General features: G+C 67.9%; 56 protein-coding genes (2 of these 56 running past the window's edge). 26 read left to right on the forward strand and 30 right to left on the reverse strand.

Annotated elements, in window-relative coordinates:
• On the forward strand, nt 1–426 hold the 3' portion of the coding sequence (locus AC1DXJ_RS03590; RefSeq protein ID WP_477613592.1) for a hemerythrin domain-containing protein. The gene continues 24 nt to the left of window position 1, outside the view; only the last 426 of its 450 coding nucleotides appear in the window; its start codon lies beyond the left edge, outside the window; the stop codon is at nt 424–426.
• A gap of 48 nt (nt 427–474) precedes the next feature.
• On the opposite strand, the gene AC1DXJ_RS03595 is transcribed toward AC1DXJ_RS03590, so the two are convergent.
• The 6 genes from AC1DXJ_RS03595 to AC1DXJ_RS03620 form a co-directional block, all read right to left on the reverse strand.
• Nucleotides 475–1293, reverse strand: coding sequence for a hypothetical protein (locus tag AC1DXJ_RS03595; protein WP_477613593.1), 819 nt, complete (start codon nt 1291–1293; stop codon nt 475–477).
• Complete coding sequence (locus tag AC1DXJ_RS03600) at nt 1293–2522, reverse strand: NRAMP family divalent metal transporter (protein WP_477613594.1); 1230 nt, start codon at nt 2520–2522, stop codon at nt 1293–1295. Before AC1DXJ_RS03600 ends, AC1DXJ_RS03595 begins: the two co-directional genes overlap by 1 nt.
• Before the next feature lie 16 nt (nt 2523–2538).
• Complete coding sequence (locus AC1DXJ_RS03605; RefSeq protein ID WP_477613595.1) at nt 2539–2982, reverse strand: hypothetical protein; 444 nt, start codon at nt 2980–2982, stop codon at nt 2539–2541.
• Between the two features lie 133 nt (nt 2983–3115).
• Nucleotides 3116–4069 (reverse strand): TIGR03557 family F420-dependent LLM class oxidoreductase, encoded by a 954-nt coding sequence (locus tag AC1DXJ_RS03610; protein WP_477636320.1) that lies wholly within the window; start codon nt 4067–4069, stop codon nt 3116–3118.
• 51 nt (nt 4070–4120) lie between these two features.
• Nucleotides 4121–4924 (reverse strand): sigma-70 family RNA polymerase sigma factor, encoded by an 804-nt coding sequence (locus tag AC1DXJ_RS03615; protein WP_477613597.1) that lies wholly within the window; start codon nt 4922–4924, stop codon nt 4121–4123.
• Between the two features lie 122 nt (nt 4925–5046).
• Nucleotides 5047–5244, reverse strand: coding sequence for a hypothetical protein (locus AC1DXJ_RS03620; RefSeq protein WP_477613598.1), 198 nt, complete (start codon nt 5242–5244; stop codon nt 5047–5049).
• A 563-nt stretch (nt 5245–5807) separates the two neighbouring features.
• Here AC1DXJ_RS03620 and AC1DXJ_RS03625 point away from each other — a divergent pair.
• The 10 genes from AC1DXJ_RS03625 to AC1DXJ_RS03670 all read left to right on the forward strand — a co-directional run bounded on the left by AC1DXJ_RS03625 (nt 5808) and on the right by AC1DXJ_RS03670 (nt 14892).
• The gene (locus tag AC1DXJ_RS03625; protein ID WP_477613599.1) at nt 5808–6695 is read left to right on the forward strand and encodes a DUF72 domain-containing protein; all 888 of its coding nucleotides are present in this window, start codon (nt 5808–5810) and stop codon (nt 6693–6695) included.
• A 100-nt stretch (nt 6696–6795) separates the two neighbouring features.
• Nucleotides 6796–7716 carry a hypothetical protein gene (locus tag AC1DXJ_RS03630; RefSeq protein ID WP_477636321.1) on the forward strand — a complete coding sequence of 307 codons (921 nt, stop codon included), beginning with the start codon at nt 6796–6798 and terminating at the stop codon, nt 7714–7716.
• Complete coding sequence (locus AC1DXJ_RS03635; RefSeq protein ID WP_477613601.1) at nt 7713–8132, forward strand: phage holin family protein; 420 nt, start codon at nt 7713–7715, stop codon at nt 8130–8132. Before AC1DXJ_RS03630 ends, AC1DXJ_RS03635 begins: the two co-directional genes overlap by 4 nt.
• On the forward strand, nt 8129–8707 hold the full coding sequence (locus AC1DXJ_RS03640) for a DUF3618 domain-containing protein (protein ID WP_477613602.1): 579 nt from the start codon (nt 8129–8131) through the stop codon (nt 8705–8707). The genes AC1DXJ_RS03635 and AC1DXJ_RS03640 overlap by 4 nt, the downstream gene beginning before the upstream one ends.
• 123 nt (nt 8708–8830) lie before the next feature.
• A complete protein-coding gene (locus tag AC1DXJ_RS03645; protein ID WP_477613603.1) occupies nt 8831–9130 on the forward strand; it encodes a hypothetical protein in 300 nt (99 codons plus the stop codon).
• 714 nt (nt 9131–9844) lie between these two features.
• Nucleotides 9845–10456: a polysaccharide deacetylase family protein gene (locus tag AC1DXJ_RS03650; RefSeq protein WP_477613604.1), complete on the forward strand. Its 612-nt coding sequence runs from the start codon at nt 9845–9847 to the stop codon at nt 10454–10456.
• Nucleotides 10457–10503: 47 nt separating this feature from the next.
• The gene (locus AC1DXJ_RS03655) at nt 10504–11790 is read left to right on the forward strand and encodes a YVTN family beta-propeller repeat protein (RefSeq protein WP_477613605.1); all 1287 of its coding nucleotides are present in this window, start codon (nt 10504–10506) and stop codon (nt 11788–11790) included.
• 225 nt (nt 11791–12015) lie between these two features.
• Entirely contained in the window at nt 12016–13005 is a 990-nt protein-coding gene (locus AC1DXJ_RS03660) for a universal stress protein (protein WP_477613606.1), read from the forward strand.
• 213 nt (nt 13006–13218) lie between these two features.
• Nucleotides 13219–13791, forward strand: a complete 573-nt coding sequence (locus tag AC1DXJ_RS03665) for a DoxX family protein (protein ID WP_477613607.1) — start codon at nt 13219–13221, stop codon at nt 13789–13791.
• A 369-nt stretch (nt 13792–14160) separates the two neighbouring features.
• Complete coding sequence (locus tag AC1DXJ_RS03670) at nt 14161–14892, forward strand: sulfite exporter TauE/SafE family protein (protein WP_477636322.1); 732 nt, start codon at nt 14161–14163, stop codon at nt 14890–14892.
• 421 nt (nt 14893–15313) lie between these two features.
• Here AC1DXJ_RS03670 and AC1DXJ_RS03675 read toward each other — a convergent pair whose 3' ends face one another.
• The 4 genes from AC1DXJ_RS03675 to AC1DXJ_RS03690 all read right to left on the reverse strand — a co-directional run bounded on the left by AC1DXJ_RS03675 (nt 15314) and on the right by AC1DXJ_RS03690 (nt 20582).
• A complete protein-coding gene (locus tag AC1DXJ_RS03675) occupies nt 15314–16096 on the reverse strand; it encodes an alpha/beta fold hydrolase (RefSeq protein ID WP_477613608.1) in 783 nt (260 codons plus the stop codon).
• Between the two features lie 796 nt (nt 16097–16892).
• Nucleotides 16893–18275 carry a glycoside hydrolase family 130 protein gene (locus AC1DXJ_RS03680; protein WP_477613609.1) on the reverse strand — a complete coding sequence of 461 codons (1383 nt, stop codon included), beginning with the start codon at nt 18273–18275 and terminating at the stop codon, nt 16893–16895.
• A gap of 32 nt (nt 18276–18307) precedes the next feature.
• The gene (locus AC1DXJ_RS03685; protein WP_477613610.1) at nt 18308–19438 is read right to left on the reverse strand and encodes a glycosyltransferase; all 1131 of its coding nucleotides are present in this window, start codon (nt 19436–19438) and stop codon (nt 18308–18310) included.
• Nucleotide 19439: 1 nt separating this feature from the next.
• Nucleotides 19440–20582, reverse strand: a complete 1143-nt coding sequence (locus AC1DXJ_RS03690; protein WP_477613611.1) for a glycosyltransferase — start codon at nt 20580–20582, stop codon at nt 19440–19442.
• A gap of 348 nt (nt 20583–20930) precedes the next feature.
• Here AC1DXJ_RS03690 and AC1DXJ_RS03695 point away from each other — a divergent pair, with 348 nt between their 5' ends.
• From AC1DXJ_RS03695 to AC1DXJ_RS03725, 7 genes are all read left to right on the forward strand, one after another.
• Nucleotides 20931–22067 (forward strand): glycosyltransferase family 4 protein, encoded by a 1137-nt coding sequence (locus tag AC1DXJ_RS03695; protein WP_477613612.1) that lies wholly within the window; start codon nt 20931–20933, stop codon nt 22065–22067.
• A gap of 253 nt (nt 22068–22320) precedes the next feature.
• A complete protein-coding gene (locus AC1DXJ_RS03700) occupies nt 22321–23571 on the forward strand; it encodes an MFS transporter (protein WP_477613613.1) in 1251 nt (416 codons plus the stop codon).
• A gap of 35 nt (nt 23572–23606) precedes the next feature.
• Entirely contained in the window at nt 23607–27323 is a 3717-nt protein-coding gene (locus AC1DXJ_RS03705; protein ID WP_477613904.1) for a nitrate reductase subunit alpha, read from the forward strand.
• A complete protein-coding gene (gene narH / locus AC1DXJ_RS03710; RefSeq protein ID WP_477613614.1) occupies nt 27323–28972 on the forward strand; it encodes a nitrate reductase subunit beta in 1650 nt (549 codons plus the stop codon). The genes AC1DXJ_RS03705 and narH overlap by 1 nt, the downstream gene beginning before the upstream one ends.
• On the forward strand, nt 28969–29676 hold the full coding sequence (gene narJ / locus AC1DXJ_RS03715) for a nitrate reductase molybdenum cofactor assembly chaperone (RefSeq protein WP_477613615.1): 708 nt from the start codon (nt 28969–28971) through the stop codon (nt 29674–29676). Before narH ends, narJ begins: the two co-directional genes overlap by 4 nt.
• Nucleotides 29673–30401: a respiratory nitrate reductase subunit gamma gene (gene narI, locus AC1DXJ_RS03720; RefSeq protein ID WP_477613616.1), complete on the forward strand. Its 729-nt coding sequence runs from the start codon at nt 29673–29675 to the stop codon at nt 30399–30401. The genes narJ and narI overlap by 4 nt, the downstream gene beginning before the upstream one ends.
• 50 nt (nt 30402–30451) lie before the next feature.
• A complete protein-coding gene (locus tag AC1DXJ_RS03725) occupies nt 30452–30787 on the forward strand; it encodes a cupin domain-containing protein (protein WP_477636323.1) in 336 nt (111 codons plus the stop codon).
• Between the two features lie 63 nt (nt 30788–30850).
• Here AC1DXJ_RS03725 and AC1DXJ_RS03730 read toward each other — a convergent pair whose 3' ends face one another.
• The 3 genes from AC1DXJ_RS03730 to AC1DXJ_RS03740 all read right to left on the reverse strand — a co-directional run bounded on the left by AC1DXJ_RS03730 (nt 30851) and on the right by AC1DXJ_RS03740 (nt 33073).
• Nucleotides 30851–31294, reverse strand: coding sequence for a hemerythrin domain-containing protein (locus AC1DXJ_RS03730; RefSeq protein WP_477613618.1), 444 nt, complete (start codon nt 31292–31294; stop codon nt 30851–30853).
• A gap of 401 nt (nt 31295–31695) precedes the next feature.
• Nucleotides 31696–32046, reverse strand: coding sequence for a J domain-containing protein (locus AC1DXJ_RS03735; RefSeq protein ID WP_477623942.1), 351 nt, complete (start codon nt 32044–32046; stop codon nt 31696–31698).
• A 604-nt stretch (nt 32047–32650) separates the two neighbouring features.
• The gene (locus AC1DXJ_RS03740) at nt 32651–33073 is read right to left on the reverse strand and encodes an Hsp20/alpha crystallin family protein (RefSeq protein WP_477613905.1); all 423 of its coding nucleotides are present in this window, start codon (nt 33071–33073) and stop codon (nt 32651–32653) included.
• Nucleotides 33074–33229: 156 nt separating this feature from the next.
• On the opposite strand from AC1DXJ_RS03740, the gene AC1DXJ_RS03745 reads away from it, so the two are divergent.
• Nucleotides 33230–33505, forward strand: coding sequence for a MerR family transcriptional regulator (locus tag AC1DXJ_RS03745; RefSeq protein WP_477613620.1), 276 nt, complete (start codon nt 33230–33232; stop codon nt 33503–33505).
• Here the strand turns inward: AC1DXJ_RS03745 and AC1DXJ_RS03750 are convergent.
• From AC1DXJ_RS03750 to AC1DXJ_RS03775, 6 genes are all read right to left on the reverse strand, one after another.
• On the reverse strand, nt 33502–34500 hold the full coding sequence (locus AC1DXJ_RS03750; RefSeq protein WP_477636324.1) for a glycosyl hydrolase family 32: 999 nt from the start codon (nt 34498–34500) through the stop codon (nt 33502–33504). The genes AC1DXJ_RS03745 and AC1DXJ_RS03750 overlap by 4 nt on opposite strands.
• 80 nt (nt 34501–34580) lie before the next feature.
• Nucleotides 34581–34868 (reverse strand): LacI family DNA-binding transcriptional regulator, encoded by a 288-nt coding sequence (locus AC1DXJ_RS03755; RefSeq protein WP_477613622.1) that lies wholly within the window; start codon nt 34866–34868, stop codon nt 34581–34583.
• On the reverse strand, nt 34865–36094 hold the full coding sequence (locus tag AC1DXJ_RS03760) for a glycoside hydrolase family 32 protein (RefSeq protein ID WP_477613623.1): 1230 nt from the start codon (nt 36092–36094) through the stop codon (nt 34865–34867). Before AC1DXJ_RS03760 ends, AC1DXJ_RS03755 begins: the two co-directional genes overlap by 4 nt.
• A 159-nt stretch (nt 36095–36253) precedes the next feature.
• Nucleotides 36254–37174, reverse strand: a complete 921-nt coding sequence (locus tag AC1DXJ_RS03765) for a carbohydrate ABC transporter permease (RefSeq protein ID WP_477636325.1) — start codon at nt 37172–37174, stop codon at nt 36254–36256.
• A 2-nt stretch (nt 37175–37176) separates the two neighbouring features.
• Entirely contained in the window at nt 37177–38133 is a 957-nt protein-coding gene (locus AC1DXJ_RS03770; RefSeq protein ID WP_477613625.1) for a carbohydrate ABC transporter permease, read from the reverse strand.
• Nucleotides 38134–38269: 136 nt separating this feature from the next.
• Nucleotides 38270–39559, reverse strand: a complete 1290-nt coding sequence (locus AC1DXJ_RS03775) for an ABC transporter substrate-binding protein (protein ID WP_477613626.1) — start codon at nt 39557–39559, stop codon at nt 38270–38272.
• A 391-nt stretch (nt 39560–39950) separates the two neighbouring features.
• Between AC1DXJ_RS03775 and AC1DXJ_RS03780 the strand changes: the two genes are divergently transcribed.
• On the forward strand, nt 39951–40976 hold the full coding sequence (locus AC1DXJ_RS03780; protein ID WP_477613627.1) for a LacI family DNA-binding transcriptional regulator: 1026 nt from the start codon (nt 39951–39953) through the stop codon (nt 40974–40976).
• A 357-nt stretch (nt 40977–41333) separates the two neighbouring features.
• On the opposite strand, the gene AC1DXJ_RS03785 is transcribed toward AC1DXJ_RS03780, so the two are convergent.
• The 5 genes from AC1DXJ_RS03785 to AC1DXJ_RS03805 form a co-directional block, all read right to left on the reverse strand.
• A complete protein-coding gene (locus AC1DXJ_RS03785) occupies nt 41334–42626 on the reverse strand; it encodes an ArsB/NhaD family transporter (protein WP_477636326.1) in 1293 nt (430 codons plus the stop codon).
• Nucleotides 42623–43063 (reverse strand): CBS domain-containing protein, encoded by a 441-nt coding sequence (locus tag AC1DXJ_RS03790; protein ID WP_477636327.1) that lies wholly within the window; start codon nt 43061–43063, stop codon nt 42623–42625. The genes AC1DXJ_RS03785 and AC1DXJ_RS03790 overlap by 4 nt, the downstream gene beginning before the upstream one ends.
• 672 nt (nt 43064–43735) lie before the next feature.
• A complete protein-coding gene (locus AC1DXJ_RS03795) occupies nt 43736–44527 on the reverse strand; it encodes an ABC transporter permease (protein WP_477636328.1) in 792 nt (263 codons plus the stop codon).
• The gene (locus AC1DXJ_RS03800; RefSeq protein WP_477636329.1) at nt 44524–45381 is read right to left on the reverse strand and encodes an ABC transporter ATP-binding protein; all 858 of its coding nucleotides are present in this window, start codon (nt 45379–45381) and stop codon (nt 44524–44526) included. Before AC1DXJ_RS03800 ends, AC1DXJ_RS03795 begins: the two co-directional genes overlap by 4 nt.
• 65 nt (nt 45382–45446) lie before the next feature.
• On the reverse strand, nt 45447–46037 hold the full coding sequence (locus tag AC1DXJ_RS03805) for a TetR/AcrR family transcriptional regulator (protein ID WP_477636330.1): 591 nt from the start codon (nt 46035–46037) through the stop codon (nt 45447–45449).
• 363 nt (nt 46038–46400) lie between these two features.
• On the opposite strand from AC1DXJ_RS03805, the gene AC1DXJ_RS03810 reads away from it, so the two are divergent.
• Together AC1DXJ_RS03810 and ctaD are read left to right on the forward strand one after the other, a co-directional pair.
• Nucleotides 46401–46703, forward strand: coding sequence for a DUF427 domain-containing protein (locus AC1DXJ_RS03810; protein WP_477636331.1), 303 nt, complete (start codon nt 46401–46403; stop codon nt 46701–46703).
• A gap of 135 nt (nt 46704–46838) precedes the next feature.
• Nucleotides 46839–48587 carry an aa3-type cytochrome oxidase subunit I gene (ctaD, locus tag AC1DXJ_RS03815; RefSeq protein ID WP_477636332.1) on the forward strand — a complete coding sequence of 583 codons (1749 nt, stop codon included), beginning with the start codon at nt 46839–46841 and terminating at the stop codon, nt 48585–48587.
• A gap of 145 nt (nt 48588–48732) precedes the next feature.
• Here the strand turns inward: ctaD and AC1DXJ_RS03820 are convergent, their stop codons facing one another.
• Complete coding sequence (locus AC1DXJ_RS03820) at nt 48733–49185, reverse strand: thioredoxin family protein (protein WP_477636333.1); 453 nt, start codon at nt 49183–49185, stop codon at nt 48733–48735.
• 118 nt (nt 49186–49303) lie between these two features.
• Nucleotides 49304–50164 (reverse strand): alpha/beta fold hydrolase, encoded by an 861-nt coding sequence (locus AC1DXJ_RS03825; RefSeq protein WP_477636334.1) that lies wholly within the window; start codon nt 50162–50164, stop codon nt 49304–49306.
• A gap of 268 nt (nt 50165–50432) precedes the next feature.
• Between AC1DXJ_RS03825 and AC1DXJ_RS03830 the strand changes: the two genes are divergently transcribed.
• Nucleotides 50433–50771, forward strand: coding sequence for a hypothetical protein (locus AC1DXJ_RS03830; RefSeq protein WP_477636335.1), 339 nt, complete (start codon nt 50433–50435; stop codon nt 50769–50771).
• A gap of 155 nt (nt 50772–50926) precedes the next feature.
• Here the strand turns inward: AC1DXJ_RS03830 and AC1DXJ_RS03835 are convergent, their stop codons facing one another.
• From AC1DXJ_RS03835 to AC1DXJ_RS03845, 3 genes are all read right to left on the reverse strand, one after another.
• A complete protein-coding gene (locus tag AC1DXJ_RS03835; RefSeq protein WP_477636336.1) occupies nt 50927–51844 on the reverse strand; it encodes an NADP-dependent oxidoreductase in 918 nt (305 codons plus the stop codon).
• Between the two features lie 157 nt (nt 51845–52001).
• Nucleotides 52002–53183: an MFS transporter gene (locus tag AC1DXJ_RS03840; protein WP_477636337.1), complete on the reverse strand. Its 1182-nt coding sequence runs from the start codon at nt 53181–53183 to the stop codon at nt 52002–52004.
• A gap of 62 nt (nt 53184–53245) precedes the next feature.
• On the reverse strand, nt 53246–53731 hold the full coding sequence (locus AC1DXJ_RS03845; protein ID WP_477636338.1) for a redoxin domain-containing protein: 486 nt from the start codon (nt 53729–53731) through the stop codon (nt 53246–53248).
• 349 nt (nt 53732–54080) lie between these two features.
• On the opposite strand from AC1DXJ_RS03845, the gene AC1DXJ_RS03850 reads away from it, so the two are divergent.
• The 3 genes from AC1DXJ_RS03850 (at nt 54081) to AC1DXJ_RS03860 (ending at nt 56306) form a co-directional block, all read left to right on the forward strand.
• The gene (locus AC1DXJ_RS03850; protein WP_477636339.1) at nt 54081–54389 is read left to right on the forward strand and encodes a GNAT family N-acetyltransferase; all 309 of its coding nucleotides are present in this window, start codon (nt 54081–54083) and stop codon (nt 54387–54389) included.
• Nucleotides 54390–54404: 15 nt separating this feature from the next.
• Nucleotides 54405–55328 carry a ketopantoate reductase family protein gene (locus AC1DXJ_RS03855; protein WP_477636340.1) on the forward strand — a complete coding sequence of 308 codons (924 nt, stop codon included), beginning with the start codon at nt 54405–54407 and terminating at the stop codon, nt 55326–55328.
• Between the two features lie 168 nt (nt 55329–55496).
• Nucleotides 55497–56306 carry an RNA polymerase sigma factor gene (locus AC1DXJ_RS03860; protein ID WP_477636341.1) on the forward strand — a complete coding sequence of 270 codons (810 nt, stop codon included), beginning with the start codon at nt 55497–55499 and terminating at the stop codon, nt 56304–56306.
• A gap of 40 nt (nt 56307–56346) precedes the next feature.
• On the opposite strand, the gene AC1DXJ_RS03865 is transcribed toward AC1DXJ_RS03860, so the two are convergent.
• Nucleotides 56347–56707, reverse strand: the 3' portion of a protein-coding gene (locus tag AC1DXJ_RS03865) for a GNAT family N-acetyltransferase (RefSeq protein WP_477636342.1). Its footprint extends 245 nt past the window's final position; the window shows 361 of its 606 coding nt (coding positions 246–606); its start codon lies off the right edge, out of view; it ends in the stop codon at nt 56347–56349.

The raw sequence follows: 56707 nt of genomic DNA on the forward strand, positions 1-56707 counted from the left end.
AAGGACGACCACAAGACGCTCGAGTCGGTGTTCAAGCAGCTCGAGAAGGCCGAACCCGCGGACATACCCGGCTTGCTCCAGCAGGTCGCCGAGCTGCTGATCCCGCACTCCAAGGCCGAGGAGCAGGTGGTGTACCCGGCCATCAAGGCGACCGTCCCGGACGAAGGCACGGACGTGGACGACGGTCTCGCCGAACACCACCACGTGGAGCAGACCCTCCAGCAGCTCCTGGCGGCGGACCCCGAGGCGCCGGGCGTGGACGGGCTGATCGCAGCCATGATCGGAGAGGTGCGCCACCACGTGGAGGAGGAGGAGCAGGAGATCCTGCCTGCCTTCGCCGCGAGCGCCTCCAACCAGGAGCTGTCAGACCTCGGCGACCGCTTCACCGCAGCCAAGGAGCAGGCCCTGGCGGCGCTGCAGTCCTGAACGGAGCGCAGCCGTTGACCCGAACCTGAACGCGACGTCCACACACTGCTAGCCGCCTGGCTCCGCAGCGTGTGGATGTCGCCAGTTCTGGCCTGCCCGGAGCGTGACCCGTTGCTCGGCCCAGTCGATGTGGGCGACGTCATCCCAGGTGGCCTCGCGGTCGTCACGGTGCCACCAGCCGAAGGAGCGTGCGAGCAGCCATGGGCCCTGGTCGGTCAGGGTGGTGTAGCCCAGCTCGCCACCGAGAGCCCGCGGCCCGAACACGATGCTGGTCACGCGCAGCCGGCCGACCTCGAGGCCGGTCTGCTCGAAGGGCAGCCCGCGAAGCTCCAGAACCGCACCCAGGGACCCACCGGTGTCATCGACGACCTCTGCTCCGAGCAGGTCACTCACCAGGTGGGAGCCCTTGGGTGGCGTGAGCTCGTCGTGGTCGACTGGTTGGCCCACGGTCGTCCCGGACAGCCGGTCGTCGCCGGCTGTCGCCCCGGGGATGGCCGAGATGACGTGGCGACGTAGCCATTGCTCGAGCCCTGCGGCGCCCTGAAGGACGCCCTCTGCATAGTCACTCACGGTGATCGCCGAGCCGATGCTGCGCAGGTGGGACATGGGCACCATGAGCGGGCTGGGGTCCTCGCGCGGGTTGAGGCGTTTCCACACGGCGACGATCCACCGCCCGAGCAGCCCCGGCTGGCGTGGCCCGAACCCACCCGGCCCACTGAGCACCCCCACGATGAACAGCTCGTCCTTCTCCTGACGCACGACGAGGTTGTCGACGTTTCCCAGGAGCGCACCGCTGGGGCCGACGAGCTGGTGGTCCATCACCCTGAGGGTCACGTCGATGCTGTCGGCCCGAGATGTCCTTGGCATCATTGCCCCGCCTTTGTCAGGACCATCAGGGGAATGGCGGCCACCGAGGCCACGATGACCAGGACCAGGTAGACCATGCCCAAGGAGTTCGCCAGCCGCCCGTTGGCATGGCTGCCCATGTAGGTGCGGTCGTTGGCGACAACCAGGATCGGAAAGTACGTCAGGGGCAGGGCGATGGCACTGAAGACCACTGAGTACTCCGTGAGCATGATGGGGTCGACCGTGGTCAGGAGCAGGGCCACACCGCCGATGCACGACAGCAGCAGGACCGTGTGGAAGCGGGCGGCACGAAGGGGTGCCACGTACTTGCCCCACTGCCAACCCAGGTACTGGGCGACGCTGTAGCCGACGGACAGGCCGGTCTCGCACGCAGCGCCGAAGGTGGCGGCGAAGAATCCCAGCAGCAGGAACGCGAGTCCGAGCTTTCCGACGGCGAGGACCACTGGCAGTCCTGTCTGTCCCAGGGTGTCGACGCTGATGCCGTGCGGCAGGAACACCAGGGAGGTGCAGGCGGCGATCGCCACCGACAGGATGCCGCCCAGTGGGAACCCGATGAACACGTTGGCCCTCATGGTGCCCAGGTCCTTCGCCGTCCACTTCTCCTCGACCCCGCCGGAGCTGAAGAAGAACACTTCGTAGGGGGTCATGGCGGCGCCGAACAAGGCGATTGCGTAGTAGAAGTACACCGTGTGCGACTCGTTCGGCGGCACCGTCGGGTTGAACGCGTGCTGGGCCAGCGAGCTCCAGTCAGGGCCGAGCTTCCACACCGCGACAGCGAACACGACGAGGGACAGGCCTGCCAGCCCGAAGGCGTTCTCGAGAACGGCGAACTTCACCCGCCACAGCACCAACCACACCGCGGCGCCGGCCACGGGCATCCACAGGAACCGGTTCACGCTGGTTGCCAGCTCCATGGCCAGCGCGACCCCGCCTATCTCGGCGGCCAGGGTCAGGAACGTGACCAGCATGGACGCGACCAGGTTGGTCAGCCCGACCCGCGGACCGAGTCGCTCGCGGATCAGGTCGAACGTCCCGCGTCCGCTGACCGCGGCGACCCGACCGCTCATCTCCGCGAAGACGCAGATGCCGACCACCCCGACGAGGACCACCCAGACCAGGGACAGCCCGAACCGGGACCCGACGAGGGCGTTGGTGATCAGGTCGCCGATGTCGACGAACCCGCCGATGGCGGTCAGGATGCCCAGCGCGACCGCGAAGACCTTCTTCACGAAGACTCGTCCCCGTTCACTTGAGGTCTGCCCTGGCTGACTCCAGGTGGGAGCTGACGTCGTCAAGCTCCTTGCGGGCGTCCGTCAGCGAGGAGACGTCGCCGCGACGGATCGCAATCCGGGCATGGGCCAAGGCGTCGTCGGCGTCGCCGAGCAGGGTGAGCACTTGGTCGCGCAGCTCGTCCTGGGTCGGGGTGGGCGGGTCGACGACACCGAAGCTCGTCTCGATGCCCCCCATGGCGTTCTCGCTGTCGGTCACCACGGTGTCGGCGTAGGCGTTCGTGGCCTTGCCGGACAGCAGGACGTCCACTGCGATCTGCGCGGTCGAGGTCTCACTCGCCGCCGACTCCAGGGCGCTCTTGGCGTTCTGCTCGAAGGCGCCCCGGTCCAGGGCGGGAGCGATGCAACCGCCCACGATGAGTGCCGAGCCGAGGGCCAGCAGGGTCCGTGCCGCCCGCATCACGGGCGTCTGCGCAGGATCGTGAACACCAGGGCGGCCAGCATGGCCAGGAAGAGCCACCAGGCGATGCCCAGTGCCCAGCCGTCACTCATGTCTGCATCAGTCCTCCTCTTGCCCACACCGACTCAACCCGTCACGACAGCTTGGGGAGCACCTCCTCACCGTAGAACGCGATCATCTCCCTCCACAGGGGGCCCATGTTCGCCACGTACACCTCGTCGAAACCCGCCTTCTCGAACGGGTCGAACGCTGCGCGGTGCTCCCCCGCGTCACTCCCACACACGACCGACTCCCCTGTCGACTCCTTCGTCACCAGGGTCGCCGCTTGTTCGAAGTGCTGCGGGGAAGGAAGCACCTGAGCGAGCTCGCCCGGTAGCCCGGAGTTGGCCCACAACCGATGAGCATGGTCGCGCCCCTCCTCGGCCGTCGCGGCATACGCCACCTTGAATCCGGCCATGGCCGGCGCCTGGTCGTCGCCCTTGAGCCGTCGGAACTCAGCCACCGCATCACCGTCCGGCTTGGTGGTGATGAACCCGTCACCGATGCGCGCCGCCACTTCCAACGCCTTGGGCCCGAAGGCGGAGACGTAGACCGGCGGGGGTTGCTCAGGGAGGGTGTAGATCCGTGCGGTGTCGACCGTGTAGTGCCGTCCCTCGTGCGAGACCACCTCACCGGTCCACAGGGCACGCATCACCTCGACGGCCTCCTCCAACATCTCCAGCCGCCGTTCGGCGTGCGGCCACGGTTGCCCGAGCACGTGCTCGTTGAGCGCCTCGCCCGAGCCGACCCCGAGGACGAAACGCCCACCGAGCATCACGGCCGAGGTCGCCGCAGCCTGCGCAACCACGGCCGGGTGCACCCGAACGGTGGGGCACGTGACAGCTGTGGTGACCGGCAGGGAGCAGGCCTGCGAGATCGCACCGATCACCGACCAGACGAAGGGGCTCTGTCCCTGCTCGTCGTTCCAGGGGTGGTAGTGGTCGCTGATCCAGAGCCGCGTGAAACCCGACTTCTCCGCGAGCACAGCCTGCTCGACGAGCTCTTGGGGACCGTACTCCTCACACGACAGGAAGTAGCCGATCTTCATGCCTGTCCTCCTCCACGCTTGTCCCGGCGGCAGCCGTCCACCGGGTTGGGTTCATGCAGCAGGTGCCAGCAGGTCGCTGCGAAGCTTTCCGAGGATGACGGCAAGGAGCCGGGAGACCTGCATCTGGCTGACACCGAGCACGACCCCGATTTGCGACTGGGTCTGTTCCTCGACGAACCGCAGCCTCAGGATGAGCCGCTCGCGGTCACTCAGGCCCTCGAGCGCCCGCGCGAGCAGGTCCCGGTCGGCGATGAGGTCATCGACGCCGGGCTCGTCGTCGACCACGTCCGGCACCCCAGCCCCCGGCGGCAGGTCGAGGGACACGGCGCGATAGGCCCGTGAACAGGCGTGGGCATCACGCACGTCGGAGCTGGGCAGCCCGAGGCTCTGGGCGAGCTCTGCCTCGGTCGGCTCGCGGAGCAGCAGGTGCCGCAGGTGATCCTCTTCGCGGACGAGCTCGGCGCGCAGCTCTTGCAGCCGCCGTGGCGGCCGGACCGCCCAGGCGTTGTCGCGGAAGTGTCGTTTGATCTCGCCGGCGATCGTGGGGACGGCGTATGCCGCGAAGCTGCTCCCGTAGCCGCACCGGTAGGCGTGGGCAGCCTTCAGCAGGGCCACCCGACCCACCTGGACGAGGTCCTCGACGTCCATCCCCCGGCCCCTGAAGCGGCGTGCGACCCCGTCGGCGAGGTCCAGGGTGAGGACGACGGCTTGGCGTCGCAGCTCGTCCCGCCGCTCGGGGTCCGAACAGTCCTGGACCTCGGCGAGGAGCGCTTCGGCGCGCTCGTGGTCCTGAACGGTCGATGCCGGCTCGGCGAACGAAGCGGTATGGGAAGTAAGGACAAGCGGTGCTGACACGGTGCATCCCCTCGAGTTCGAGTTGGGGACAAGGCACCACTGCTGGACCGGTTGTCTTTGCCCCAGACAACCACCGCACCCGAGCAAGCGCAACAGCAGGCCTCGCCTCGCGCCGTGGGAGCTCAGCTGGCGGGAGTGCCGTCCTCGCTCTCGGCATCCTCGGGGATGCCCCCGCTCGCGGGGTCGTTGGCGGTGCCACCGGTCTGGTCCTCGGTGTGGGACCCGGGGCCTCCGTCCTGAGCGTCGGTGGATGCCGGGGCACCCGAGCCCTGATCGCCTTGGGGACTCGTAGCGGTGCCGGCGCTGTCGGGCTTGCCCATGGACTGCCTCCTCGGTGACGCGGCACAACTCGGTGTTGCGCTCGCGACGTGCCGTACCCACTTGCCGGCCGCGCCAAACCGCCCGACCCATTCGAGTCACCGCCGTGCGTTTGTCCGCCGTCCGTCCTGGGTACCCAGTCCTTGGGTAACCAGTCGTTGACGGAGGACAATTGGTCCGCGAAGCGTTGGGACAGTAGGTCCGCGAAAGGGTTGGAGACTGTATGTCCGCGAACGGTGACACGGTGAGAGTCGGGGTGCTCGTACGGCATACCTGCACGGCGGGCGGCCGGTAGATGGGCACGCACGTGTGCCCGCAGTGCGGAAGCGACAGGGCGACGACCGTGATGCTGCCAGGGCCGGCTGGTTCCAAGGACTCGCGCCTGCACCCTGCGTTCCGGTGCATGGTCTGTGACACGCAGTGGACTGTCGACCAGGCGCGCAGCCGCGCCGCGGACCCGACGAGTGCGAGCGACGGCCAGGCGCCGCCGTCTCGGTCAGGTGGTTAGGGGCAGGGCTTGCCTGCATCTCGCGAGTGCGCCCGAGAACCACATGCATCCAGCGGTATGACGCCACGCGTCACCTCTTCCCACCTGGGCGAGCCAGGTCCTCGACCGGGCGAGATCCGCGTGGGCACCTCCGGCTGGCGTTACCCGTCATGGCGCGGGGACTTCTACCCGGCCGGCCTGCGCCAGCGTGACGAGCTCAGCCACCTCTCCAGGGAGCTGACGGCGGTCGAGGTCAACGGCTCCTTCTACTCGCTGCAGCGACCCAGCAGCTATGCCGCCTGGGCAGCGCAGGCGCCGGACGGCTTCGTGTTCGCCGTCAAGGGCGGTCGCTTCATCACCCACATGCGCCGCCTGGTGGACGTGGAGACCCCGCTCGCGAACTTCTTCGCCTCCGGGGTGCTCGCCCTGGGCGACAAGCTCGGCCCCGTGCTGTGGCAGCTGCCTGCCCGCCTGGCGTTCGACGAAGAGCGCCTGCAAGCCTTCTTCGACCTGTTGCCGCGGACGACCGAGGCCGCGGCCGACCTGGCATCGAGACACGACGAGAAGGTGGGGGCGGACCGCGCCCTCACGACACCCCTCGTCCGCGCACCGCTTCGGCACGCCCTCGAGCCGCGCCACGAGAGCTTTCACTCATCACGCGCTCGAGAAGTGCTGCAGCGCAACGACATCGCCATGGTGATCTCCGACAGTGCCGGCACCTGGCCTCAGTTCGAGGTCGTCACCTCCGACCTGGTCTACGTCCGGCTGCACGGGGACACCGAGCTCTACCGCAGCGGGTACTCACGCGACGCTCTGGAGTCGTGGGGTCGTCGCATCCGGCGGTGGGCGCACGCCGGGCTGGATGTGCACGTGTACTTCGACAACGACGCCCGCGGACACGCACCCCACGACGCCCGCGCTCTGCTCGGGCTCCTCCAGGGCGGCCCGGCACCCCGTCGGAAATAGCCACATTGCGACGTTTGGGCAGGTCAGACGCGGGTAAGCCCCCCGTAGCGGCGGTGGACATACCGCCGGTCCAGCACTCGTTGACAGGACAGGAATGGACATGAGCGAGACCTACGGAACAGCCCGCACGCAGGGCGACGACGCCACACGCGAGCTCGGCGCGGTCGAGACCTCCCCCGCCGCCGGCACCGACACCTACGGCACCGACAGCCACGGCACCGACAGCCCCATCAGCACGAGTTCCACCACCCCGAGCGCTGGTGGTGCTGGCAGGGATGGCGGCACGGGCGGCGGCATGGACGGCGGCACGGGCGGCGGCACGGCGACCCCGGGCTCCACCGACACGAAAGAGGTCGCCAAGGACGAGGCACGCGCCACGGGCGAGCAGGCCAAGGAAGGCGCCCGCCACGTGGCCGAGGTCGGCAAGGAGGAAGCCAAGAACGTGGCGCAGGAGACCAGCCAGCAGGCCAAGGAGCTGTGGCAGCAGACCCGCAACCAGCTGATCGACCAGAGCGCCCAGCAGCAGACCAAGGTCGCCGAAGGCCTGCGGTCGCTCAGCCAGGAGCTGTCCAGCATGGCTCAGGGTTCGGACCGGCAGGGCGTCGCCAGCGACCTGGCCCATCAGGCCTCGCAGCGCATCGGCGATGTCGCCGGCTGGCTCGACCAGCGGGACCCGGGCTCGCTGGTCTCGGAGGTGAAGCAGTTCGCCCGGCAGCGTCCCGGCACATTCCTCGCCACGGCCGCCCTCGTCGGGTTGGTCGGGGGCCGTCTGAGCCGCGGCCTGGTCGCGGACCACCAGGACCGATCCGACACGGCTGGCCCAACGGGTGGTGCGGGCGCCGCCCCTGCGCCGGTGGATCACAGCACTGCTGGCTACTCCGCGTACGGCTCTGCCAGCGGGACCAGCACCGCCACCGGCAGCCATCCCGTCAGCGACACGCCCAGCGACGCAGGAGGCGTTCACGGCGGGACCGCGCCGATCAGTGGGAGCGGGGCCGACGCGAGCGGGCTCCCCCGATGAGCCAGGACCCCCGGCTCGACGAGACGCCGACACGGTCGCTCAGCAATGTCGGCGAGCTGTTCGCCGACATCAGCCGCGACCTGTCGACGCTCATCCGCCAGGAGACGGAGCTCGCCAAGGCCGAGCTGCGCCAGTCGGCCACTCAGGCCGGCAAGGGTGCCGGAATGCTCGGTGGCGCCGGTGTCGCCGGTCACTTCGTGCTGCTCTTCCTGTCGGTCGCCCTGTGGTGGGGGCTCGGCAACGCGACCGGGCGCGCCTGGTCGGCCCTGGTCGTGGCGGCCATCTGGGCACTCGTGGCTGCGGTACTGGCCGCCACCGGACGACGTGAGCTCAAGCAGGTCAAGGGAATTCCGCAGACGACAGAGACGGCGCGGGAGATCCCCGACGCGCTCAAAGGGAACGAGGACAAGCGATGACGAACACCCCAGATGAGATCCGCCGGGACATCGAGGACACCCGGGGCCGGTTGAGCAACGATGTCAACGCGCTCACAGAGACGGTCAGCCCCTCCAACGTCGCACGCCGTCAGGCCGACAAGGTGGCTGGTGTCGCGACCTCGGTCAAGGACCGGGTGATGGGCACGGCCGACGACCTGCGCGCCACAGGTTCCGACGCCGCGTCCACGGTCGCCGACGCGCCGGGGGCCGCTGCCGACAAGGCTCGCAGCAAGACGCAGGGCAACCCCCTCGCGGCAGGGCTGATCGCCCTCGGTGCCGGGTGGCTGGTCGGCTCGATGCTGCCGGCCTCCGAGAAGGAGAAGCAGGCCGCCAGCGCGCTCAAGGACAAGGCGCAGCCCGTCGTCGAAGAGGCCAAGAGCGTGGCGCAGGACACCGCGCAGGAGCTCAAGGAGCCCGCGAAGCAAGCGGCTCAGAGCGTGAAGGACACCGCGATGGAGGCCAAGGACAACGTCGCCCAGGAGGGAAGGTCCACCGCCGAGGACGTCAGGACCCAGGCCCAGTCCTCAGTGGAGAACGTGCGCGCCACCCAGTAGCTCGGCGGGGGCAACTGGGTCGAGGGGCGGGAGGCCTGCTTCCGCCCCTCGTCAGCGCCCGCAGGTCGACGCGTGGGCGTGCCAAGGACGAATGAAATCGGCGGGCGTGGGTACGGGGCGGCCATGAGCGATGCACAGCCGCCAGTCACCGTCACCGAGGTCGAGCGCGTCACCAACCAACGTCGCACGACCGCCGGAGTGGCGCACGACGTCCACGTCACCCTCACGGGCCCGCTCACGGTGGACCAGGCGGAGGAACGACTGCGTGCGGACTGGCCGCACCAGTCCAGCTGGCCGCTGACCTTCGAGTCGGCCGGGGCCGACGCGGCTCCGAAGGTGGTCCTGCGTTGGGTGCCTGACGACCGGCAGGACGAGGCCGTGGAGGCCCTCCGCGACGCTCTGGACCGGCTGCAGCGGTCCTGAGGTCGACCTACTGCACGACCGGACCACCTGGTCGCGCCCTGGGCTCGTCTCGGTCCGGGTCCGTGTCGGGTCCGTGTCGGGTCCGTGTCGGGTCCGTGTCGGGTCCCCGGATCGCCGGGCCCTCGGAGCTCTGCACGTCCACTCAGCTGAGGCGGGCATGGCTTGCATTGGCCCCCGCCGCCCCTACCATTGAATGTCACCTGCCCGGACCCGCAGGTCACGGTCGATGGCCACCGTCCGGGTCCAACAGCGTGGCTCAGGTCCTAGGCCATCCCGGCGACGTCCCGCTTTCAAGGGGAAGTCCGACGACGTCGACCGAAGCGGTGCCCCCTCTCGCGCGAGTGGGGGCACCGCTGCGACCTCCTCCGCTCGGTGAGGACACAGCTCTGCGACTCCTCAGGATCCTCTAAGGCCGCAGACGTAGCGTCGTGGTCTGTGGAGCCGCGCCCAGACCTCGAGGTGGCGCGTGACCGCGCGCCTGTCCTCACCCGACGTGCCATCCTGTCGGCGGGCCTGACGGGAATCTCGGGCGTCGCGCTGGCAGGCTGCAGCCTTGCGCCAGGTACCAGCCCGCCCTCCGCCAGGGTGCCGAGCCAGGACGCGCAGGGCCCGAGCCAGCAGCCGCCGTCGAGCGGATCGCCCTCCCGCGCTGCGGGAAACACCTCCCACACCGCCGGTTCGGCTCCTCACCGCGATGGACCGCCGCGCCTGGCCATGACATCCGGACCTGACATCACCCACGGACCTACCACCGGCCGCCAGGTGGCCCTCACCTTCCACGGCCAGGGGCCCGTCGGGATGGCCCGCGAGATCCTCAGCGCCTGCGCCCGTGCCGATGCCGCCGTGACGGTGTTCGCCGTTGGCACCTGGCTGGACCAGAACCCGCACCTCGGCGCCGAGATCGTGTCGGCCGGGCACGAGCTCGGCAACCACACGTGGAGCCACCAGCAGATGAAGCAACTGACCCGGGCGCAGGCTGTGGCTGAGGCCGTGCGCGGAGCCCAGGCCCTGGAGGCAGCGGTGGGCAGCGCCGGCTGGTGGTTCCGCCCGTCCGGAACCCAGCACAGCACCGCCACCATCCGCGCTGCCGCAGCCGCAGCGGGGTACCACCGCTGCGTCTCCTACGACGTGGACCCCGAGGACTTTCGAGACCCCGGCGCCACAGCCGTTCGGGACCGCACGCTCAGGTCCGTGCGCCCGGGCTCGATCGTGAGCCTGCACTTCGGCCACCGCGGCACGGTGGACGCGCTTCCCGCCATCCTGACCGGCTTGCGCACCAAGGGCCTTCACGCCGTCACCCTGTCGACCCTGCTGCGTGACGCATGATGCGAGCCGAGGCTGCGGTGGGACCCCCACCTCGGGCCCTCCGATCCATGGCCAACCGCGTCACCCTGATCAGCAGCGCCCTGACCCTGGCGTTGGTCATCGTCACAGGGGTGGCGGCCTGCGCCTCCCGCCCAGCCACGCGGCATACCTCGTCATCCCTCGTGGGGGCCACCGTCTCGTCGTCTCGCGCCACAGGCGCGGCCCCCAGGGCAACCGCCCCGGCCGATGCCAACGGCGGGACGCCCCCTGCCGCAGCTCTACCCAATGTGTATGCCGCGGCCGGCGCCGGGGCGCTCGGTCCGGCGGCCCTCGCTGCGCGGCCGATGGTCTACGTTCCGAACACGTTGAGCAACACGGTGCAGCTGATCGACCCCCGCACGTACCGGGTCGTCGGACGGTTCCGCACGCCGCGGGAGCCGCAACACGTGGTGCCGTCGTGGGACCTGAAGACGTTGTGGGTCAACGCGGACCAGGGCAACAGCCTGACCCCGGTCAGTCCGGTGACGGGGAGGGCGGGCCGACCGGTGCACGTCGCGGACCCCTACAACCTGTACTTCACCCCGGACGGGAAGCACGCGCTCGTCATGGCAGAACGGCTGCACCGCATCGACGTCCGCGACGCCCACACCATGAGGCTCCAACGCTCGCTCGCGGTGCCGTGCGCCGGCATCAATCACGCCGACTACTCGGCCGACTTGTCGTTCCTCGTGGCGAGCTGCGAGTTCAGCGGCAAGCTCGTCGTCATCGACAAGGCGGCGACCAGGGTCCGGCAGGTCATCGACCTCAACACCGTGAAGACGCCCGGAGCCACGTCACCTGGCGAGGCGATGGCGATGCCGGGCAGCCCCAAGAACGGGTTGCGCCCCGGTGCCAGCTCAATGCCCCAGGACGTCCGGCTCGCCCCTGACGGCCAGCACTTCCTCGTGGCTGACATGCTGCGCAACGGCGTGTGGGTGGTCGATGCCCGCACCCTCAAGGTCGCGCGGTTCATCCACACCGGGCTGGGCGCGCACGGCTTGTACCCTTCGCGCGACGGCAGGCAGGTCTACGTATCCAACCGCGACGCGGGCACGATCACGGTCCTCGACGCCGTCACGCTCGCGACCGCGGCCGTGTGGAGGATTCCCGGGGGCGGGTCGCCGGACATGGGCGGGGTGACGGCCGACGGGTCGCAGCTGTGGCTCGCAGGGCGCTACGACGCCGTGGTCTACGTCTTCGACACCAGCACGGGCAGGCTCCTGCACACGATCGCCGTCGACTCCGGACCACACGGCCTGTGCGTCTGGCCGCAGCCCGGCTTGTTCAGCCTGGGCCACACCGGCAACATGCGTTGACCGTGGACTCGCCTCGGAAGTAGAAGGTCCCGCAGGGAAGGCTTTGGCGGGGACGGTCACGATCGTCGCTGACGAGCATCGGCAGGCCCCTGGGGTGCCGAACGTGTGCAGTATCCACACAGCACCACCTGCGAACACGCCGCGGCACGGGGACGTATGGCCCTGTGCCCGCATCGGCCGCGAGGGCAGGTTGAAGGTCAACGCCCCCAGAATCAGGAGTGCACCATGAATCCCATCTCCCGCCCCATCCTCGTCGGAGTCGATCTGTCCGGCACGAGTGACCTTGCCCTGGATTGGGCCGCCGCTGAAGCCGCGCGACGCGCAGTTCCCCTCGTGGTCGTGCACGCCTACTCACCGCCGCCCTACCCCGCAATGCGCGCCGGAGCACCCGGCGGTACGGCGATCACCGGCCTGGACGAGACGTTCAAGAACGTCGCCGAGCGGGCGGTAGCCGCCTGCGCCGAGCGAGCCCGGACTGCTCATCCGGGTCTGGCAGTCCAAACGATCATCCGCCTCGGACTTCCCGGCATGATCCTGGTCGAGGCCTCCAGCGACGCCGAGATGGTCGTCGTAGGGGCCCGCGGACTTGGTGCAGTCAAAGGCATCCTGTTCGGCTCGGTCTCAACTCATGTCTGCGCCCATGCCCACGCTCCTGTCATCGTCGTGCAGGAAGCCGCCTCCCACACCATCACCGACGCGCGGGTGGTGGTTGGCGTAGACGGGTCCGAGACGTCACAGGCGGCCTTGGCCTTTGCCTTCGCTCAGGCCTCCTCTCGCGGTGTCGGGCTCACCGCCGTGCACACCTGGCTGGTCGACGGTTTTGAGGGAGCTTCGGCCTCCTTGACGTGGTCGATCGACGGGGCACAGCTCGAGGAGCAGGAGCGTTCCGTTGCCGCCGAAGCCCTGGCCGGGTTTGGCGAGCAGTACCCCGACGTCGATGTGAGACGCCACGTCGCCCAGGGTCACCCCGCCGCCGAACTCGGACGGCTGAGCGAGAACGCCGCACTGCTCGTGGTCGGCACCCGCGGACGCGGCACGGTGTCGGGGTGGCTCAAGGGGTCCGTGTCGCAGGCGGCCCTGCGCGCAGCGCGCTGCCCGGTCGCGGTGGTCCACGCGGAGACCCCTGAGGACAGCCACACCAACGAGCGCCACGGCGGGGGCCGCGAACGCCACGGCCTGCACCTGCCTGTGCCTCCCGTGCGAGAACGCGTCTGAGCCGGCGCTGACCAAACCAGACAGCTCCCGCCGAAGAAGCCCACCGGCAGCTGCGGCTTTGGTCTTCCACGCCCAAGGCGATCACCCGACGAAGGACCCGTGGCACCCGGATGTCGGGACCTACGACCCTGCTGCGCGGCTTCCGATGGTCGCAGAGTGGGGCTGTCAGCACACCGCAGTCAGCGGCGAGCGGCCCCAGTTGGGAGAGCCACCATGAGCACCATCAGCCGATCGCAGACCGATCAGGAGCGCGGCACCACGAGCCAACCGCTGGTGGCCAACGCCGACACGACGGTCAGCTCGCAAGTCCTGCCCTACGTCCTGGGCGCCATCCGCCTCAGCCTCGGCTGGGTCTTCCTCTGGGCCTTCCTGGACAAGGTCTTCGGACTCGGCCACGGGACGCCCACCAAGGGTGCTTGGATCAACGGCGGACACCCGACCATGGGCTTCCTGAAGAATGCGGCGACCGGACCGTTCGCCGACTTCTACCACGGCATCGCCGGCGCAGCGTGGGCAGACTGGCTGTTCATGCTCGGCCTGCTCGGCATCGGTGTGGCCCTCATGGCTGGCGTGGCCATGCGGTTCGCCGCCTTCGCCGGAGCCCTGCTCCTGGTCCTGATGTGGACCGCGGTCCTGCCCCCCGAGAACAACCTCTTCATGGATGACCACCTCATCTACGCCATGACCCTCGTGGCGCTCATGTTGCTCGGCGCCGGCAAGGCGCTCGGGTTCGGCCAGCAGTGGGAGCAGCTGCCGATCGTGCGCCGCTACGCCTTCCTGCGCTGAACGCACCCCTCCCCGCGCACCTCCTGAGCCCGCAGCTCCGGAGGTGCGCGGTCGTTCCTTGTACAGCTCGGAAGTACAGCAGCGATGCGGGCCCTGCTGATGCGGTCGGACACCCGTCTCCGCGCAGGTCATCGGCGTGGGGGTCCGACCGTCACGGCCTTCGGCACCTGCATTTGCCCACTGATCATCGACGCCGGCCGGCGTGAGTCATGGCGGGTCCGCGTCTCCTGGGCCGGACTCGCGCGCACCGGATCGCGCGCGTCTGTAAGTTCCAGAGATGTCATGTCGCCACCCTGTCCCGGCGCACCTCGGGGCGTCGCCGGAGGGGCAGCGCCGCACGCGTCGAAATCGACTCTGCGGGAGTGAGCGGTGGCATTGAGCTGGACGCTCATGGTCGTGGCAGCCCTGTTGGTCGGGTTCGCCAAGACGTCCATCGGTGGCGTGGCCACGATCGCCGTCGCGTTGTTCGCCTTCTCGCTCCCGACGCGGGAGTCGACTGCAGCCCTGCTCCTGCTGCTGCTCGTGGGTGACTGCGTGGCCGTGTGGCACTACCGCCATGCTGCCGACCTGCGGCTCCTGCGGACACTGATCCCCGCCGTCTTGCCGGGACTGGTGCTCGGGTCCCTGTTCCTCAGCGCTGTGGACGACGCCGTCCTTCGTCACGGCATCGGAGTGATGCTCTTTGTCCTCGGCTTGCTGCAGCTGGTGATCCATCGCGCGGAACGAGAGTTCGCGACACACGCGTCGTCCAGGTGGGCCAGCCTGTCGACCGGCCTGGCTGCGGGCTTCACCACCATGACGGCGAATGCGGCAGGGGCGGTCATGACCCTCTACCTGGTGGCGAGAGGGGTCGACAAGCGACGCTTCCTGGGGACCAACGCGGTGTTCTTCCTCTTGATCAACGTGTGCAAGGTGCCGTTCAGCGCCGGTCTTGGCCTGTTCTCGGGGGCAACCCTGGTGCGATCCCTCGTCCTTGCTCCGGCGGTGTTGCTGGGCACCTGGGTTGGACTTCGGACCGCCCGGCGCCTGAGCCAAGCCCACTTCGACAGGGCCGTCCTGATGGCAACCCTCGTCTCAGCCGCTGTGTTGGTGTTGGCGTAGGCCCGACGTGAACCCCGACCACGACAGCGGCAGGTCAGTCTCCGCGGGTCAGCGCACCCATCGCGGCGCTCGGGTGGGCACCGAGGTGGCGGCACGCTGAGCGGGCCGCGCGGACTGCTGTTGTCATCCGGTCGCTGTGCTCCCGGCTGCGTGCAGAGAGCCGTCCACGTGTCGGTCGCACACGGCGACCGCATTCCCGGTGGCGGCGTTCGTGCCCTCGTACACGTGGCCGATCACTGTTGAGCTGGAACCGGATTCGTGGGCGGAGGCGGTGCCCGCGGCGGCCGGCGAGCATCACTGCCGCCGTGGTGGCCGTGACTGTGGCAAGGATCGCTGTGTCGAGAACCGCATGCAGCGGTCGAGCATCTGCACCCTCCCGGGTGCGCCTCTGCGTGACCCCCGCCGGCCGACGATGATCGAGTCAGGTCGCCTGCGCCAGGGCGGCAGCGATCACTACAGCGGTCTGTTGAGGAGCCTCGTCCGGGAGGAGGAACACCGCACCAGGGATTGTCACCAGGGTCACGTGCGCAGCCGCCTGGAGGGTGGCGCGCTCGGCATCGGTGAGACCACCGTCCCCCTTCTCGGCGTGAACCACCCACGCCGGTATGCCGGACGCGGCCAGCCTGGTGGCGTAGTCGTTGTCCGCGGCGATGTAGTCGAGGTACTCGCGGCTGGTCCGGACCGAGTCTCCGGCCTTGTTCTGCTTGAGGTCCTCGATCAGCTCTCGCTTGTGTGGCTGGGGTGTCTTGGCAGATCTGGCCATGAGGGGCAGGAGCCGGAGCATGGTGGCCATTGGCCAGCTGCCCACCTTCTGCGATGTCCGGACGACGGCGCGGAAGAACCTGGCCTCGTCCTCAGTTGTCAGGCTGATGCCTAGGAGGACGACCGGGCCGCGGAAGTGACCGGACAGGTGCGCCTCCAGCGCGACCGTGGCGCCGTGGGAGAAGCCGACGATCACGTCACAGCGCTGTGCTTTGGCCAGTTCACCGACCAGGCGGGCCAGTCCGGGGATGGACACATCCCCGACCAGCGGGGCGCCGGCCATTCCCGGCAGCGTGGTGGCGACCAGGCGAACGCCGGACAGCGCCGGCTCGGCCATCACCAGATCGAACGAGCGGGCCGCGTTGGCTCCGCCCGGTATGAGCAGGACCGACTGGTCCGCATCCTCGGGTCCCGCGGTGACAAGCTCCCAGGCTTCCCTCATGGCATCTCCGCAACGACGGCTCCTGGTCTCGACGGTAGGCCAGGACGGCTCCTTGCGGAACGGTCTGGGGCGCAGTGGCTGCAGAGGAGCTCGTGGCTGGCCGAGCTGAACGGACGTCGTGCAGACCGCGCCCGAAGGCCTGGGCCGACTGGACCCACTCACCCCACCCACCTTCATCTGAGCCGAGGGCACCCCTCCGACAGCACCCTCACTGGCTCGGGCGTCGTCGCCCCATCTGACGGCGCGGGGCAGCATCCACCTCTTCACCCTTCGGCATCACGCGGCTCGACCGGGCCGCGTCCGAGAGGCGGTATCTCGCCCGAGAACAAGAGCGCACACCAAAGCAACTCCGCCACTGTCCGACGGGAGCTGCCCACAGCGAGATATCCACGCCCAGATCCCCTCCGGCGTGGATACCTCTTCCCACCGGACAGCATGCGCCCTCGCCGACCAACCCACAATGACCACTTCTGGGCATGTACGCCGCGGCGCATCGGTGGGAGCGTGAGCGTGCGCGTCCCCCCGCCCTCCCTGCGGGCGGGGGGACGCGTCTTCGCCCCGCATTGACCGCAGGGTTTCGACCCTTCAGTACCCACCGACTTCCGGGCGCACCATGGACGACAACCGCAGCGGATCCGCCCCCATCGAGGGCGACCGACTCATCGCAGTGGCAACCGGTGTCCTCATGGCATGGCTGGGGGTGAAGGCCGCCGGGCCGAGAAGGGCCTCCGTCGTGTCGTGCTCCTGACAATCCCTCGACATCAAGAACAGCGGCGGCGCCCCCAACGGTCCGAATCTACGGCCCCGCTTGCTGCAGAAGCTCGAGCAGGGGCTCGAGGTCCACGAATGCAAACCGCACCTCGGCATCGCTGCAGCCGTATGGCAGCACCAGCTGTCCGTCGTGGACGAGGCCGCCGCAGGAGTAGACGACGTTGGGAACGTATCCGTCACGCTCGTGCTCCGTGGCGGTCAGCATGGGCTTGGCGAGCGAACCCAGGACCCGCGAGGGGTCCTCGCGGTCAAGCAACATGGCGCCGAGCCCGTAGGTGCGCATTGGTCCGACGCCGTGGGTGATCACCAGCCAGCCGGCCTCTGTCTCGATCGGCGAACCGCACTGGCCGAGCTGCACGAGCTCCCATGGCCGCTCGGGACGGATGAGGGTCGTCGATGCTGCCCACGTGACGGCATCCTTCGACCGCGTAAGCCCCAGCGTCTCGCGGTCCCAGCGGGTCAGCGCGAGGTAGTCTCCGCCCACCCGCCGCGGGAAGAGGGCCATCCCCTTGTCGCGGGCGGACGGCCCCACCTGATGCCGGCTCTCGAAGGTCACGAAGTCCTCGGTCGTGAGCAGTCGTGGCGCGACGTTCGAGCCGTCGTAGGCGGTGTATGTGGCGTGGTAGGTCACCCGCCCGTCGTCGGTGAAGCGGACGAAGCGTGCGTCCTCGACGCCGTTCGCCTCGACCGGGACCGTGGGGAACACCACGCGTGAGGAAAGGGGTCGCTCGGCGTCGAAGCGCAGGCGATACGTCGCGTCGGGTGGCGCTTCGACCGTAGCCGCTGGAAGTGGGGCCGCTCTGCGGTTGCTCGACATCGTGCCGGGGGTCACGACGCCTGTGTCGGGGTGTGGGTCTGGCTCGTCGAGACGCACCTCGCGAGCGCCGCCAGCACCGTCAGCAGCGCCAAGGCCAGAAGAGCCGAGGACACCGGTACGGAACTCGATGCTCGAGATGTGACCCTCACCGACGGCGCGCAGGCTCATGACGAACCGCAGCTCCCCGTCCGCGAGCCCGCTCTGGTCTGGGTGTGCGACGAGCGAAGGGTTGAACAGGGCGGCTGCCTCGAGCGCGTACTCCTGGGTGAAGTAGGCGCCGAGGAGGTTCCGCCGGGTGGTGGAGAGGTCGCCGGCACCGTCGATCCGGTGGGCAACGAGGTCGAAGTGCTCGCGGAACATCGCGACCAGGTCGTGATGTCGGTGCGCGAACCCGGCAACCGTGTCGGCGAGCACCCGCGCGGCTTCGTCCTCGTCGAGCGACAGAACCCGGGCAATGACCGCGTCGGCCCGCGACTTGCCGGTGGTCAGCAGCTCCTGGCCGGGGAGGAACAGCCGCCCCAGCACCCGGCTCGGGTCCGGCCGAAGGGCGAGGGCGGCCCGGTGCACCCAGGCGTGGTCGTCAGGTGCCACGCGCACTTCGGTATGCCGGCCGCTCACCGCGGTCACGACGCCGCCGACGACGACGCGAAAGCGAGCGGGAAACCCGGGCCGTTGGTCACCCCGAGCCGCTGCGCCTGCTGGAACGTCGAGATCATCGCGATGGTCGACTCGGCGCCCTGGTTCTCGTTGCGACCGCCTGGTTCGAGGCCGTCGCAGCCACCCCCGCTGATGGGGTCGTGCAGGGAGGTGCGGGAGTCATTCGCCCCCTGGAACCAGGCGGAGCACCGGGAGACGGCAGCGCTCCAGCGCGGGTCCGCCGTGACGTCGAAGGCCCGCGCGCAAGCGTCCGCGAGCGCCGCGACCTCGATCGGCTGCTGGTCGAACTGGGGTCGGGTTTCGCCGAGGCCCCACCCGCCGGCCGGTGAAACCGACAGGTGGCCTCCGGCCGTTTCGGTGTCGAGCAGCCAGCTCAACATCCGTAGCCCCTCCGTCAGCCACTTCCACACCCCGAGCAGCGAGCCTGCGGCGACCAGGGTCTCGGCGAGGGCCGCGTTGGCGTAGCTGAGCCGTGACTCCGGCCAGTGCCAGCCGGCCACAATGGTTTCCGTCATCCCGAAGAGGGGGTCGGGGCGCGCGATGAGGGTTGCGGCATCTGCCAGCAACGCCTTGGCCACGTCGTCTCGTGGTCGCACGGTGAGGACCTCGGCCGCCCCCAGACCGGCGAACGCCATGGACCTCGGCCATGGTGAGCGGAGGGCGGCTCCTGCGCTGAAAGCTTGAGTAACCCGCCAGTCGACGACCTCGGGGGCCCGGGCAACGCCGGTGCCCAGCGCCCAGAGGGCACGCCCCCAGCAGTCCTCGACCGTCGGCTCATCGGACCACGATCCGTCGACGGCCCGGCGGTTGCGGAACTTCCCGCTCTCACCTTGGGCGTCGAGCACGAAGTTCAGGTAGGTCGATGCGAGCGCGGCGAGCTCGACCGTGTGGTCGGGCTGACGGACCGTGACGATGAAGGCGCGAGCGACGTCGTCGAGGCAGTAGCCGTGCTCGCGGCGGGGGACGGTCAGCTCGGCGTGTTCGAACAGTCCGACGTCGTCGGAGAGGTGGTGGAGGTGCCGGAAGGAGACCGGTGCCAGCGTCAAGGGCACGGCGGGGGCGTCGGTTGCCAGTGACGACGTGGTGAAGGTCGTCATGTCAGACCCTCACCGGGGCGGATGAGGCGATGACCTCGCGGGCGAGGGCGTCGTACTGCTGGGCGACTGCAGGCCAACGCATCTGAGGCGCGATCCGCTCGGCCTGGGCCGACATCGCGGCAGCGAGCCCCGGCTCGGTCAGCACCCTCCGCAGTCCCCGGGCGATGGCGCCCGGGTCTTGCCGTTCGACGAGCAACCCGGCACCGCGACCAAGCAGTTCTACGGCGTGGGGAAAGGCGGTGGACACCACCGGCCTGCCTGCTGCGACGGCCTCGGCGAGGACCCCCGAGGTCACCTGCTCCGTGGAGTCGTAGGGGAGCAGCACGACATCCGCGGCTGCCACGGCGAGGCCCAGCGCGTCCGCGGTGAGGTATCGCGCGTCGAACTCGACGAGGTCGCCGACCCCGAAGACGCGGGCCCGTTCGACGAGGGCGTCGCGGTAGCGCTCCCCCTCGTGCTCGATGATCTTGGGATGCGTCTGGCCGACGACGCGGTAGAGCGGCGCGAGGTCACGTAGCTGGGCGAGCGCCTCGATGCCCCACTCGATGCCCTTGCCTTCGCCGAGCAGGCCCCAGGTGAGGACGACGGGGCGGCGGTCGGCCGGCCGGGGAAGGTGCGCGTGGGCCGGCAGCACGCCCGGGGGCGCTCCATGGGGCACGACGCGGATCCGGTCAACGTCGAGGCCGTAGTGCGCGACCAGCCGGTCTCGGGCGGTACGGGTCATGGTCACGACGACCGCGCTGCGCTCGGCGAGCTCCCGCACGATCTCGCGCTGCCGGTTCGACGGCGCGACGAGGACGGTGTGGACGACCAGGACCATGGGCGCGACCAGCTGACGGGTGACGCCCAGGACGTCGATCCCGTCCTGGCCGCCGAAGATGCCGTACTCGTGCTGCACCACGACGACGTCGAAGCGGTCGAGGACGGCGGCGGCGGCCTCCGCGCCGCCCGCACTGCCACGCACCCACTGGTGGACCACCTCAGGCAGCGGGACCGGCTCCTGGACATCCACGACCTGCACGACTCCGACGGCGCCATCGCCACCGCCTTGACCGGCGAGGGACTCCGCGAGGGACCGGCTGAAGGTCGCCAGCCCACAGGGAGTCGGGGGGTAGGTGCTGAGGACTCCGTATGACACGGACATGGCGAGCCTTCCTTTGGTCGCCCCGCGTCGACAGCCGACGTGGAGCACAGCCACCCACAGGGGCGGCGACCTGCACGCACGGTGCGCTGGGGCCTACGCGGCGTGGTCACACGCAGGCCAGTCGAGACATCTTTGTCGCGATGCGTCTCGTTTCCTGACGAGACGGCGAGACTTCGACGGTAGCACCCTGCGGGCTCCCGCCCCCGGGACAATCATCCCTCGGGACCCTCGTGGGCGGGGTGGGGCGCTCCACGACGACTAGGGTGATGACGACGCCCCGTACCGCCCGCAGCCTCGCCGTAGCCGCGACCACGTCGGCACGTGCCGCGCACCGACGGACGGAGCTCCATGAGGATCGGCGTCATCGCCTCGATCGCCCACAGCCTGCCCCCTGTCGGCTACGGACCGTGGGAACAGATCGCCTCGACCCTCACCGAGGGGTTCGTCGAGCAGGGTCACGACGTCACCCTGTTTGCGACGGCAGACTCGACGACCTCCGCTCGACTGCACGCCACGGCACCGCACGGCTACGAGGAGTCCCCCGGCCTCGATGCCAAGGCCTGGGAAGGGCTGCACAACGCAGCCGTGTTCGAGCGGGCCGACGAGTTCGACGTCATCGCAAACCACTTCGACTTCATGCCGCTGACCTACAGCCGCCTGGTGCGTACCCCCGTCGTGACGACGATCCACGGGTTCTCCTCGCCCCGCATCCTCCCCGTCTACCGGGAGTACGACGACGTCGCCCACTACGTAGCCATCAGCGACGCCGACCGGCACCCCGACCTGCACTACGCCGCCACGATCCACCACGGCATCGACATGACGGCGTTCACCTTCGTCCCCGAACCGGGCAGCTACCTGCTGTTCCTCGGCCGCATCCACCCCGACAAGGGCACCCACCTGTCCATCGAGGTGGCTCGCCGCGCAGGGCTGCCACTGGTCATCGCGGGAATCGTCCAGGACGAGGACTACTTCGCCGAGGCCGTCGCGCCGCACGTGGACGGGATGGCGGTGACCTACATCGGCCCGGTAGGGCCCAGCCAGCGTGACGCCCTTCTGGGCGGCGCACTCGCCCTGCTGCACCTCATCGACTTCGCGGAGCCCTTTGGCCTCTCCGTGGTTGAGTCGCTGGCCACGGGCACACCAGTCATCGCCACACCCCTCGGCTCGATGCCCGAACTACTCCGAGACGGCCGGACCGGGTACCTCGTCACCGACGTCGAGGCCGCAGTCTCCGCGGTGGCGAACGTCTCGCAGCTCGACCGGCAGGAGTGCCACCAAGAGGCGATCACGCGCTTCTCATCCGACCGCATGGTCCGCGACCACCTCGCCGTGTTCGACCGGGTCGTTCGAGCCGGTGATGAAGGCCGCGCGACCGCATCGCCGCGGTCCGAAGGATTCGGCACCGCACGAGTCGGCGCCAGTCGGCTCGGCAAGGGCTATGGTCGGGACAGGTCCAACTCGTCGTCGCCCTGGACCCGGTGACTTCAGCTGCTGCACCGCTTGGCAGAGGAGACACCGTGTGGCACCACCCGGGAGCAGCGTCCCGACAGGCTCGAAGAGCCGACCGGGCATCTCCGACGAGCAGGACCTTTGGCCCTGATACACATGCACCGAAGCCACTGTGCTTGTTTCCGCGCCGCCCCACCACCGCCGGTGGGCCGAGAAGGAGACCAGCCATGGCCGAACAGGCCACCGCAACGCCCGTCGTCAACAGCTCCGTCGTCAGAGCACGACTGTGACCACCCCGATGACCACCACCCCGTTGACCTCGGACCATCAGCCCCGAGCGGCAACCAGATCGCCCTGGCTGATGCTGGCGATGGCCACCCTCGGCTTCGCGGTGAACTTTTGGGCCTGGGCCCTGATCAGCCCACTCGGACCACTGTTCCGGGCCACCGGGTCCCTCGGCACCCTGACCGAGTCCGACGTCGCCCTCCTCGTCGCTGTCCCCGTCGTGGTGGGCTCCCTCGGCCGCATCATCGTGGGCGGGCTGACCGACCGGTACGGCGGACGGGTCATGTTCCCGATCGTCTCAGGCGTGACCATCATCCCGACCCTCTTCATCGCCTTCTTCGCCCTCGACTCCTACGCCCTGCTCATCCTGGGCGGCTTCTTCCTCGGCATCGCCGGCACCGCCTTCGCCGTGGGCGTCCCGTTCGTGAACGCGTGGTTCCCGCCAGAGAAGCGCGGTCTCGCGGTCGGCATCTTCGGCGCCGGCATGGGCGGTACCGCGATCAGCGCACTGACCACCGTCAAGCTCACCGACCACCTGGGCGCAAAGGCACCCTTCCTCATCACCGCGGTGGTGCTGGCCGGCTACTCCCTCGCCGCCTGGCTGATCCTTCGGGACGCACCCGACCGAGTGGTGCCCACCACCTCACTGGCCTCGCGGATCTCTGCCAACGCCCGGCTCCCGATCACGTGGCAGGCGTGCCTTCTCTACGCGGTGGCCTTCGGTGGGTACGTCGCCTTCTCGGTCTACCTCCCGGCATACCTCAAGACCGCCCACCACCTCACCCCGGAAAGCGCGGCCAACCGGATGGCCGGCTTCGTGCTCATCGCGGTCATCCTGCGCCCCGTCGGCGGCTGGCTCGCCGACAAGGTGGGTTCGATCCCTGTGCTGGCCACGGGGTTCGGCGTCGTCGTCGTGGGCGCCGCCATCTCCGCCGGCACACCACCATTGCACGGCATCGGCACCGTCGCGTTCCTCGCGATGGCCGCCGCGCTCGGCTCCGGAAGCGGCGCCACGTTCGCCCTCATCGCCAAGGTCACTGAGCCCTCTCGGGTCGGGGGCGTGACCGGACTCGTCGGCGCAGCGGGAGGTCTGGGCGGTTTCGTGCCGCCACTGATCATGGGCTACGTCTACGGCCGCACCGACTCCTACGCCATCGGGCTGTGGATGCTCAGCGTCACCGCCGCGCTGGCACTGCTCCTCACCGTCACGGTCGTCCGCCGAACCGCCGCCCAAGGACAGGAAGCTCGTTGACCCCCTCGCACAAGAAGTCCACGTCCGACATCGGGATGGACGGCTCCCTCACGGAGGCCCTGGTCCGCACCCGGAGGTTCTTCACCAAGGGAACCGTCTCGGACGACCTCCGGACCATCTCGCAGGTCGGAGGGCGCGAAGCCGACGACTTCTACCGCGACCGCTGGAGCCACGACAAGGTCGTGCGGTCCACCCACGGGGTGAACTGCACCGGCTCCTGCTCGTGGAAGGTCTACGTCAAGGACGGGATCATCACCTGGGAGACCCAGCAGACCGACTATCCCTCGGTCGGCCCGGACTCCCCCGAGTACGAGCCCCGCGGCTGCCCCCGTGGCGCGGCGTTCTCCTGGTACACCTACTCCCCCACTCGAGTTCGCTACCCGTATGTGCGCGGCGTCCTGCTCCAGATGTTCCGCGAGGCCAAGTCCCAGCACGACGGGGACCCGGTGAAAGCCTGGGAGCACATCGTCGAGAACCCGTTGCGGGCCAAGGCCTACAAGTCGGCGCGCGGCAAGGGCGGCCTGGTCCGCGCCACCTGGGAGGAAGCCAGCGAGATCGTCGCCGCTGCGCACGTCCACACGATCAAGAAGTACGGGCCCGACCGCGTCGCCGGATTCTCGCCCATCCCGGCGATGTCGATGGTCTCGCACGCCTCCGGCGCCAGGTTCGTGAACCTCATCGGCGGCTCCATGCTGAGCTTCTACGACTGGTACGCCGACCTCCCCGTCGCCTCCCCGCAGGTCTTCGGCGACCAGACCGACGTCCCTGAGTCCGGTGACTGGTGGAACGCGGGCTACCTGATCATGTGGGGCTCCAACCTCCCCGTCACCCGCACCCCGGACGCCCACTGGATGACCGAGGCCCGCTACCGCGGCCAGAAGGTCATCGCTGTAGCCCCCGACTACGCCGACAACGTGAAGTTCGCCGACGAGTGGCTGGCTGCCAAGCCGGGTACCGACGCCGCCCTCGCGATGGCGATGGGCCACGTCGTGCTGAAGGAGTTCTTCGTCGACCGACAGACGCCCTACTTCACCGAGTACGTGAAGACCTACACCGACCTGCCCCACCTGGTCCGGCTCGAGGAGACCGCCGACGGTGAGTTCACGGCGGGCAAGTTCCTCACCGCCGCCGACCTGCCGGACCACGCCGACGTCGAGAACGCCGCCTTCAAGACCGTGCTCATCGACTCAGCCACCGGCAAGCCCGTCATCCCGAACGGGTCGCTGGGCCACCGGTACGGCGAGGCAGGGGTGGGCAGCTGGAACCTCGAGCTCGGCGACGTCGACCCGGTTCTTTCCCTCCTGGACACCGCGACTGAGTCCGTCGTCGTCCGTATGCCGCGTTTCGACACCCCTGACGGCGCGGCCGCCGACCTCCCTCGGGGCATACCCGTGCGCCGCGTCGAGGGTCACCTGGTCACCACCGTCTACGACCTGCTCCTCGCGCAGTACGGGGTTGGCCGGTCGCACGAGGGTCAGGCCCTTCCGGGAGTCTGGCCGACCGGTGACAACAGGGGTTACGACGACGCACAGTCGCCGTACACGCCCGCCTGGCAAGAGGCCATCACGGGAGTGCCGGCCGCCACCGCCGCTCGGATCGGGCGCGAGTTCGCCCAGAACGCCGAGGAGTCCAAGGGCCGGTCCATGATCGTCATGGGCGCCGGCACCAACCACTGGTTCCACTCCGACACGATCTACCGCGCCTTCCTCACCCTCACCAACCTCACCGGTTGCCAAGGCGTCAACGGCGGCGGCTGGGCCCACTACGTCGGTCAGGAGAAGGTCCGCCCGATCACCGGCTACACCCAGATCGCCAACGCACTCGACTGGAACCGGCCGCCGCGCAACATGATCCAAACGGCGTACTGGTACCTGCACACCAACCAGTTCCGCTACGACCAGTTCGGCGCCGACACCCTCTCGGCGACCACGGGCAAGGGCCAGCTCGCGGGCAAGTCCACTGCCGACGTCATCGCCCAGAGCGCCCGGATGGGCTGGATGCCGTCCTATCCCACCTTCGACCGCAACCCGCTCGACCTCAGCGACGACGCGGCTGCCGCGGGGAAGCCGATCGGCGAGTACGTCGTCGAACAGCTCAAGTCCGGCGAGCTGGACTTCGCCGGCGAGGACCCCGACGCGCCCAGCAACTACCCGAGGATCCTGTCGATCTGGCGGGCCAACCTCCTCGGCTCGTCCGGCAAGGGCAACGAGTACTTCCTCAAGCACCTGCTCGGCACCGACTCCTCGGTGCGAGCCACCGAGACACCTGAGGGGCAACGACCCGTCGATGTGAAGTGGAGGGACGAGGCACCGGAGGGAAAGCTCGACCTGCTCATGACGATCGACTTCCGCCAGACCAGCACCACGATCTTCTCCGACGTCGTCCTCCCCGCCGCCACCTGGTACGAGAAGCACGACCTCAACACCACCGACATGCACCCTTTCGTGCACTCCTTCAACCCCGCCATCGCCCCGCCGTGGCAGACCCGCACCGACTGGGATGCGTGGCAGACGATCGCCGAGAAGTTCAGCGAGCTCGCCGCCACGCACCTCGGTGTCCGCAAGGACGTGGTCGCCGTGCCGCTCACCCACGACACCCCCGACGCGATGGCCAACCCGCACGGGGTCGTGCGCGACTGGAAGAAGGGCGAGTGCGAGCCGATCCCCGGTGTCACGATGCCCAAGCTCGTCGAGGTCGAGCGTGACTACGGCGCAGTCGCACAGAAGATGAACGCACTCGGCCCCCTGGTGGACAAGCTCGGCGCGACCACCAAGGGCGTCACGTTCGCGCTCAGTCAGCAGGTCGACTACCTCCGGGCCAAGAACGGGGCGGTCCGAGGCGGCGTGGCCGACGGCCGGCCGTCACTGAAGAAGGACGTCAACGTGTGCGAGGCGATCCTCGCGATGTCCGGGACCACCAACGGGCACCTGGCGACCCAAGGCTTCAAGACCCTCGAGAAGCGCACCGGCGTGCGACTGGCCGATCTGGCCGAGGAGCACGAGGGCAAGCAGATCACCTTCGCCGACACCCAGGGTCCGCCCGTGCCGGTGATCACCTCGCCGGAGTGGTCTGGTTCGGAGACCGGCGGGCGGCGCTACTCACCCTTCACGATCAACGTGGAGCGCAAGAAGCCCTGGCACACCCTGACCGGGCGGATGCACTTCTACCTCGACCACGACTGGATGACCGAGCTCGGCGAGGGTCTTCCCGTCTACCGGCCCCCGCTCAACATGGCGGCGCTGTTCGCGGAGCCCGCGCTGGGCACCGTGTCGGACGGTTCGGCCGGCCAGGTCGAAGGGCTGACCGTGCGGTACCTGACCCCACACAACAAGTGGTCGATCCACTCGGAGTACCAGGACAACCTGTTCATGCTCTCGCTCTCGCGCGGCGGCCAGAACATCTGGATGAGCGACCGCGACGCGACCAAGGTCGGCATCAAGGACAACGACTGGATCGAGGCGGTCAACCGCAACGGCGTCGTCGTGGCCCGGGCGATCGTCTCGCACCGGATGCCGGAGGGAACGGTGTACATGTACCACGCCCAGGACCGGCTGATCGACGTACCGCTGGCGGAGACGTCCGGCAAGCGCGGAGGAATCCACAACTCACTGACCCGGCTGCTCGTGAAGCCGTCCCACCTGATCGGGGGGTACGCCCAGCTGACCTTTGCATTCAACTATCTCGGCCCCACCGGCAACCAACGTGACGAGGTCACCATCATCCGCAAGCGCAGCCAGGACGTGACGTACTGATGAAGGTCATGGCCCAGATGGCGATGGTGATGAACCTCGACAAGTGCATCGGGTGCCACACCTGCTCGGTGACCTGCAAGCAGGCATGGACCAATCGCTCGGGCACCGAGTACATCTGGTTCAACAACGTCGAGACTCGGCCAGGGCTCGGCTACCCGCGCACCTACGAGGACCAGGAGAAGTGGAAGGGCGGCTGGGAGCTCACCAAGAGCGGCCGCATGAAGCTCAAGGCAGGCGGACGCCTCAAGAACCTGATGACGATCTTCTCCAACCCGATCCTGCCCTCGATCGGCGAGTACTACGAACCGTGGACGTACGACTACTCCACCCTCACCGACGCGCCCGCCCAGGAGCACACTCCGGTCGCACGACCCAAGTCGCTGATCAGCGGCAAGAACATGAAGATCGAGTGGTCGGCCAACTGGGACGACGACCTCGGCGGCTCCACCGAGACCGCGCACCGCGACCCCATGCTGAAGAAGATCGCCGACAAGGTGAAGTTCGAGTTCGAGCAGACCTTCATGTTCTACCTGCCCCGGATCTGTGAGCACTGCCTCAACCCGTCGTGCGCCGCGTCCTGTCCCAGTGGCGCGATCTACAAGCGCGAGGAGGACGGCATCGTCCTGGTTGACCAGGACAAGTGCCGCGGCTGGCGCAAGTGCGTCTCGGGCTGCCCCTACAAGAAGATCTACTTCAACCACCGCACCGGCAAGGCCGAGAAGTGCACGTTCTGCTTCCCGCGTATCGAGGTCGGCCTGCCAACCGTGTGCGCCGAGACCTGCGTGGGTCGGCTGCGCTACATCGGCCTGATGCTCTACGACGCCGACAAGGTCCTCGCGGCGGCCTCGACCACTGACGACCAGGGGCTCTACGAGGCCCAGCGCGACGTGTTCCTCGACCCGTTCGACCCCGAGGTGATGCGTGAGGCGGAGAAGGCCGGCATCGCCCGCGACTGGATCGACGCGGCACAGCGCTCACCGATCTACGCCCTGATCAACACCTTCAAGGTCGCACTGCCGCTCCACCCGGAGTACCGCACCATGCCCATGGTCTGGTACATCCCACCCCTGTCCCCCGTCGTCGACGTCGTCGCAGAGACCGGGGAGGACGCCGAGGACAAGGGCAACCTCTTCGCCGCGATCGACGCCCTCCGGATCCCCATCGAGTACCTCGCCGAGCTCTTCACGGCCGGCGACGTCGAACCCGTTGACGCCGTCCTCAAGAAGCTCGCCGCGATGCGCTGCTACATGCGCGACATCAACATGGGCCGCGACCCCGACCCCTCGATCCCGGCTGCTGTGGGGATGAGCGAGGAGGAGATGTACGACATGTACCGCCTCCTCGCGATCGCGAAGTACGACGAGCGCTACGTCATCCCGCCGGCGCACGCCGAGCAGGCCCACTCCCTGGAGGAGCTGTCCACGGAGTGCTCCGTGTCGGACTACGGCGGCGGACAGCAGGACCTGTTCGGCGAGGGGTCCGGAATCCCGACGCCGATCGCGGTCGAGAACTTCCAGATGCTGCAGGACCGGCAGACCTCCGACTCGCTGGCCGGACCGAGCAACACCAAGGGCCGTGTCAACCTCCTCAACTGGGATGGCAAGGGCTCCCCGCCGGGGATGTTCCCACCAACGGGCTCCGACTCATGAGCAGCCGCCGTCAAAGACCGACCCTGCCCCCCGACCAGCTCACCATCGTGTGGCAGTCGGTCTCCCTGCTCCTCGACTACCCGGACGAGTTCCTCCTCGCCCGCGCCGACCTGCTGAGGTCCGCCTCGCAGCAGCTGACGCCGGCGGTAGGGGGCTCCATCCGGGCCTTCCTTGACCACCTCGAGTCCACTCCGCTGCCGGAGCTCCAGTCGGACTACGTCGAGACGTTCGACACCCGGCGCCGCTGCAACCTGTTCCTGACCTACTTCGCCCACGGGGACACCCGCAAGCGCGGGATGGCACTGCTCCGGTTCAAGCAGTCGTACCTCCGCGCCGGGTTCGAGCTCGACGACGGGGAGCTGCCCGACCACCTCTGTGTCGTGCTCGAGTTCGCCGCCACCGTCGACCAGGACATCGGCCGCGACCTGATGCTCGACCACCGGGCCGGCCTCGAGCTGCTGCGACTCTCGCTGCGGGACATGGGCTCGGCGTGGGCGCACCTGATCGATGCAGTCACCGCCACGTTGCCGCCCCTGCGTGGCGACGAGCGCGATGCCGTCCGGCGGCTCGCTGCCGAGGGGCCACCCGAGGAAGAGGTCGGGCTCGCCCCGTTCGCCAACCCGCAGTTCAGCCCCGGCGCGGACACCCGTGCCACGGCATCCATCGCCCTGCCCATGCCGTCGTTCCCGGGAGCCCGCACATGAACGAGTTCCTCTTCGTCATCCTCCCCTACCTGTGCCTGACGACCTTCGTGGTCGGTCACCTGTGGCGCTACCGCTACGACAAGTTCGGGTGGACCACGCGATCGTCCCAGCTCTACGAGAACAGCCTGCTGCGCATTGGCAGCCCGCTCTTCCACTTCGGGATGCTCGGCGTCGTCGGCGGCCACATCATCGGCCTGCTGGTGCCGCAGTCGTGGACGAACTGGGCCGGCGTCAGCCAGCACGCCTACCACGTGGTGGCCGTCACGGGAGGCCTGCTGGCCGGCGTGATGGCCGTGGTCGGCATGGCGATCCTGATCTACCGCAGACGCACCGTCGGCCCCGTCTTCTCCGCCACCACGCGCATGGACAAGGTCATGTACGCCTTCCTGGGCGTCGTGATCATGCTGGGCATGTGGAACACCATCGCCGGCTCGATCATGACGATCGGCGGCGAGTACAACTACCGCGAGGGCGTATCCGTCTGGTACCGCTCGTTCCTCGCGTTCCACCCCGACGCCTCCCTGATGGCGGACGCGCCGCTGGGATTCCAGCTGCACGCGCTCGTCGCCTTCGGGCTGTTCGCCCTGTGGCCCTTCACCAGGCTGGTGCACGTGTTCAGCGCGCCGGTCGGCTACCTGACCCGCCCCTACATCGTCTACCGCAGTCGCGACGACACCCAGCTCGGCAGCCACCGGCCTCGTCGCGGCTGGGACCGCGTCGGCTGAGGGCGCTCCGCCCCGGCCAGACCTGAACCACAACCCTGGAGATGAGCCCGATGCAGAACGAGTCCCTCAACGACCTGACGCGACACCACCTCGAGCTCGCCCGGACGGCGACCAGCGGACGGAGTGCGCAAACCGTGTTCGGAGGTCACGACCATGTCCTTCGCCAGACCCTCATCGCACTCCGCGCCGGCAGCGCCCTCGACGAGCACGAGAATCCGGGCAACGCGACGGTCCAGGTCCTGCACGGGCACGTCAGGCTCATCTCCGGGGACACTTCGTGGAGCGGGTCAACGGGGGACCTGCTGGTCGTGCCCGATGCCAGGCACGCCCTCGAGGCCGACGAAGACTCCGCGATCCTCCTGAGCGTCGGCAAGAAGAACGGCTGACACCTGGCCGCCTGCCTGCGCACTGCCCCAAGGTCGGGCGGCTGGCCCTTCACCAACCCGGCATCACTGCCCGATCATGCTCTGACCCGGGTGAGCCTCCTGCCACGCCAGCATCGAGGCGTCCCACTCGGCGCCTCCCAGCGCGATGAGTGATGCAGGGAAGAGGCCGTCCTCTTCCTTCGCGATGTGTTCGTGCAGCTCGGAGACCGCAGTCCGGATGCGTTCCTGGTCGGCCGGGTCAGCCAGGTCCACGGTGACAAGCAGGTCCGCCAGCTCGCGGTGCTCCCGCACCAATGGACCGATGTGCTCCGCCGCCAGGGGGTCGCGACCCATCACCGCGAACAGGCCGTTCTCCTCGCCCTGCCAGTGGGACCGCAGCTCGGCGCCCATCACGCGTAGAAGCTCACTCGCCACGGCCAGCTCACCGCGGTCGATGGCGCGCACCGCATCGCCACCGAGGTTGGTCGCCCGCTCGTGCTCGGCGATGTAGTCCCGGATCAGAGGCATCTCTCGACACCCGCAGTAGTGGCACATGGCTCCATCCCTCTACGGGGTCGGACCCGTTTCCCCGACCCTAGGCGACGTTGCCCTGGTTGACGCCGCGACAAGGCCGCAGGTCTCCTTCACGACATACCCCTAGCGGGTACAGACAGAGGCGCCAGGCTCGCGTTTCGGGGGTCAGGCGCCCTCTGGGCACGTGGTGGCAGGTGAAAGGATTCGAACCTTCGAAGCTTTCGCGATGGATATTCAGACCGACGTATGCCGCCCACCCACGTGCCGCTTCACCGCACCGGGCCCGACACGTCCCTGTCGGGCGCGGGAGGCTGTTCTGGTCCGCCGTCCTTCGCCCGCGACGACGACGGACTGGGCGGCGCGGGCTGGGCCGAGGGCCTTGCTCGAATGCCCACCTATCGGCGGCGATCATGCCAGCGCACGGGACCGGCCTGGATGGGTGGCTGGTCAGGTGCGCTGCGTGCGAAGGGCATTCCGCGGCGAACCCGGGTTGCGGTGCTGGTCTGGGGCGGGCTTGGGGGGTGGTCGAGGTCGGCTCGGCGGGCCGGGTCGCCCAGGATCGCGTATGCGGCGTTGGCCTGCTGCAGTGTCCTGTCTGAGGCTGCGTTGTCGGCGGGGTTGCCCCGCACGCGGGTGTCGGGGTGATGCCGGCGCAAGAGGGTGAGGTACGCGCGCCGGATCTGGCCTTGGGTGGCCTTCGGGGTCAGGCCCAAGACGGCGTAGGGGTCGGTGCGGTCAACGGTCATGGCTGCGCCGGAAGGTTCAGATCATTGATGGGCGGTCCCGTCGCTGTAGCACGGTTGGCGACACCATCGTGGGGTTGTGGGTGTCGCTGATGGGCCTCGCCTGGGCCGCGAACGGGTACGCCGTCAAGGCGTGGGCGTCGCGCAGCCTGCGTCGGGCGCGATGGCACGAACGCGGCCCAGGCGAGAGTCTGTTCGCATGCTTCATCCTGTGGGGTGCTGGGTGTCGGGCGATCACCTACCTTCGTCGATCCTTTTCGTTCGGTCTCAGATCGTGGTTGCGGCTGAGCCGCGGGGGCGAGCGTTGCCGGCTCCACCCGTCGGCACCGGGGTGGTGTGGTCGACGCGGGGACGCCACGCCACCGGCCGGCGGCCGATGCCGCCGCGGTCCAGGGCCGGGTCCAGGTGACGCGGCGGGTGGGTCAGCCGGAGGGGGACGGCTCAACCATTCTTGGTCGATGATCGCGTCGAACTCGGCCCGCAGCAGCTCTTCGTCCGCGCAGATCAGCTCGAGGAACTCCTCGTCCACACCGCGCACGGCGCTTTGCATGGCGGAGGCGTCGGCCTGGGCAGCAACAACGGCGAGCATGTGCCTCACCACCCAGGGTCAGGCGGTGATGGCCTGCTGGCCTTCGTTCCGGCTGCTGATCTCGATCTTGCGCGGCTTGGCCTGCTCAGCAACCGGAATCTTCAACGTGAGCACTCCGGCGTCATAGCTGGCCTCGATGCGCTCAGTCTCCAGGGTGTCCCCCAGGACCAGTTGCCGGCTGAACACCCCTCGGGGACGTTCCGCGGCGATCAGCTCTGCGTCACTGGCCCGCGCCGGCCGTTCGGCCCTGACGGTGACCACGTTTCGCTCAACGTCGATGTCGATCGAGTCGTGACTGACGCCTGGCAGGTCGAACTCGACATGGAAGACGTCTCCGTCCCGCCATGCGTCCAGCGGCATCGCCGAGGGCCGCGCCATCGTGCCCAGCGCCTGTTGGGTGAGCCGGTCGAGCTCACGGAAAGGGTCGGTGCGCATCAGCATCGTCTTCACCTCCGTCGTTCTTGCCTGATGCTGCGAGCGTCGCCACAGAAATCGCGGATCTATGGCATTCGCTATAGGTTTTATGTAGCACCAAGGCCATACTGATGCAAGGGGGAACTCCATGAATTCTCGAGGAAGGAGGCGCAACCCGTCACCTTGCCCGCTCCCGACAGTGGCCGCGGCGTGTTCGGCATCTCCGTAGCCGCCGAGCTGGTCGGCCTGGGTGTGCAGACCCTTCACCTCTACGAGGCGCGCGGGCTTCTCCGACCGGAACGCACCAAAGGCGGCACCCGCCGGTACAGCGCGAACGACGTGGACCGGCTGCGCCGGATCGCGGACCTGCTGGACGCCGGTCTCAACCTGGCCGGCATCGGCATGGTCCTCGACCGCCCCATCGGCGTGCGGCATTCCGCCACCAGGGCTGTTGGCTAGGAGCCCGTTGGCGGTGGGTGCTTCTCGTGATGGGCGCCGTAGCTGTCGACGAACCAAATGCGTCCGTCCTTCAGCACGCACTTCATCGGGTCAGTGACGGTGCCGATGAAGACATCGTCGACTCGGTTGATGAACGCGAGGAACATCATGTCGCCGGAGGTTCGGTCGCGAATGAACCGGCCGACGTACAGCTCATCGGTGGTCAGCAACTGTGCACCTTCGATGTCGTACGGACCCAACGGTGTTTCGGCCCTTGCTGCCCACACTCCCCCCGTGGTGCCCGTCGCGCGGCGCCACTGTGCGGCGTCCTGTGCCAAGCAGCTGAACGTGACGAAGTGAGCGCCATCGAAGTCCAGGAGGTTGAGGACTTCTAGTTGGCCGAAGCCCTGGCCCGGCTCTGTGAGCGGGCCACGCAGCTCCCACCCTGTGAGGTCCGCGGACCAACCGTGGCCGATGACGCCTCGATCGAAGTTGTCCGGCGGACCGGAGACCGCCCGAGCCGTGATCAGCATGTGCCATCCGCAACCCTCCGGGTCCGGAAACACCCAGGGGTCGCGGAATGCCTCGTCGTGCCAACGCCCGGCGGCAAGCTTCTCGTACCATCGGTCATCTGTTGCCAGGACGGGACCCGTGCCCTTGTCCCAGTGGATCAGATCGGTACTGGTGGCGAAGCCGATGGTTTGGATGTTGCTGCTGGCGGGGGCGCGGGTGGCGCCGGTGTAGAACATGAACCACCGACCGTCTGGATGCCTGACGACCGACCCGGTCCAGGTGGCGAGGTCATCGAATGCTGGTGCGTCGCTGCGCACGAGCGCATCCTCAACTCGTATCCAGCTGCGGAGGTCCTCCGACACTGCATGCCCGATGGAGGCTCGGTCATGCCTGGCGTCTGGATCCTGCAACGCCCTCGAGGCGAAGAGGAAGAACATGTGGTACTTCTGGCCGTCGTCGACGAGCCAGAAGTCCCACACCCATGAGTCCGGGAGTCGAAACACCAATGTCTCCTTCGTTGTTTCGCTGCCGCCGAACGAACATCCCCATGCACAGAGCCGAGTTCGCGGCGGACTGGGAGTCGCTAGGCACGGGTGCGCCGGATCGACGCTGCCGCCTCGTTGCGTTCGTACCCGAGCGCCGTGATCGCGTGAAGCACAGCAGTCCGGGCGGCTTCGCTGACGTGGGTGTTTTGATTCACGACCCGCGAGACCGTCGCAGTGCTGACTCCAGCGATTCGCGCCACATCCTTGACCGTCGGCGGACCAGGTGCGTGGTGGTCTTCGGGTCGCGCTCGCGCCACGGCGCAGCCCTCGTCCGAGGCTGGCTGTAGTGGCTCGGTACCAGCCTGAGGGTCTATCTGCGGTGTCACGATAGGCCGCCAGGGTTGGTCGGGGACACGGGCGCGGCTGCCGGCACGGGCAGTTGCGCTCCGGCGATTGAGGTCCCCGTGCAGACCTCCAGAACAGGACCGTCGACGATGACGGTCAGGTTCTCGGCAGGCCTGCCGCGCACTGATGGGATGCGCAGGTGTGTCGAGCCGATGCTGACCACGAGCTCGTCGCGACCGGACGTCACGTCGATGCCGTTGTGGTGGAAGCCGTCGATCTCGTCAACCTCGAGCAGCTGGACGTTCGGGTCGGCGCCGTTGGTTGGGAATGCGTTCATCGCGTTGGGGTGCGGTCGAAGGTGCAGCGCACCGTCGACGACCGAGAGCCGGTAGGGGATGCTGAGGGCGCCCGACCAGCCGGCGTCCAGGTCGGCTACTCCCCGGATCCAGAAGATGGCGCACGGGAGGTTGTCGGCGTCGAGGAACGCTGTCGCGGCGTAGTGGCCTCCCCCGTGCGTAATCTGCGTCCATTCGGTGCTCTCGAACCGGCCGTCCTGAAGCTCTCCGACGGCAGCGAGTACTTCGCCGGTGATGCCGTCCTTCCAGGAGCCGACGAAGAGGACGTCATGCCCGTCCACCCTGACCAGGTGGGGACATTCCCACGCAGTGCCGAGCCAGGGTCCGTCGTTTCTGAGGACTCCGACCGCGAGCTCGCCATCGAAGGCCCAGGTGGTCAGGTCCTTGGACACCCAGCTGAGGACTGCGGGGCGCCCGTCTTCATATCCAGCGCCCACCACCATTCGCCAACGATCATTCTCTCGCCGCACTGACGGGTCACGGAAGACGGTGATCCGCTTGCGCGTCTTCACATCGAGAGGAAGGGCGACGCGTTCCCCGTTCGTCCACGTTTGCCACGTGGAGTCTGCGGGAGATGCGGCTCGCACGTCCGCAAGATCAAGATGTGGTTCCCGGGCCGAGGTGTACAGGATCAGCGGCTGCCCGTCCGGGCGGAGGCAGAGGGTTCCCGTCCAACATCCGGTCTCATCGGGGGCAGGCTCGAGCGCGGTCGCCTCCGGGACCCAGTTCATCAGGTCGAGGCTTGTGGCGTGCCCCCAGCTGATCTCGGGACTCCATGACACCCGCTCGGGAAGGGCTTGGTGGAACAGGTGGTATCTCCCGTCGTGGAAGACGACTCCATGGGGGTCGTTGAGCCAACCCTGTCGGGGTGTGAAGTGAAAGGCTGGTCGCCCATTCTTTGCGTGGCTCATGGGCTGACTCCGCTGGATAGTGAGTTGGAACGGGCGCGAAAGAAGGTGTGGCTTGCGCAGCTGACGCGGGCGCTGAGGAAGGACGTGTGGTGCTTCTGGCCGTCGTCGTCGAGCCAGAAGCACCACCCGCTTGTCCCGGGAAGTTGGAGCACCAAGCTCTCAGCCCTTGACGCCGGAGGATGCGATCGAGTTGATGAACGATCGCTGGAAGGCGATGAACAGGATCAGCACCGGGACGGTGATCATGGTCGCGTACGCCATGATCTGGCCCCAGGCGACGTTGAGCTGTTTGAAGTAGCCGATGCCGACCATCACCGGGCGAAGTTCCTCGGACTGAACGGACATCAGCGGCCACAGGTACTGGTTCCACATCGGCAGGAACGTCAGGATCGCGACCGTGGCGATGGCGGGGCCTGACAGCGGCATGATGATGCTGCGGTAGATGCGGAACCAGCTCGCCCCGTCGACCATGGCAGCCTCGTCCAGCTCCTTGGGGATGCTGTCGAAGTACTGGTAGAAGAGGAACATCGAGAATGCGTTGGCGATGAACGGGACGATCTGCACCTGGTAGGTGTCCAACCATCCTTGGCTGAAGCCGCCCGGTCCGAAGAAGGGCAGCTTGTTGGACCACCACAGCAAGGGCAGGGCCAGGGTCTCGAACGGCACGATGAGGGTCGCGAGGATGATCCCGAGGACGAAGGATCCGCCGCGGAACTTGATCCGGGCGAGTGAGAAGGCCGCCATCGAGTTGACGATGAGCCCGAGCACCACGGTGACGACCGTGATGAGGATCGAGTTCATCATGAACTGAGCGAACGGGACCCTGTTGAAGACTCCCGTGTAGTTGTCCAAGGACAGGTCACCGACGGGCAGGAACGCCTTCGGGCCGGTGAGGTCGGCGAAGATTTGGRTGTCGGGTTTGAAGCTGGAGATGATCATGAACACCAGGGGCAAACCGAACACCAGGCACAGGGCCGCCCGAAGGAGAACGCCCAGGGCGACGCTGATCCGGCTGGGGCCCTGGTCGGGGCGGTGGGTTGCGGGGGCCGCCGTCTCGGCGACGTGGGGCAGGGTGGTCATGGTCAGGCCTTCTCACGAGTGAGGTAACGGTTGACAAGAGTGACTGCGAGGACGAGCACGAAGAAGGCCAGCGAGATCGCGGAGGCATAGCCCGTCTGTTGCTGCTGGAACCCGGTCCGGACCGCCATGAGCACCAGCGTGGAGGTCGAGTCCAAGGGTCCTCCTTCGGTCATGATGTTGACCTGGGTGAACAGCGAGAACGCCGAGATGGTGATGGTGATCAGGATGAAGGTCCGGGTTGCCCGAAGTCCCGGCCAGGTCACGTAGCGGAACTTCTGCCACGTTCCGGCGCCGTCCAGGTCGGCGGCCTCGTACAGGTCGCCCGGGATCGTCTGGAGGCCGGAGAGCCAGATGACCATGTGGAAGCCCATGGCCTGCCAGGCGGACATGAGGATGATGGCGATGAGCGCGGTGTGCGGGTCGCCCAGCCAGTCCGGCCCGGCGATCCCGAAGTTCGACAGTGCTTGGTTGATGAGGCCGTTCTTCTGGTAGAGGAACAGCCACAGCATCGACACGACCACCATGGAGGTGACGACCGGAAGGAAGTACACGGTCCGGAAGAAGTTGACTCCGCGCATCTTGACGTTGACCAGCAAGGCCAGCCCGAGGGCGCAGGCGGACTGCAACGGCACGATGACGATGGCGAAGATGATCGTGTTGCGCAGCGACTTCCAGAAGGTCTCATCGCCGAAGAGCCGGGTGAGGTTGTCCAGGCCGGTGAACTGGGCGGGCCTGGGAGAGATCAGTCTCGCGTCGGTGAAGGCGAGGATGAAGGTGAGGCCGATCGGGATCAGCAGGAAGGTGATCAACAGGACAGCAGCGGGCAGCAGCATGAGCACTGCGGTGCCGGTCGCCTGCCCGGGCCGTCGAGGCTTGCCGGTCGCCGTTGGCCTCCCGCGCTTGCCGGTCGCGGCCGGCTTCCCGCGCTTGTCGGCTCGAGGCGTCGAGATGGTCGTCATTGTCCGTCTCCTTTGATGTGCACAACGGGTCACGCACGTTCGGTTTGATGTCAGGCCGAGGTTGTGAGGTCAGGTCGTCAGGTCGGTATGCCGCGGGTGGAACACTCGCCGCGGCATACCGGGTCCTGTCACGGCCTCACTTGAAGTAGCCGTTGCCCTTCTGGTTGGCGTCGATGTCCTTGACGGCCTGGTCGAGCGCCTTCTTGGGGTCGGCACCGGTCAGGATGTCCTGGGCAGTCTTGGTGAACTCCGTCGCGATGAACGGGTAGCCGGGGGTGATGGGACGCAGCACCGCGAACTTCTTGGCGTACTGACGGAAGACGTCGTTCTCACCACCAGCCTGGTAGCCGGGCACGGTGGCGGCGGCCGCATCCGTCGCCGGGATGTTCTTGGTTCCCGCCGCCACCGACGCGACGTACTTGTCCTGGGCGGCGAACTTCATGTAGTCCTGCGCGCCGGCCTTCTCGGCGCAGCCGGTCGAAACGCCCCACTGCCACGAGCCGCCCCCGATCTTGGGGCCGTTGCCGAGGTCCGGCGGCGGCAGGAACAGGGTGTCAGCGCCGAATGCATTGCGGGTGTCCGTCGCTGTCCAGGTGCCGTTGTAGAGGATGGCGGTCTTGCCGTTGACGAAGTCCTTGGCCGGGTCGGCGCCTGACTTGAGGGGCACCAGTCCGTCGGTGACCAGGCCGCGGAACCACTTGGCCCACTCAACCGCCTTGTCACCGTTCAGGGTCCCGTCCGCCGACTTGTAGTCGGTCCGGTTGACGAGGTCACCGCCGAAGCTCTGCAGCATCGGCGAGTAGGCGTACGGCCACCACTCACCGGTGAAGCTGGTCGCGATGTCGAGGGGGTTCTGGTACTTCCCGGACGCCTTGAGCTTCTGAAGTGCGGCCGTGAACTCGTCCTTGGTCCAAGGCTGGTCGATGGTGGGGACCCGGATGCCGTTCTTCTCGAGGATCGTCTTGCGGGTGACCATCACGAGGGCCACGTCGTAGTACCCGTAGGAGTAGGTCTTGCCGTTGTACTTGCCGAGCACGCTGGGCAGGAACTTGGAGAGCGTGCTGTCCAGGCCTTCGAGGGGGGCGAGGTAGCCGGCCCAGGCCCAGTTGGGGACGTTGGGGCCGTCGATGTCCAGGATGCAGGGCAGCTTCTTCGACGCGGCCGCGGCGACGACGGACTGGTTGTAGGAGTCCTGTGGGAAGGCCTGGATCTTCACCTTGTACTTGGTCTGGCTGGCGTTGTAGTCGTCGACGATCTTGGTGATCGCGGCGAGCTCTTCCTTGTTTCCGGCGTTGTGGGTCCACATGGCGAGTTCGCCGTTGCCGCCACCGCTGGAGCTGCCGCCCTTGGCGCAGGCGGTGAGTGACAGGGGTAGGGCGGCGACAAGCAGGCCGACGACGATGCGTTGGGTTGGGTTGAGCTTCACGGAAGTCCTCCGAGGGGTCCAGGTGCAGATGAGGATGTGCAGATAGGGATGTGCAGAGCCGGGATGACGGGCTCCGTTGGTTGTCTGGGTCAGTGCCCGTGCGCACGGTCGTGCCGACTCCATCGTGTGATGACCGACGTTTCAAGGCCGGGCCTCAGCGACGAAAGTGCGGGCCACGGCCTCGTCGTTGGGGCTGCCGAGGGACCCCTGGGGTGGGAGGGTCCTTCTAGTGCTAAATTGATTCAGCAGACTGCAGGCTAGCAGCGTCGAGATGACACCACAAGGGCTTGCTAAAACCTTTTCAAGTGCAACTTCGTGACTGAGTACTGGTCCCTGTGGATAGGATCAGCCCTACGTGGCCGAGCGCGTCACAGCCAGGAGGGAGTAGCGGATGACCAAGCGCGTCACCCTCGCTGATGTCGCAGCCAAGTCCGGGATGTCAAAAACCGCTGTCAGCCTGGTGCTCAACAACCGTCCCGGGTCGCGGCTGTCCGCGGATGCCATGGAGCGGATCCAGGCGGCGGCGCGCGAGCTGAACTACCGGCCCAACCCCGCCGCGCGGTCCCTGAGGATGGGCAAGACGCACACGGTCGGCTTCATCTCCGACGAAGTGACCATCACGCGGTTCGCCTCGGCCATGATCCGGGGGCTGCTCGACGTTGCCGACGAGCGCGACCACGGGGTGCTGATCGCGGAGACGGGAAACCACCCCCTCCAGCTGGAGAAGGCCCTGGAGTTCATGATCGACCGCCAGGTCGATGGAATCGTCTTCGGCTCGCTCACCGCACGGCTGCTTGAGCTGCCGGACCTTCCCGAAGGCCTCCGCGCGGTCACTGCAAACGCCACCAGCACCAGTGCTCACTCAGCCGTCCTACCGGCGGAGCAACAGGCGGGCTACCGGGTGACCCGGCAGCTGCTGGACGCCGGCCACCGCCACGGAATTGGGATCGTCGGATACGCCCCGAAGGCCATCGCCAGCCCCACCATCTCGGCCACCATCGGCAGCCGGTTCGCAGGCATCTACCAAGCACTCGACGAGGCAGGGGTTGCGCCTGCCGTCACGGCCGAATTCGAAGTGTGGGAGCCCTGGAATGGGTACGACGCCACCAGGAGCATCCTCGATTCGGGAGTGAAGGTCACCGCCCTGATCTGTCTCAATGATCGCGTCGCCTTCGGCGCGCACCAGGCGCTGACGGAAGATGGCGCGACCGTTCCCGACGATGTGTCCATCGCCTCTTTCGACGACGACGAACTCGCCTCCTACATGCGACCGGGCCTCACCACCGCAAAGCTCCCCTATGAAGAGATGGGTCGACGCGCGATGACACAGGTCCTGGATCCCGATGCCCCCCGGGGAATCCAGCTCATTGACATGCCGATTCAACTTCGCCAATCCATCACCGCCCCCCGCTCGTAGCCCTCGGGCATCCGAGTCCGCGGCGAGCAAGACAAGGACTGCGGCTCGCAATCGCAGCGGTCTGGGAGTCCACCTCGATTGGATACCCCTACCCCGCACAGAGGGCGCCTGATCCGCGTTTCCGCGGGTCAGGCGCCCTCTGGGCACGTGGTGGCAGGTGAAGGATTCGAACCTTCGAAGCTTTAGCGATGGATTTACAGGCCGACGTATGCCGCCCGCCCACCAGCCGCTTCTGGGCTCCCCAGCAGATTTCGCCGCGATTTCCCCACAGGCAGACGACGCGAGACGTCGTCTCTCGAGCACACCCGGACCCTCAGGCCACGCTCTTGGCCTGAGGGTCCGCCGCGAGAGCCGCCATCAGGCGAAGGCGTAGTAGCGGAGCCAGAGGTAACCCCAGGCCACGCCGATCGTGACGAGCGCAACGACAGCACCGTACTTCGTGAACTTCCAGAAGGAGATGGGGTGTCCGTTGCGGGCGGCGATGCCGATCACGACGACGTTGGCGCTGGCGCCGACTGCGGTGGCGTTGCCGCCGAGGTCGGCTCCGAGGGCCAGGGCCCACCAGAGGGCGTCCGCTCCTGGCGAGCCCTGGCCTGAGGCGACCAGGTCCTTCACCAGGGGGCTCATGGTGGCCACGTAGGGGATGTTGTCGACAACACCTGACGCCACCCCGGATCCCCAGAGCAGGACCGAGGAGGCGAGCAGGTACTGGTCTCCTACGGCGTCGGTGACTGCCTCACCCAGGCGGCCGATCACACCCACTTCGATGAGCGCACCGACCATGATGAACAGCCCCATGAAGAACACCAAGGTCGGCCACTCCACCTCCTCCAAGAATTCTGGAGGGTCGAGCTTCGACAGCGCTACCAGTGCGCCAGCACCCAGGAGTGCGACCAGGGAGGGCTCGATGTGCAGTGCGGAGTGGGCGACGAAGCCGACCATGACGAGGGCGAGCACGACTCCTGAGCGGATCAGCAGGCCGTGGTCGCGGATGACCTCACGCTCGTCCAGCGCCATCAACGTGGCGACCCGATCTGGGTGGTACTGGAAGGCCGATCGGAACAGCACGCGACACAGGCCGATGAAGACGATCAGCAGCAGCAGGACGATCGGTGCGAGGTTGGCGAGAAAGTCGTTGAAGGTCAGGCCGGCCCGGCTCGCGATGATGATGTTCGGTGGATCACCGATCAGGGTGGCAGTGCCACCGATGTTGGAAGCCAGGGCTTCGGCGATCAGGAACGGCACCGGCGGCAGCCCGAGCCGGTCGCAGACCAGCAGGGTCACCGGGGCGATCAGCAGGACCGTGGTGACGTTGTCCAACAACGCGGATGCCAGGGCGGTGATGCAGACCAGCAGCACCATGGTGGCGAAAGGTCTGCCGCGGGTGCGCTTGGCGGCCCAGATGGCGACGTAGTCAAAGACGCCGGTCTGTTTGAGCACACTGACGATCACCATCATGCCCAGCAGCAGGAAGATGACGTTCCAGTCGACGCCTGTCTCTTCGCTGAAGAAGGCCACCTTGGTGTCCACCACGCCGAGGAGCACCATCGCGGCGGCACCCCACAGGGCAGCGGCGACACGGTGGATGCGTTCGGTGGCGATCAGAATGTACGCCGCCACGAAGACGACGACGACGAAGACCTCGGTCATGACTGGGCGGGACCCGGCGGCAGCAGGTGGCCGAGCAGCTGACTTGCGGTGATTGCGCCCACGACCCGACCGGTGCCGCCTTCGTCATCGACGACCGCCACCACTGGGCTGTGCATCCGCGCCATGACGGCCGCGACCTCCAAGGGGGTCGCGTCGACGTCGACCACGGGCAGCTCGTCGATGTCCTTCGGGTGCGGCAGAAGCTCCCCGACCGTGGTGCGCTCCAGCTTGCGACACAGCTCCTCGGACGCCTGCTCGTCCAGCGCCCGCGCAAGCGCCGGGGTCTTCTGGAGGTACTCAGGGATCAGGAAGCGCAGGACCTGGGACCCGGGAACGATCGTGTAGGGGTGCCCGTCGTCCCCACAGACGATCAGTCCGGGCTGGCGGGCTGCGGCCATTGCCTGCGCCGCCGCCAGGACCTCCGTCTCCGGGGTCACTGTCTCGAATGGTTGTGCCAGGTCGCCGGCTCGCATGTGTGAAGTCCCGTCTGTTGGCCACGACTGCCTACTTTGCCGACCAGACTTCCCGGCGCTCCGCGGCTACCGTACCGCCCTGGCGGCGCTACCGCCCTCGGACCGCGGTAGCGCCCTAGGACCGGGCTACGCGTGTGGGCCGACTCCGGGGGTGCGAGGTCGATGAATGCGCAGTGTGGTCGCAGGGAGATGGCCGTCGTCAGTGACAGCAGCAGCCCACGCCAGCCCGGCGAGAGCCAGAACTACCCACACCGCGGGCCCAAAAACCAGCGCTAGGAGCATGGCGGCCGGTGCGGCCATCGCGCCGGTTGCGATGGCGCGTTCCAACGACCTCAGAACGAGGGGTTGGGAGGCGCACATGCAGCGCACGTAGACGTGCGCCCAGGCACCCACGAGCCCACCGGCGAGGACCGAGACCAACGCGTGCGGCGCGCCACCCATTACGGCATCCGTGACGACACACGCTGTCCCGACTACGGCAGCTGCTGAGACCAACCCTGTCCGACGTCCGCTCATTTCGCGCCCTTCTTGTCCATCTCAGGCTACCCACCAACCGCACTCCTGGCCCCGAACCGGCGGGACCGGTCAGCTCCTGGCGCCCGAGCGGGGCCATGCTTCACGTCCATGCGGCGCGAGCTATCGGTCGTGGTCGGCATGCTGCCACCACAGACCGGTGGCGATGCTGGCAACCAAGCCCACCAGGACCACGCTGACCATCGACGGCACGCCCGGCAGGGGCTGGTCGGGCCCGGCCACGCCACTGAGGAGCGATGGAACCGCCCACGGGAACCACGCGCCATACCCCACAGCGGAAATGATCTGAGAGGCGAAGACGATCGCGAACATCACCCCCACCGCGGTCAGATAGCCGCGTCCCCAACTGGCGACCAGCCCGTAGGTAGCGGTCAGGGCTGCCGTCAGGAGCGCCACCGCAAAGGTCACGCCAAACCCGTGGAGCACCGTGGATGCCGACCACCCGGGGAGCCGCAGCAGTGCCCCGATCCCCAAAGTCATGACCAGCACCTGGCACACCAGGAGTAGGCACCAGCCGAGCGCCACGATGAACTTGGCCGCCACCACCGCCACCCGTGACGTCGGCAGGGCCAGCAGGTCCTTCGCAGTGCGGTCCGAGAACTCCCGCCCGAACAGCCAGATGAGCACCATCCCAAACACCAGGTGACCACCGACCGCGACGATCTGTGACACGAGTGCCAAGTAGCCGGCCCAATCCGCCGCGCCGCCCGCGAGCTGAGCTTTTGTGCCGAGCAGACCGAGCGAACGGGCCCGGGCCCGGTCCTGGAGGACGAACATGAAGAATCCGCCGACCAGCGCCGCCACGAGGAACGCGGTCCCCGTCACCCACGGCAGGACGGAGCGCCGGAGCTTCAGCTGCTCGGCCCAGACCGCGGCGCGGAGCCCGCCACTCACTGCGGGACTCCCACCGGTCGGGCAGCGGCGACCAGTCGCAGGAAGTGGCTCTCGAGGTCTTCTTCGACGACCGCGAGTCGGGTCGGCGGTTCTCCGGCCGTCACCAATGCAATGGCGACCTCCTCTGGATGCTGCACCGCCGCATGGTCCTCAACGACCAGCACGCCGGACACCTCCCGCACCATGAATCCGGCAGCCCGCAGCACCCGGGCCGCACTGGACAGGTCACGGGTCTCGATCTCGAGCCGGGAGCCGGCCCGAGCCGCCAGCTCGGTGGTGGAGGACTCCTCGACCAGCTGCCCGTGGTGGAGCACGCCGATGCGGTCTGCCACCAGGGCGACCTCGGAGAGCAGGTGGCTGGAAAGGAACACCGTCACACCCGTCTCGCGGGCAAGTTCGACCAACATCGTGCGAACCTCGACCACCCCCGCCGGGTCGAGTCCGTTCACCGGTTCATCCAGCACGAGGATCCTGGGATGGTGCAGCAGCGCCTTGGCAATTCCCAACCGCTGCGCGTTGCCCAGTGACAGGGTCCGAGCGCGCGAGTCCGCATATGCCGACAGGCCAAACCGGTCCACAGCCGATTCCACCGCCCCGGGCTCCCGAAGCCCACGCAGCCGTCGCGCCACTTCCAAGTTCTCCCGGACCGTCAGGTCCGGGTACGCCGACGGCGTCTCGACCAAGTAGCCGACCTGACCCCACATCGACCGATCGCTCACCGGGCGACCCGCGACCTCGACGTGGCCAGCGCTCGGACGGATCATCCCGAGCAGCACCCGGATCAGCGTGGTCTTGCCCGCCCCATTGAGGCCCAACAGTGCGTAGACCTCCCCCGGGAACACCTGAAGGCTCACATCATCGACCGCTGCCAGAGATCCATAGCGTTTGGAAAGGCCGCTCAAGCGGATCACCGACGACCTCATCGAGCCGACCCCGCAGAAAGGGCACCCAACGCAGCCAGCGCGTCATCCACGATCTTCGGCAGGTGCCCTCCGTGGGCGGCCCATCGTTCAACCGCAACGGAGACCGCCGCCGCGCAGCCCGCGGCCGCCACCTCCGTCCTCAGCGACTGCCGGCCGTTGGCGTCCCGCGTGGCGAGGGCTTCGCTCAGGTGCGCCACCAAGCTGGCGCTCTGCTCTCGCGAACGGCTCCGCAACGCAGGCACCGACAGGATCAGTGCGGTCCGCTGGCGGACCGGCTCCACGTCGCCCGAATACACCTCGGCGAAGGCATCTGCGAAGCCACGGCGCACCGCCACCAACGGTCGCTCCCGCGCCGGGCGGGCCACGACCGCTGCCCCGATCACCTGGTCGTAGCCGTCCTGCAGGACGATGTCCTCCTTGGTCGGGAAGTAGCGGAACAACGTCGCCGCCGAGACCTCCGCGGCAGCGGCGATCTGTTCACAGGTGGTTTCCTCGTAGCCCTGATTCACGATCAGCCGAAGTGCCTCGCGCTGAATCGTCTCCCGCGTACGTTCCTTCTTACGCTCGCGCAGACCCGCCACGGCCATCCTTTCAGAGTGTCTCTCAAATGAGAGTGGCTCGCAATATGGGTCAATGTCAAGGGCACGGCGTTTCACGGCCCTCTGGGCCGCCAGCGGCGGCATGGCACGCGGGCAACCGAGCCTCACGCAGGGAAGTGCCACGACCTCGTGCGTGAGCATCCGTTGAGCCGACCTCCGCCTGGGGAAATTGACGGTCCGCGCAGGCGCGGCTGCTAAGAGCCGATCCCGGTGTGCAACTTACCGATCAGTGGATGTTCTGCCGACCTCCGCACGATTCGCACTGCCCTCGGACACGCGGAATCAGCACGTCCTGATTCCGCGTGGACGTGCCACAACTGACCGTTGTCCGTAATGACGAAGGAGCCAACCTTGAAGGCACAACTCTTGGGCCACGTGGTAGCCGAAGCCAGCGACGATGATCTCGTCTGGATTGAAGGAAGGCTCTACTTTCCGCCAGCCAGCGTCAGGGACGGAGCTCTCCAGCCGTCGCCGCGCCCGTACACGTGCCCGTGGAAGGGCGCCGCCCAGTACTTCGACGTTCTGACCCCACAGTCACGAAGCACCGCGGCCGCCTGGAGCTACCCGATGCCACTGCCCAGCGCCATAGCTCGCGTGGGGGCCGACTTCAGCGCCTACATCGCCTTCGACCCAGCGTTCGTCGACGTCGGCTAGGACCACTCCCCCAAGCAGCCAACCTGCCGCCAACACCACCGCAGCACCACAGAGCCAACTCTTCGCGAGGGGCCTGGCTCGGCCCCATCAGCACAGCACCAAGACCCCACCGGGTCGCATTCGGGAGAAACAACAATGCCCTACCCGCCAACGCAGACCCCGTCGCCAACGGCTACGTCCTCCTCTGACCAGAACCCCACCCGCGCGCAGGCCCGCGTGGTGGGCTGGCTGACCACGACAGACCACAAGGTCATCGGAAACCTGTACCTGATCACCTCGTTCACCTTCTTTCTGTTCGCTGGCGTGCTGGCCCTAGTGATTCGCACCGAATTGTTTGAACCGGGACTGCAGGTCGTGGACAACCCACTGCAGTTCAACCAGCTGTTCACCATGCACGGCACCATCATGCTTCTGCTGTTCGCGACCCCGCTGTTCGCAGGCTTCGCCAACGCGGTCATGCCGCTGCAGATCGGGGCACCCGACGTCGCGTTCCCACGCCTGAACATGTTCGCCTACTGGCTCTACCTGTTCGGCGCACTCATCGTCATCGGAGGATTCCTCAGCCCAGGCGGCCCCGCAGCAGCCGGATGGACCAGCTACGCCCCCCTTTCCGACGCCGTCAACAGCCCTGGCGTAGGCGGCGACCTGTGGGTGTTCGGCCTCGCGCTCAGCGGGTTCGGCACCATCCTCGGCGCAGTCAACCTCATCACCACGATCATCTGCCTGCGCGCGCCCGGCATGACCATGTTCCGCATGCCCGTCTTCACGTGGACGGTGCTGGTGACCAGCATCCTGGTCCTGATGGCCTTCCCCGTGATTGCCTCCGCGTTCCTCGCGCTCGGTGCCGACCGGCGTTTCGGCGCCCACATCTTCGACCCCGAGAACGGCGGCCCCATCCTGTGGCAGCACCTGTTCTGGTTCTTCGGGCACCCCGAGGTCTACATCATCGCCTTGCCGTTCTTCGGCATCATCAGCGAGGTCCTGCCCGTCTTCTCCCGCAAGCCCATCTTCGGCTACAAGACCCTCGTGTTCGCCACCATCGCCATCGCGGCCCTGTCCGTGACGGTCTGGGCCCATCACATGTACGCAACCGGCCAGGTCCTGCTGCCCTTCTTTTCAGTCATGACCATGCTCATCGCCGTGCCCACCGGTGTGAAGTTCTTCAACTGGATCGGCACCATGTGGGGCGGGAAACTCTGCTTCGAGACGCCCATGCTGTGGTCCATCGGGTTCCTCGTCACGTTCCTGTTCGGTGGCCTGACCGGCATCATCATGTCCAGCCCCGCCCTGGACTTCCAGATCACCGACAGCTACTTCGTCGTCGCGCACATTCACTACGTCGTCTTCGGCACCGTGGTGTTTGCGATGTTCGCCGGGTTCTACTTCTGGTGGCCGAAGTTCACCGGTCGGATGCTTGACGAGACGCTCGGCAAGATCCACTTCTGGCTGCTGTTCGTCGGCTTCCACACCACGTTCCTCGTCCAGCACGTCCTCGGCGCCCAGGGCATGCCGCGCAGGTACGCGGACTACCTGCCCGAAGACGGCTTCCAGTGGATGAACCAGCTGTCGTCGGTCGGGTCGTTCATCCTCGGCGCGTCCACGCTGCCGTTCCTCTACAACGTGTGGAAGACCTGGCGCACGGCGCCCCTGGTCGAGACCGACGACCCTTGGGGCTATGGCGGGTCATTGGAGTGGGCGACGTCCTGCCCCCCGCCTCGGCACAACTTCGACACCCTCCCGCGCATTCGCTCCGAGCGTCCCGCGTTCGACCTGCACCACCCAGAGGCGGCCCCAGGCAGCGTGCCGGCAACTCCAACCACGGTGGTGGCCGTGATGTCGAGCCGGTCCGACGGCACCCACACCGAGACTGGGGACAAACCCTAGAAAGGCAGTGTTCGCGATCGACGACGGGTCGTCCCTGACCGTCCGAGGTCTTGACGCGACAACGTCCCGCACTCTGCTCGAGCAGAGTGCGGACGTTGTCGCATGGCTTACCGCCCGTTTACGTCGCCGGCTTTTGAACCGTGTTTCAGCCCCCGTTCGGCTGCTGCGGCTCGGCGGCCCCGTCGTGGTAGTGCCGCTCCGGCTGAGGGTCAGCATTCGCCGGCGACGGGTGGTGCTGGTCGCCGTTGTGCTCTAGGTGGGAGCGGACGTGGTCCATGTCGAGCTCGCGCAGCTGGCTGATGAAGTCCTCCAAGACGGGACCGGGCAGCGCGCCGGGCTGGCTGTACACTAGGACGCCCTCCTTGAAGGCCATGAGCGTGGGCACGGAGCTGATGCCGGCACCGGTCGCCAGCGAGGAGTTCTCGTCGATGTCGACTTTGGCGAAGACGATGTCCGGGTGCTTGTCGGAAGCGGCTTCGAAGATGGGTCCGAAGCTGCGGCACGGACCGCACCAGGTGGCCCAGAAGTCGACCAGCGCCATGGTGCTCTCAGTGACTACTGGCTCGAACGTGTCCGCGGTGACTGTTTGAGTCGCCATGACGGTCTCCCTTGCTTGTTGTTCGGTGGCCCGCGTGGTGAGCGCACGGCCGTCCTGTTCTTGGTTGGTGACCGGCGACGGCCCACCCTTTGCCCGCGACTGGCGTCGAGTGCACGGTTCAGGCGTGAGGGGCGGGTGCGTGGCGCATCAGGAAGCGCGTCAGCCAACGACCCAGACGGCACAGCTCATGGTCCACGGGTGTGCCGTCCTGCGCCGTCAGATAGGTGAGCTGCGCGGCCGGGCCGAGCTCCGCGGCGGAACTGGGTAGGAGACGCGTGCCCACCGAGTGCAACCCTGATCGGATGCTGTCCGGTCCGCACCAGTGTGCGACGCCATCTTGTGCGTGGAAGCGGACGGTGGGTATGCCGGCTGCGGTGAACGTGCTCGCGGCCAAGGTGATTGCGGGCTCGTGAGCCGCAAGGAGCGTGTGGACATCTGGGTTGAAGGCCGACTCGTCCGCCGGCAGGAGGTTCCGGTGGTCGCCTTGGGGAGCCCTTGGGCCGGAGGGCAGCGTTTCGACGGCCGCAGCCCAGATTGCGCCGTTCTTGCGGCCTGCGGCGAGTAACTCCTGGGTGACGCACGCTGCGATGTCCTGGGCGACCACACCCACCGACGTGATATCGAGCTGTCGCACCAGGGCGTCAAGGTGGGCACTCATGCCTGCCACGGCCTGCTCGGCGGTGACTGGTCCGGGCGCCGGGTGTAGGCCGGCGCCTACATGGTCGGGGGCGATGACATGGAAGTTTGGCGCGAGGGCGTGAAGCAGCGACGTGATGTTCCAAGCGGTCGAGGTCATCCCGTGCAGGAGGAGAACCGTCGGGTTCCCCGGTGAGCCGGCCTCGCGGTAGAGCATGCGCTGGCCCCACACGGTCCGTTCATGGAAATGCACACTGGTGCTGGCTGCCGCGCCCACGACGCAGGTGCCGTACTCCAGGTCGTCCTGGCACGCGGGTGCCCACGGCAGGTCCTGGACGGTCATGGCTGTTCGTGACCGCAGCAAATAGTGGTCTTACCGCTGGGGTGCGCCCGTCCCGCGAAAACCGTGCGGGACCGAGATGTGAGGTGTTTGGCGACGAGCCTGACGTGAGAAAGGGCGCCGGCCCGGCACTCCCTGAGGACGTCCACAACATGGGAGGACAGCCTTGGAACCACACGCGATTGACCGACTCAGCCAGAGCCTGGTGCACGCGCAACCGTCGCTGGAGGAGGTCAGCACGCCCCAGCATCTGCGTGCTTGGGCTGACGCTGTGATCGACAAAGCTGCAGACGAGCTCGAAGCCCAGGACGGCGATGAGCCCACGCCACGAACCCCGAGCGGCGACTCTCACGCCCACGCAGTGCGACTCTCCAGCGACGGTTGTGCGATGGGGCTGCGCGAGTGGGAGCGGGCGCTCGCCCAGACCTTGGCGCGGCTGCAGGCCAGGGGAAGCCTGTCCAGCGCGGCGGACACCACCACGTTGGGGTCCGCGTTCGCTGCCTTGCTGTACGGGGGGCTGTTGTTGGGGCAGACATCAGGTGATGCCGCACCCCTTCGCGCTGCCATGGACATGGCCCTGTCCCAGGTTGAAGGGCACGCCCAGAGCTGAGCTCGACCGTGACACCGGGGCGCGGACAGCCCACCCCCGGCGTCGCGTGACGCGCCCAGACATGGCACAGGTCCACCGCCCCGTCGGGGGCGGCGGACCAGGCGAGTTCACAGGACACGGCACCCGCAGGCCGGGTGCCGTGGTGCCCAGTGGTGTCAGGTGATGATGTTGATGACGGGCTTGCCCTTGCGGCGCTCGGTCGAGCTCAGGGCGGCCACCGCCTCGGTCAGGGGCACGACCTGGCCGATGTTTGTGCGGATCCTCCCGTCCCGGACGCGCTGGGCGATCTCACGCAGCTGGGCCGGGACTGACTCGACAACGAAGTCGACAGCGCGTCCGTCGGCTGGCCGGAACTCGACGGGCCCAACGATCGACACGAGCACTCCACCGGGACGGGTGATGGCTGCGGACTTCTTCTGCACGTCGCCCCCGATGACGTCGAAGACGAGGTCGACCGGGCCGACGTCCTCGAGTGCGTCGTTCTCGAGGTCAACGAACTCGTGGGCACCGTACTCGAGGGCCTTGTCCCGGTCACCGGCGCGGCCGGTGCCGATGACGTGGGCGCCGAACTCGCGGGCGAGCTGGGTGATCATGGTCCCGACGGCACCGGCGGCGCCGTGCGCCAGCACGGTCTGGCCGGCTTGGAGGTGGCCGTGGTCGAACAGACCCTGCCATGCGGTCAGCCCGGAGATGGGAAGGCTGGCGCCGACGGTGAAGTCGACGTCGCCGGGCAGTGGGGCGAGGTTGCGGGATTCGACGGTGACGTACTCGGCCAGGGTGCCGTCACGATGCCAGTCGGTGATGCCGAACACGCGCTGCCCCACCGTCAGGCCGGTGGTGCCGTACCCGAGGGCGGTCACCACTCCGGCCATCTCGTGCCCGGGGATGGACGGGGCGCGGTCGCGCCCGGCGCGGTCGGCCCAGGTGGAGGGCCACTCCATCTCCGTGGGGACGAATCCTGCCGCGTACACCTGGACGGTGACGTCGTTGATGGCCGGTGTCGGCTCTGGCTGGTCGGTCAGGGTCATGCCGGCCAGGCCGGCAGCTTGGTCGCTTGCCACGATCGCCTTCATGGACCTCAGCTCCTTCAGTTGGTGTGTTGGTGTTGGTGAGTTGGTGCTTCGAGGAAGGTGGCGCTTACGGCGCACTCGGGTGATCGTTGCTTCCCAGTGTCCTCGCGCCGGGCACCGTGTCCACAAGCGCCGGCCGACGTCAGGCCCGCACCGAGAGCTACTCGGCGATGCCTGGCCCGCGGGCCGCGATGATGGTGAAGGCGGTGGCTGCGAGGGTGAGTCCGCCGTATCCGAGGGCGATCGTGGTCAGCGACACGATGCCCGTCAGGGCGCCTGCGATCAGGCTCGGGAATGCGGCGCCGCTGTAGGACAGCAGGTAGATGACGGTGAAGATGGGCGCCCGGTCGGTCAGTGTGCTGCCGAAGAGGAGACCACGGACGGTGGCGCTGATCGCGACTCCTTGGCTGGCGCCGGCCAGGACGGTGCCAGCGATGAACAGGGGCAGCTGGCCGGAGGTGACGGCCGTGATGATGCCGGCCATGGCGACCAGGAAGGCGAGCATGCCGCCGCGCTGCGCGGTCGGCGGAGTGAGGCGGCCGCCAAGCGGTGCGCCGAAGGCGCTGGATGCCATGTATGCGGCGAACACCAGCCCGATGGTGAGCGGGCTGGTGGTGTGCAGCTGGTCTTGCACCAGGGCTGGCACGAGTGCCTGGTAGAACGAGCCGGTGGCCCATGTGGCCAGGAACACGGCCGCCGCCACGGGTACCAGGTGCCTTACTCGTGCGGGCAGGGCCGCTTGGGGTCGCAGGGACCGCCATGCGCCGCCCTTCGGCGCCACCGTTTCGGGGCTGAGTGCGATGAGCACGGAGGTCATGATGAGCAGAATGACGAGCACCGCGTAGACGAGCTGGCGAGGAAAGGGTGCGAACTCGACCAGGGCCCCGGAGCCGACCGAGCCGACCGCAAGACCGAACATGGGCCCTTGGCTGGAGGCGACCGACGCTAGCCACGCTGGCCGACGCGGCGCGGTGTCAACGATGTAGGCGGTGAGGCTCGTGCTGGCGATGCCGGAGCCCACCCCCATCAGCAGGCGGGCGGCGACGAGGGTGCCGGTGCTGTGGACCTGGAGGAGCATGAGGCATCCGAGCACGACGAGGACGACGCTGGCGATGGCGGTGCGCCGCCGGCCCCAGTGGTTCGACAGGCGCCCCAGCAGGAGAAGCGCGGCGATGGTCCCGAAGGAGTAAGCGACAACGGCCAGCGACACGGCGCCGTTGGTGAGACCGTCCTTGTTCCGGTACACGTTGTACAGCGGTACGGGGGCCGCGTTCGCGGCGAAGGAGAACACCAACGCGGCCACGCCCGACCCGAACGCCAGGCGCCGGCCGCGGGTTGACATGGGTGCTGGTTCGGCGGGTGTCAGCGGGCGTAGCACACTGGACCCGTCGGAGTGGCGAGTGGTCATGACGCGACCCCCATGTCCTTGTCGCGGCGCCTGGAGACGAAACCCAGCACGTCGGCTGGCCCCAGCCTGCCGATGGGACCGGAGGAGTACAGCGCGAGCAAGGTGTTGCCGCCGGGGTCGAGCACGAAGCCGGTGGACTGGAAGAACGTCGCGTCCGGGTCGGTGTAGCACCCAAGCGCCACCGCCACGTTCGGCACGTCCGCCTCGCAGCCGACCGGGAAGGGCAGGCTCAGGTCCTCCACGGTGTGCGCGGCCGTCGTGCGGGAGTCGGCGGAGAAGGCGACGGTGGTGATGCCCTCGGCCTTGAACAGGTCCTCCCGTTTGGCGAAGGAGCGCAGTTGTGCCACGCAGTACGGGCACCACGCACCGCGGTACACCAGCACGACGGCGTAGCTTCCCCGTGTGGCAGCGGGAAGCAGCAGCTCATCCCCGCTTGGTGTGTGCAGTGACAGCTGGGGAAACGGCGAACCGTTCGGCAACATGGGGCGTCCTCTTGGTTGATGGTCCTGTCCCGTTCGCCGTTCGGTGGCCGTGCCGCTTGTCACGGGGCTGGGCGCCCTTGGGGCTCTGACGCCGTTCCTGCCAGGCTGCGGTCATGGAGGGGTGTGGGCTGACCCGAGTTGGTGGCCGGCATGTTGGGCGTCTTACCGAGGTCCGGTCGCTGGAACAGGGCGCGCCAGACGGTGGTGCGCGACGAGAGATGCACCGACAGCCGGATACGAAGGTCCATGAGGTGACGTGTGCCTGACACGCTTGCTCTCGTGGCGCAGCGCCTCAGCGCTGCAGGGCCCGTCCCACGACGATGATGGTGGACATGTCGAAGGAGAACCGATGGATCTGACGGTAGAGAACAACGCGTCAAAGAGCAGGTACGAGGCTCGCAGCGGCAAGACAGTGGCTGGCTACAGCGTGTACCAGGCCACGGCCTCCATCATCGTGATCGAGCACACGGAGGTGGACCCGGCGTACGAGGGTCAGGGCGTGGGCAGCGCGCTGGTGCAAGGGATGTTGGACGACATCCGGGGCCAGGGCCAGCACAAGGTGCTGGCCGTGTGCCCTTTCGTGCGGAGCTGGCTGGGCAAGCACCACGACTACCGAGACCTGGTGTACGGCGCGGCGCCGAGCCGCGTCACCGACTGATCCGGGGTTCTGCGCATGAGGATTGCCGTCGTGGGCGCCGGCGGGGTGGGCGGGTACTTCGGTGCCAGGCTGCAACTGGCTGGCGAGGAGGTGCAGTACGTCGCCCGCGGGGCGCATCTGCGTGCCTTGCAGACCGAGGGGCTGACGCTGACCAGCGGCGGCCAGACCCATCATCTTCCGGTGGTTGACGCCACCGACGACCTTGCGGGCCTGCACGACCCCGAGCTGGTGCTGGTGACGGTCAAGTCGTGGGACACCGAAGACGTGGCCCGCCAGCTCGGCTCGATGATCTCGGCGGACACGGCGGTTCTGTCCCTGCAGAACGGTGTGCTGGCTCGTGACGTCCTCGGCCGCCACGTCCCAGCCCAGCAACTGCTCGGTGGGGCGGCGTACATCTCGGCCTTCGTCACGCAGCCCGGCACGATCACCCACCACGGTGAGCTTCAGCGCATCGTCTTCGGGGAGTTCGACGGCACGGACAGTGACCGGGTGGGCAGGCTGGACGCCGCCTTGCGCGGCGCTGGCGTCGACAGCGTCACCTCGAGGGACATCACCGTCGTCCTGTGGGAGAAGTTCACGTTCCTCGTCGGCCTGTCGTCGGCCACCTCCATCACTCGTTCTCCCATCGGTGTGGTGCGGACCAACCCGGCGTCCCGCGCTCTGCTTCTGGAGCTGATGACGGAGGTGACCACTCTCGGGCAGCGCCTGGGGGTGCCTTTGGACAGCACCCTTGCGGCTGACCGGTTGACGTTCTGCGACGGGCTGCCCTACGACATGACCTCGTCCATGGCCAACGACCTGGCGCACGGCCGCCGGCTCGAGCTGGACTGGCTCGGCGGGTACGTCGCCGCGATGTCCAGCCGGCTTGACCTCCCGGCGCCCGCCAACCGAGTCATCACGGCGGCCCTGTCACCGTTCGCGAACGGACGCCCCGCCTAACCTCTGCTTCCGAAGAGGCGGGCCAGACACCCTCTGGATGGGACGGTTCGGTCCAGATGTGTCGCATCGCGACAGGCGTCGCGGCCGGCGCTGGCGAGCTGCCGACAAGGGCGAAGTTTGTCACTGTCTCAGCATTGACACCGCACACGCGGGCTGTATTTTTGGACTATGAAGTCCTTTCTTGAGGTGCCGCCCGATGCCATGCTGGAGCACTTCCATGCAGGCGAACTCCTTGCCAAGACTGGACTCAATCGACCATTTAGACCGGCCGCAAGGCCAGCCGTCGACGCGGGCGACGGTGCGGCAGCATTGGCCTCCCGGCCGCCGGACTGCGCAGGTGAGCGCGCGGTCGTTGACACCGAGCGGGACCGGGAGAACGCGCGGTGGACGGCAGCGCTGACCCAGCCGGGCGCGGTGCGGGAACGTGCCGCAGACGCCCTGTACGCCTACCTGTTACGGGCTGCCCGCAGCGAGATCGGTCGCCGGACGGACACCTCACGCCTGTCCGGGGCTGAGCGAGACGACTTGGCCCACCAAGCGGCGGCCGATGCGTTGGTGTCCATCATCAGACGAATTCCCGACTTCCGCGGCGACAGCATGTTCACCACTTGGGCGCGAAGCTTTGTGACCTTCGAGGTTCGCGTGAAGATTCGCCAGCACAACCGCCGCAGCGTGGCCCACGGCCTGACCTCGGAGGAGTGGGACCGGTTGCCGGCGTCTCGAGGCGCCACGCCGGAGGCCCAGGCGGAGGCTGTGGCGCTGAAGCAGGCGGTGATGAGCGCGATGGACACGTCACTGACGCAGCGGCAGCGGCACGTGTTCCTCGGCGTGGTGGTCCACGGCGCCACCATCGAGCAGATCGCCACCCAGCTGGGGTCCAACCGCAACGCCGTCTACCAGCTGATGTTCCACGCCCGGCGTAACCTTCGTCGATACCTCGCCGAGCAGGGCTTCGTGTACGAGCTCCCCAGCCTCTGACGCCTGCTGCCGGTCAACAGGGGGACGGGCGCGGGTTGCTTCAGTGCGCCCCGGGTGTGGGGGTGATGCGCACTCCGCCGGCAGGGGTGTCCAGGTCGGCGTGCAGCAGCCGGTACACCTGAAGCTGGCGTGAGTAGTACTTGTCGGTCTCCCCGACCCATTCCATCCCGACCCGTTCGGCGACCGCCGCGGCCCGACGGTTGCGGGGACGCACCACGGCGAACACCTCCGCGGCGCCGTGAGCGAAGGCGTAGTGCGCTAAGGCGTGGCCTGTCTCGGTTGCCAGTCCCTTGCCCCACCGGCTGGGCTTGAGCTGCCACGCCATCTGCAGGTCCTCCCAACCTGGACCGAACGGCAGCAGCGACGCACCGCCCACGACCTCGGTCTCCTGCGGTGTGGAC

The organism is Pedococcus sp. P2_D9 (assembly GCF_056404275.1).

Coding starts and splice junctions, on each gene's coding strand:
- AC1DXJ_RS03840 (WP_477636337.1), bottom strand. CDS start 53,183: ATGTCAACCCGCGGCCGGCGCCTGGCGTTCGGGTCGGGCGTGGCCGCG.
- narH (WP_477613614.1), top strand. CDS start 27,323: ATGAAGGTCATGGCCCAGATGGCGATGGTGATGAACCTCGACAAGTGC.
- AC1DXJ_RS03630 (WP_477636321.1), top strand. CDS start 6,796: ATGAGCGAGACCTACGGAACAGCCCGCACGCAGGGCGACGACGCCACA.
- narJ (WP_477613615.1), top strand. CDS start 28,969: ATGAGCAGCCGCCGTCAAAGACCGACCCTGCCCCCCGACCAGCTCACC.
- AC1DXJ_RS03640 (WP_477613602.1), top strand. CDS start 8,129: ATGACGAACACCCCAGATGAGATCCGCCGGGACATCGAGGACACCCGG.
- AC1DXJ_RS03705 (WP_477613904.1), top strand. CDS start 23,607: ATGGACGGCTCCCTCACGGAGGCCCTGGTCCGCACCCGGAGGTTCTTC.
- AC1DXJ_RS03635 (WP_477613601.1), top strand. CDS start 7,713: ATGAGCCAGGACCCCCGGCTCGACGAGACGCCGACACGGTCGCTCAGC.
- AC1DXJ_RS03625 (WP_477613599.1), top strand. CDS start 5,808: ATGACGCCACGCGTCACCTCTTCCCACCTGGGCGAGCCAGGTCCTCGA.
- AC1DXJ_RS03610 (WP_477636320.1), bottom strand. CDS start 4,069: ATGAAGATCGGCTACTTCCTGTCGTGTGAGGAGTACGGTCCCCAAGAG.
- AC1DXJ_RS03620 (WP_477613598.1), bottom strand. CDS start 5,244: ATGGGCAAGCCCGACAGCGCCGGCACCGCTACGAGTCCCCAAGGCGAT.
- ctaD (WP_477636332.1), top strand. CDS start 46,839: ATGCCCTACCCGCCAACGCAGACCCCGTCGCCAACGGCTACGTCCTCC.
- AC1DXJ_RS03665 (WP_477613607.1), top strand. CDS start 13,219: ATGAGCACCATCAGCCGATCGCAGACCGATCAGGAGCGCGGCACCACG.
- AC1DXJ_RS03845 (WP_477636338.1), bottom strand. CDS start 53,731: ATGTTGCCGAACGGTTCGCCGTTTCCCCAGCTGTCACTGCACACACCA.
- AC1DXJ_RS03660 (WP_477613606.1), top strand. CDS start 12,016: ATGAATCCCATCTCCCGCCCCATCCTCGTCGGAGTCGATCTGTCCGGC.
- AC1DXJ_RS03855 (WP_477636340.1), top strand. CDS start 54,405: ATGAGGATTGCCGTCGTGGGCGCCGGCGGGGTGGGCGGGTACTTCGGT.
- AC1DXJ_RS03655 (WP_477613605.1), top strand. CDS start 10,504: ATGGCCAACCGCGTCACCCTGATCAGCAGCGCCCTGACCCTGGCGTTG.
- AC1DXJ_RS03860 (WP_477636341.1), top strand. CDS start 55,497: ATGAAGTCCTTTCTTGAGGTGCCGCCCGATGCCATGCTGGAGCACTTC.
- AC1DXJ_RS03780 (WP_477613627.1), top strand. CDS start 39,951: ATGACCAAGCGCGTCACCCTCGCTGATGTCGCAGCCAAGTCCGGGATG.
- AC1DXJ_RS03850 (WP_477636339.1), top strand. CDS start 54,081: ATGGATCTGACGGTAGAGAACAACGCGTCAAAGAGCAGGTACGAGGCT.
- AC1DXJ_RS03805 (WP_477636330.1), bottom strand. CDS start 46,037: ATGGCCGTGGCGGGTCTGCGCGAGCGTAAGAAGGAACGTACGCGGGAG.
- AC1DXJ_RS03685 (WP_477613610.1), bottom strand. CDS start 19,438: ATGACGACCTTCACCACGTCGTCACTGGCAACCGACGCCCCCGCCGTG.
- AC1DXJ_RS03690 (WP_477613611.1), bottom strand. CDS start 20,582: ATGTCCGTGTCATACGGAGTCCTCAGCACCTACCCCCCGACTCCCTGT.
- AC1DXJ_RS03675 (WP_477613608.1), bottom strand. CDS start 16,096: ATGAGGGAAGCCTGGGAGCTTGTCACCGCGGGACCCGAGGATGCGGAC.
- AC1DXJ_RS03820 (WP_477636333.1), bottom strand. CDS start 49,185: ATGGCGACTCAAACAGTCACCGCGGACACGTTCGAGCCAGTAGTCACT.
- AC1DXJ_RS03760 (WP_477613623.1), bottom strand. CDS start 36,094: ATGAGCCACGCAAAGAATGGGCGACCAGCCTTTCACTTCACACCCCGA.
- narI (WP_477613616.1), top strand. CDS start 29,673: ATGAACGAGTTCCTCTTCGTCATCCTCCCCTACCTGTGCCTGACGACC.
- AC1DXJ_RS03730 (WP_477613618.1), bottom strand. CDS start 31,294: ATGCCTCTGATCCGGGACTACATCGCCGAGCACGAGCGGGCGACCAAC.
- AC1DXJ_RS03695 (WP_477613612.1), top strand. CDS start 20,931: ATGAGGATCGGCGTCATCGCCTCGATCGCCCACAGCCTGCCCCCTGTC.
- AC1DXJ_RS03650 (WP_477613604.1), top strand. CDS start 9,845: ATGACATCCGGACCTGACATCACCCACGGACCTACCACCGGCCGCCAG.
- AC1DXJ_RS03645 (WP_477613603.1), top strand. CDS start 8,831: ATGAGCGATGCACAGCCGCCAGTCACCGTCACCGAGGTCGAGCGCGTC.
- AC1DXJ_RS03825 (WP_477636334.1), bottom strand. CDS start 50,164: ATGACCGTCCAGGACCTGCCGTGGGCACCCGCGTGCCAGGACGACCTG.
- AC1DXJ_RS03595 (WP_477613593.1), bottom strand. CDS start 1,293: ATGCCAAGGACATCTCGGGCCGACAGCATCGACGTGACCCTCAGGGTG.
- AC1DXJ_RS03770 (WP_477613625.1), bottom strand. CDS start 38,133: ATGACGACCATCTCGACGCCTCGAGCCGACAAGCGCGGGAAGCCGGCC.
- AC1DXJ_RS03725 (WP_477636323.1), top strand. CDS start 30,452: ATGCAGAACGAGTCCCTCAACGACCTGACGCGACACCACCTCGAGCTC.
- AC1DXJ_RS03735 (WP_477623942.1), bottom strand. CDS start 32,046: ATGACCGTTGACCGCACCGACCCCTACGCCGTCTTGGGCCTGACCCCG.
- AC1DXJ_RS03605 (WP_477613595.1), bottom strand. CDS start 2,982: ATGCGGGCGGCACGGACCCTGCTGGCCCTCGGCTCGGCACTCATCGTG.
- AC1DXJ_RS03785 (WP_477636326.1), bottom strand. CDS start 42,626: ATGACCGAGGTCTTCGTCGTCGTCGTCTTCGTGGCGGCGTACATTCTG.
- AC1DXJ_RS03835 (WP_477636336.1), bottom strand. CDS start 51,844: ATGAAGGCGATCGTGGCAAGCGACCAAGCTGCCGGCCTGGCCGGCATG.
- AC1DXJ_RS03740 (WP_477613905.1), bottom strand. CDS start 33,073: ATGCTGATGCGCACCGACCCTTTCCGTGAGCTCGACCGGCTCACCCAA.